Source organism: Congregibacter sp. (assembly GCF_047617445.1).
Taxonomy (GTDB): Bacteria; Pseudomonadota; Gammaproteobacteria; order Pseudomonadales; family Halieaceae; genus Congregibacter.
Genome location: NZ_JBLGBE010000011.1, coordinates 1 through 57,671, shown reverse-complemented (window position 1 = coordinate 57,671; position 57,671 = coordinate 1). Strand labels below are relative to the sequence as shown.

At 54.6% G+C, this 57,671-nt stretch carries 42 protein-coding genes and 1 tRNA gene (1 of these 43 running past the window's edge); 30 read left to right on the top strand and 13 right to left on the bottom strand.

Features of this window, described 5'->3' with window-relative positions; all coding sequences use genetic code 11:
• The 3 genes from ACI9KD_RS04665 to ACI9KD_RS04655 all read right to left on the bottom strand — a co-directional run.
• On the bottom strand, window positions 1–922 hold the 5' portion of the coding sequence (locus tag ACI9KD_RS04665; protein ID WP_414979993.1) for an NAD(P)-binding protein. The gene continues 950 nt to the left of window position 1, outside the view; the window shows 922 of its 1,872 coding nt (coding positions 1–922); its start codon is at window positions 920–922; its stop codon lies beyond the left edge, outside the window.
• 7 nt (window positions 923–929) lie between these two features.
• Window positions 930–3,350 carry a TonB-dependent receptor gene (locus tag ACI9KD_RS04660; RefSeq protein ID WP_414979992.1) on the bottom strand — a complete coding sequence of 807 codons (2,421 nt, stop codon included), beginning with the start codon at window positions 3,348–3,350 and terminating at the stop codon, window positions 930–932.
• 316 nt (window positions 3,351–3,666) lie between these two features.
• The gene (locus ACI9KD_RS04655; protein ID WP_414979991.1) at window positions 3,667–5,259 is read right to left on the bottom strand and encodes a tetratricopeptide repeat-containing sulfotransferase family protein; all 1,593 of its coding nucleotides are present in this window, start codon (window positions 5,257–5,259) and stop codon (window positions 3,667–3,669) included.
• A gap of 167 nt (window positions 5,260–5,426) precedes the next feature.
• On the opposite strand from ACI9KD_RS04655, the gene ACI9KD_RS04650 reads away from it, so the two are divergent.
• On the top strand, window positions 5,427–7,139 hold the full coding sequence (locus ACI9KD_RS04650; protein ID WP_414979990.1) for an amidohydrolase: 1,713 nt from the start codon (window positions 5,427–5,429) through the stop codon (window positions 7,137–7,139).
• Window positions 7,140–7,226: 87 nt separating this feature from the next.
• On the opposite strand, the gene ACI9KD_RS04645 is transcribed toward ACI9KD_RS04650, so the two are convergent.
• A complete protein-coding gene (locus ACI9KD_RS04645) occupies window positions 7,227–10,214 on the bottom strand; it encodes an Rne/Rng family ribonuclease (protein WP_414979989.1) in 2,988 nt (995 codons plus the stop codon).
• A gap of 893 nt (window positions 10,215–11,107) precedes the next feature.
• Here ACI9KD_RS04645 and ACI9KD_RS04640 point away from each other — a divergent pair.
• Window positions 11,108–12,037, top strand: a complete 930-nt coding sequence (locus ACI9KD_RS04640; RefSeq protein WP_414979988.1) for an RluA family pseudouridine synthase — start codon at window positions 11,108–11,110, stop codon at window positions 12,035–12,037.
• On the opposite strand, the gene ACI9KD_RS04635 is transcribed toward ACI9KD_RS04640, so the two are convergent.
• Window positions 12,030–12,632: a Maf family protein gene (locus tag ACI9KD_RS04635; protein ID WP_414979987.1), complete on the bottom strand. Its 603-nt coding sequence runs from the start codon at window positions 12,630–12,632 to the stop codon at window positions 12,030–12,032. The genes ACI9KD_RS04640 and ACI9KD_RS04635 overlap by 8 nt on opposite strands.
• A 79-nt stretch (window positions 12,633–12,711) precedes the next feature.
• Here ACI9KD_RS04635 and ACI9KD_RS04630 point away from each other — a divergent pair, with 79 nt between their 5' ends.
• The 20 genes from ACI9KD_RS04630 to ACI9KD_RS04535 all read left to right on the top strand — a co-directional run bounded on the left by ACI9KD_RS04630 (window position 12,712) and on the right by ACI9KD_RS04535 (window position 31,885).
• Window positions 12,712–13,260 carry a YceD family protein gene (locus ACI9KD_RS04630; RefSeq protein WP_414979986.1) on the top strand — a complete coding sequence of 183 codons (549 nt, stop codon included), beginning with the start codon at window positions 12,712–12,714 and terminating at the stop codon, window positions 13,258–13,260.
• A gap of 3 nt (window positions 13,261–13,263) precedes the next feature.
• Window positions 13,264–13,446 carry a 50S ribosomal protein L32 gene (gene rpmF, locus ACI9KD_RS04625; protein WP_414979985.1) on the top strand — a complete coding sequence of 61 codons (183 nt, stop codon included), beginning with the start codon at window positions 13,264–13,266 and terminating at the stop codon, window positions 13,444–13,446.
• A gap of 205 nt (window positions 13,447–13,651) precedes the next feature.
• Complete coding sequence (fabD, locus tag ACI9KD_RS04620; RefSeq protein WP_414979984.1) at window positions 13,652–14,599, top strand: ACP S-malonyltransferase; 948 nt, start codon at window positions 13,652–13,654, stop codon at window positions 14,597–14,599.
• A 24-nt stretch (window positions 14,600–14,623) separates the two neighbouring features.
• Window positions 14,624–15,376 carry a 3-oxoacyl-ACP reductase FabG gene (fabG, locus tag ACI9KD_RS04615; protein WP_414979983.1) on the top strand — a complete coding sequence of 251 codons (753 nt, stop codon included), beginning with the start codon at window positions 14,624–14,626 and terminating at the stop codon, window positions 15,374–15,376.
• Window positions 15,377–15,481: 105 nt separating this feature from the next.
• Entirely contained in the window at window positions 15,482–15,718 is a 237-nt protein-coding gene (gene acpP, locus ACI9KD_RS04610) for an acyl carrier protein (RefSeq protein ID WP_008295499.1), read from the top strand.
• A gap of 118 nt (window positions 15,719–15,836) precedes the next feature.
• Window positions 15,837–17,075, top strand: a complete 1,239-nt coding sequence (gene fabF / locus ACI9KD_RS04605) for a beta-ketoacyl-ACP synthase II (protein ID WP_414979982.1) — start codon at window positions 15,837–15,839, stop codon at window positions 17,073–17,075.
• 8 nt (window positions 17,076–17,083) lie between these two features.
• The gene (gene pabC / locus ACI9KD_RS04600; protein WP_414979981.1) at window positions 17,084–17,917 is read left to right on the top strand and encodes an aminodeoxychorismate lyase; all 834 of its coding nucleotides are present in this window, start codon (window positions 17,084–17,086) and stop codon (window positions 17,915–17,917) included.
• Window positions 17,902–18,930, top strand: a complete 1,029-nt coding sequence (mltG, locus tag ACI9KD_RS04595) for an endolytic transglycosylase MltG (protein WP_414979980.1) — start codon at window positions 17,902–17,904, stop codon at window positions 18,928–18,930. Before pabC ends, mltG begins: the two co-directional genes overlap by 16 nt.
• Before the next feature lie 2 nt (window positions 18,931–18,932).
• Entirely contained in the window at window positions 18,933–19,583 is a 651-nt protein-coding gene (tmk, locus tag ACI9KD_RS04590) for a dTMP kinase (RefSeq protein WP_414979979.1), read from the top strand.
• Window positions 19,580–20,566 carry a DNA polymerase III subunit delta' gene (locus ACI9KD_RS04585; RefSeq protein WP_414979978.1) on the top strand — a complete coding sequence of 329 codons (987 nt, stop codon included), beginning with the start codon at window positions 19,580–19,582 and terminating at the stop codon, window positions 20,564–20,566. Before tmk ends, ACI9KD_RS04585 begins: the two co-directional genes overlap by 4 nt.
• Window positions 20,567–20,611: 45 nt before the next feature.
• Window positions 20,612–20,962, top strand: coding sequence for a PilZ domain-containing protein (locus tag ACI9KD_RS04580; protein WP_414979977.1), 351 nt, complete (start codon window positions 20,612–20,614; stop codon window positions 20,960–20,962).
• Between the two features lie 455 nt (window positions 20,963–21,417).
• Window positions 21,418–22,470 carry a beta-N-acetylglucosaminidase domain-containing protein gene (locus ACI9KD_RS04575; protein WP_414979976.1) on the top strand — a complete coding sequence of 351 codons (1,053 nt, stop codon included), beginning with the start codon at window positions 21,418–21,420 and terminating at the stop codon, window positions 22,468–22,470.
• 155 nt (window positions 22,471–22,625) lie between these two features.
• A tRNA-Leu gene (locus ACI9KD_RS04570) sits at window positions 22,626–22,710 on the top strand.
• A gap of 55 nt (window positions 22,711–22,765) precedes the next feature.
• A complete protein-coding gene (gene tig / locus ACI9KD_RS04565; RefSeq protein ID WP_414979975.1) occupies window positions 22,766–24,091 on the top strand; it encodes a trigger factor in 1,326 nt (441 codons plus the stop codon).
• 31 nt (window positions 24,092–24,122) lie between these two features.
• Window positions 24,123–24,764 carry an ATP-dependent Clp endopeptidase proteolytic subunit ClpP gene (gene clpP / locus ACI9KD_RS04560; RefSeq protein WP_414979974.1) on the top strand — a complete coding sequence of 214 codons (642 nt, stop codon included), beginning with the start codon at window positions 24,123–24,125 and terminating at the stop codon, window positions 24,762–24,764.
• Between the two features lie 106 nt (window positions 24,765–24,870).
• The gene (clpX, locus tag ACI9KD_RS04555) at window positions 24,871–26,157 is read left to right on the top strand and encodes an ATP-dependent Clp protease ATP-binding subunit ClpX (protein WP_414979973.1); all 1,287 of its coding nucleotides are present in this window, start codon (window positions 24,871–24,873) and stop codon (window positions 26,155–26,157) included.
• 137 nt (window positions 26,158–26,294) lie between these two features.
• Window positions 26,295–28,709: an endopeptidase La gene (gene lon, locus ACI9KD_RS04550; RefSeq protein ID WP_414979972.1), complete on the top strand. Its 2,415-nt coding sequence runs from the start codon at window positions 26,295–26,297 to the stop codon at window positions 28,707–28,709.
• Between the two features lie 314 nt (window positions 28,710–29,023).
• Complete coding sequence (locus ACI9KD_RS04545) at window positions 29,024–29,299, top strand: HU family DNA-binding protein (RefSeq protein WP_414979971.1); 276 nt, start codon at window positions 29,024–29,026, stop codon at window positions 29,297–29,299.
• A 166-nt stretch (window positions 29,300–29,465) separates the two neighbouring features.
• Window positions 29,466–31,334 carry a SurA N-terminal domain-containing protein gene (locus ACI9KD_RS04540; protein WP_414979970.1) on the top strand — a complete coding sequence of 623 codons (1,869 nt, stop codon included), beginning with the start codon at window positions 29,466–29,468 and terminating at the stop codon, window positions 31,332–31,334.
• A 26-nt stretch (window positions 31,335–31,360) separates the two neighbouring features.
• Entirely contained in the window at window positions 31,361–31,885 is a 525-nt protein-coding gene (locus ACI9KD_RS04535; protein WP_414980001.1) for a DUF1285 domain-containing protein, read from the top strand.
• A 5-nt stretch (window positions 31,886–31,890) separates the two neighbouring features.
• Here ACI9KD_RS04535 and ACI9KD_RS04530 read toward each other — a convergent pair whose 3' ends face one another.
• Window positions 31,891–33,540 (bottom strand): electron transfer flavoprotein-ubiquinone oxidoreductase, encoded by a 1,650-nt coding sequence (locus ACI9KD_RS04530; protein WP_414979969.1) that lies wholly within the window; start codon window positions 33,538–33,540, stop codon window positions 31,891–31,893.
• A gap of 295 nt (window positions 33,541–33,835) precedes the next feature.
• On the opposite strand from ACI9KD_RS04530, the gene ACI9KD_RS04525 reads away from it, so the two are divergent.
• Together ACI9KD_RS04525 and ACI9KD_RS04520 are read left to right on the top strand one after the other, a co-directional pair.
• Window positions 33,836–34,585 carry an electron transfer flavoprotein subunit beta/FixA family protein gene (locus ACI9KD_RS04525; RefSeq protein ID WP_414979968.1) on the top strand — a complete coding sequence of 250 codons (750 nt, stop codon included), beginning with the start codon at window positions 33,836–33,838 and terminating at the stop codon, window positions 34,583–34,585.
• Entirely contained in the window at window positions 34,586–35,515 is a 930-nt protein-coding gene (locus ACI9KD_RS04520; RefSeq protein ID WP_414979967.1) for an FAD-binding protein, read from the top strand.
• An 87-nt stretch (window positions 35,516–35,602) separates the two neighbouring features.
• On the opposite strand, the gene ACI9KD_RS04515 is transcribed toward ACI9KD_RS04520, so the two are convergent.
• The 3 genes from ACI9KD_RS04515 to ACI9KD_RS04505 all read right to left on the bottom strand — a co-directional run bounded on the left by ACI9KD_RS04515 (window position 35,603) and on the right by ACI9KD_RS04505 (window position 38,937).
• A complete protein-coding gene (locus tag ACI9KD_RS04515) occupies window positions 35,603–36,778 on the bottom strand; it encodes a cation:proton antiporter (RefSeq protein ID WP_414979966.1) in 1,176 nt (391 codons plus the stop codon).
• Window positions 36,779–36,848: 70 nt separating this feature from the next.
• Entirely contained in the window at window positions 36,849–37,286 is a 438-nt protein-coding gene (locus ACI9KD_RS04510) for a DUF934 domain-containing protein (RefSeq protein ID WP_414979965.1), read from the bottom strand.
• Complete coding sequence (locus ACI9KD_RS04505) at window positions 37,273–38,937, bottom strand: nitrite/sulfite reductase (protein ID WP_414979964.1); 1,665 nt, start codon at window positions 38,935–38,937, stop codon at window positions 37,273–37,275. The genes ACI9KD_RS04510 and ACI9KD_RS04505 overlap by 14 nt, the downstream gene beginning before the upstream one ends.
• Window positions 38,938–39,105: 168 nt before the next feature.
• Between ACI9KD_RS04505 and ACI9KD_RS04500 the strand changes: the two genes are divergently transcribed.
• Window positions 39,106–40,266: a serine hydrolase domain-containing protein gene (locus tag ACI9KD_RS04500; protein WP_414979963.1), complete on the top strand. Its 1,161-nt coding sequence runs from the start codon at window positions 39,106–39,108 to the stop codon at window positions 40,264–40,266.
• Between the two features lie 406 nt (window positions 40,267–40,672).
• Here the strand turns inward: ACI9KD_RS04500 and ACI9KD_RS04495 are convergent, their stop codons facing one another.
• Together ACI9KD_RS04495 and metH are read right to left on the bottom strand one after the other, a co-directional pair.
• Complete coding sequence (locus ACI9KD_RS04495) at window positions 40,673–40,960, bottom strand: DUF2970 domain-containing protein (protein WP_414979962.1); 288 nt, start codon at window positions 40,958–40,960, stop codon at window positions 40,673–40,675.
• A 23-nt stretch (window positions 40,961–40,983) separates the two neighbouring features.
• Window positions 40,984–44,649: a methionine synthase gene (metH, locus tag ACI9KD_RS04490; RefSeq protein ID WP_414979961.1), complete on the bottom strand. Its 3,666-nt coding sequence runs from the start codon at window positions 44,647–44,649 to the stop codon at window positions 40,984–40,986.
• Between the two features lie 219 nt (window positions 44,650–44,868).
• Between metH and nfuA the strand changes: the two genes are divergently transcribed.
• On the top strand, window positions 44,869–45,444 hold the full coding sequence (gene nfuA / locus ACI9KD_RS04485) for a Fe-S biogenesis protein NfuA (RefSeq protein WP_414980000.1): 576 nt from the start codon (window positions 44,869–44,871) through the stop codon (window positions 45,442–45,444).
• A gap of 19 nt (window positions 45,445–45,463) precedes the next feature.
• Here the strand turns inward: nfuA and ACI9KD_RS04480 are convergent, their stop codons facing one another.
• Entirely contained in the window at window positions 45,464–46,549 is a 1,086-nt protein-coding gene (locus ACI9KD_RS04480) for a 3-deoxy-7-phosphoheptulonate synthase (protein ID WP_414979960.1), read from the bottom strand.
• 116 nt (window positions 46,550–46,665) lie between these two features.
• Between ACI9KD_RS04480 and ACI9KD_RS04475 the strand changes: the two genes are divergently transcribed.
• The 4 genes from ACI9KD_RS04475 to ACI9KD_RS04460 all read left to right on the top strand — a co-directional run bounded on the left by ACI9KD_RS04475 (window position 46,666) and on the right by ACI9KD_RS04460 (window position 56,993).
• On the top strand, window positions 46,666–49,323 hold the full coding sequence (locus ACI9KD_RS04475) for a PD-(D/E)XK nuclease family protein (RefSeq protein ID WP_414979959.1): 2,658 nt from the start codon (window positions 46,666–46,668) through the stop codon (window positions 49,321–49,323).
• Complete coding sequence (locus tag ACI9KD_RS04470) at window positions 49,269–52,634, top strand: UvrD-helicase domain-containing protein (RefSeq protein ID WP_414979958.1); 3,366 nt, start codon at window positions 49,269–49,271, stop codon at window positions 52,632–52,634. The genes ACI9KD_RS04475 and ACI9KD_RS04470 overlap by 55 nt, the downstream gene beginning before the upstream one ends.
• Before the next feature lie 100 nt (window positions 52,635–52,734).
• Window positions 52,735–53,943: an efflux RND transporter periplasmic adaptor subunit gene (locus ACI9KD_RS04465; protein ID WP_414979957.1), complete on the top strand. Its 1,209-nt coding sequence runs from the start codon at window positions 52,735–52,737 to the stop codon at window positions 53,941–53,943.
• On the top strand, window positions 53,940–56,993 hold the full coding sequence (locus tag ACI9KD_RS04460; protein WP_414979956.1) for an efflux RND transporter permease subunit: 3,054 nt from the start codon (window positions 53,940–53,942) through the stop codon (window positions 56,991–56,993). Before ACI9KD_RS04465 ends, ACI9KD_RS04460 begins: the two co-directional genes overlap by 4 nt.
• A 22-nt stretch (window positions 56,994–57,015) precedes the next feature.
• Here ACI9KD_RS04460 and ACI9KD_RS04455 read toward each other — a convergent pair.
• Window positions 57,016–57,671: LysM peptidoglycan-binding domain-containing protein (locus tag ACI9KD_RS04455; protein WP_414979955.1), on the bottom strand; the 656-nt coding region annotated here is incomplete at its 5' end.

Sequence of the window (57,671 nt, the reverse complement as noted above, 5' to 3'; positions counted from 1 at the left end):
GGAGATCGAGATAAAGAGTCCCGGGCATGCCCATGCTTGCAGCTGAGACAGTCGAGATCGCGTCCCAGCCGGCGCCCCACCAGCCTCTAGCTCCGTCGCGGAAGAGGTAGTAAACGTCTTCGGGAACACCGACAGTCTGTAGAAGAAAGTCACGGTAACTCTGCTTGCGAAGCCACTCGGCACGCTCATCGCGAGGGATATGCGCCGCGTAATTGGTTTTGCTGTTCATCAGCGTGAGCAACGCTGTCCGTGCCGCGGGAGGGATCGGGTAGTCCTTTACATCCTCTTCGCGCAGAGCAGGATCGTTACCGCTTCGCCAGGTGTTTAAACCAGGCAGGGTCAAATCCGCGCCATATACCTCTTTGGGAAAGTAGCTACCCCGGTTCAGGTTGTGCCGTGCAAAAAACTCCTGATCAAAATACTCGTAAAAACGATCAGTAAATATGCCCACATCGCGAAGCAGCTGTATGGCAGCAGGAGAGTATTTCCCCGGCGTGTCTATGGATTGACTGCCCCCGTACCCGACGAGTGGCTTACCATCCACAGTGAATTCATTGCGCCTGGCGTGACCGCCAAAGTCATCATGGTTATCAAGGATGAGTATGCGGCTGTCGGAACCGTTCTCCTGTTGCCAGTAAAATGCCGCAGCGAGTCCAGAAATACCCCCACCCACTACGACCAGGTCGTAGTCCTTATCGGTTTGTTCCTTGGGAGCGCTAAACTTCTTGCCTCCCCAGGCCATAGCATGAGCCACGTCAAAGGAGCCCGGTTGACTGCCGCGCAGGCCGGTGAGAGCAGGCGGGTAGTGGCGCGAGCCACTTGCCTGAGCGAGGAGTTCGAGCGGTGTTAAAGCCCCTGCAGTAGTGCCCAGGGCAAGGCCGCCGAGAAAGTCTCGGCGGCTGATCTTGAGCCGGGATGGCATAGAGCCCTTACAGGTTCCAGGTAAAGCGCATGCCTACAGTGCGAGGTCGGCTAGGGCCAAAACCGAACTGTGCGTACGGCGATCCGGGAAGCGTGATGCCTACACCCTGATCAAAGTACTCGTCATCCAGCAGGTTCTCCACATAGAGGGCCAATGCCCACCCTGTGTCCGAGCGATATCCACCCAGACCCTGTACTTCGGTGAAGCTACCGATTGAACGTTGTCCTGCAGCCACAGTGATGGGGTTAAACGGCTCCCAATCAGTGGGTGAATCATCTTCCCAGCTGGCAGACAGGTTGCCAAACAGCTCACCGCTACCCAGGGGCATGACGGCGTCCAAAGTACCAAAGGCTGACCACTCTGGAATATAGGGAATGGGCGAGCCCTCACAGGCGCTGGCATCGCCAAGAAGCACATCGCCGCCGCCACAGAAGTCCTGAATGCCCGTCGCCTCACTGTCGAACCAGGACATACCCAAGCCAAAGCTCAGGACACTGTTGATAGCGAAGTTCCATGTGCCCTCAAAGCCCGTGCCGTCAACCTGCCCCGTGTTACAGACAATGACCACCGGCGTGCCGGGGACGCCGCAGGTCGCCTGCAGATCCTCGTATTCGTACATAAACACGGAAGCGGCAATCTGGCTGCGGCCATCCAGGTGTGTCGCCTTGTAGCCGACCTCGTAGGAGATGACCGTTTCCGAATCAAAGGAGGAGGGCCGGTGCACGCCGGGTACAGCCTCTACACCACTGAAGGGGCCACCGGGATCTACCGAGAAGCTGTTAAATCCACCTTGCTTGTAGCCTGTTGTCACGCTGGCATAAAAAAGCGTGTCGTCCATGGGTCGCCAGTTCACCACCCCTCGCCAGGTGGTTTCATCCCAGCTTTGGGTATCGGAAACCGGGCCTTGGGGCGTTGTAAATCCGGTTTGGACCACCTGTCCAAGAATGCTCTGATTTCTATCGGTGAGCACTTCCTGTGACATGGTCTTTTCATCGTCGTTGTAGCGCAGACCAAAGCTTGCATCTATCGTATCGGTGAATTGGAACTGCAGATCTACATAGGCTGCCCACCCGCTGAAGTCACCAACAGTGCGGTTCCAATCATCAATGAGTCCGTTGTTACCGCTGGGCGTCCAGTTGCTGGTGCCAAAGTAGTAAACGAGATAGTCGCTCAAACCATAGGAATTGTAGTAGTCAAAGAGTCCTTGGCAGGTATCGCCCCAGTAGACATTGCAATAAACGTCTTCATCCTGTTGCCCTAGGAACTCTGTCTCGATATCTTCCTGATAATAAGAGACACCGGCATACCAATTGAACATGCCCTCATTATCTGAGGTTAGGCGAAGTTCCTGTTCAAAGTACTCGCCTTCTTGAACCTGTTCATAGTTGAAGATGGTGATGGTGGTTGCATCAAAGTCTTCGGTGTATCCGTAATCATGCTCTTTGTAGCCGGTGAGCGATGTCAAGGTCGCCCAGCCCAAATCATAGTTCAGCTCAAAGCCCACCTGAAAGACTTCGCCGCCATCGAAGAGTCCATTGCGGGGACCGTCAATACGCACGTTTCTTGGATCGGAGGGTAGGGGGATGTCGCCGTAGATGCTTTCAAGTGTGGCAAAGGCTGGACCGTCTCCCGTGGCTCTATAAACCGTGCCCGACTGATCGCGGTCTTCCCACTCCACAAATAGGTTGGCTGTGAGTGCACCGCCAGCATCGTAGCTACCCGTAAAGCGCAGCGCCGACTTTTCGTGCTGAATAAAGTCTTCGCCGGTGATCTCGTTGGTTGAGTAGCCATCTTCCTGAGAGTGCAGGCCGGCGATACGCACGGTGATGGAGTCACTGATGTCAAAGTTAGTGCCGCCCTCGATGCGGAAGATTCCGCGCTCACCCACGCGGAGGTCTACGTAGCTATCAGACTCCCCTTGGGTGGGTCGACGACTAATGATATTCATCGCACCTGCGATGGAGTTTCGACCAAAAAGAAAGCCCTGGGGGCCACGGAGGATCTCTGATCGCTCAAGGTCGAACACGCTGGTTACTGCCGCGCCGTTTCGTCCTTGGTAGAAGCCATTCTTGTACACCCCGAGCGTGGGGTCTCCGCCGTTACCGAAGTCATTCGTCGTGATGCCGCGCACCGCGATAGTATCCAAAAAGCTGTCTTTGGAGTTTCCGCTAACCCCCGGAGTGAAGTTAGCTAGATCCTTGATGTCATCAGTATTTATTTTGCGAAGAAAATCTCCCGACAGGGCCTGCATTGAAAGAGGTACGTCCATCACGGACTCGGCCCGTTTGGTCGCGGTCACGATCACCTCTTCTAGCTGCTGTGCCTGCGCGGTTCCTGCAGCCAAGGCCGCCGATACGGCGAGCGCGAGGTGCCGCCTTAAAGATGACGGCTTGGAGAAACCTGCTGGAGAGTGTGAAGTTTTTTTCATGACGACCCCTTTTTTAGCGTATTAGCTAAGTTTTTAGTCAGTACCTCTGGGGCGGCGGCATCCTCCGGTAACAGAGTCTCGACGCCACCCCAGCCCTCGTATGCTTACGCAGGCCTGAGATTTTCTTATTGCGGGCGTTTCACATATCGATCTACTTTAGATCGCGCTTTGCGATGCTAGTGGCGCACGCAGACAGATGCTTGTTTTCCGCTCGGTCTTGCGTCGCAATGTCGATATTGCCCCTAGACTACGAAACTCGGACGAGACAGACAAGCACTAGCTGACCCCAAGCATTACCCCATTGGGGGTAGGCGGATCAGTGTTCTAGGGGAATGCCGAGTTTTTGCAGTTCGAGTTGCATAGGCTGAAGCTGCGCTTCATAGCGGCGCCAGCGCCCCACAGAGCGCGTATGCGCTGCCTCTCGCACTTGTACCACGCTCGCCGTAGTGACAGCCCCGCTTTGCTGATAGAAATCCAGGCACTGATCTTCCCAAGGTAGGTCCAGATATTCTATGAGAGCCTGTGCGTGAGGTTCGGGATCAGCCGCCACTTTTTCATAATCCACTTCATGGAACTGCCCAGCGAATCGTTCTCGCCAATCGCCCATAAGCTGGTAGTAGCGCGCATGATGATGCGCCATTTCGGTTTGCTCGTAAGAGTGTGGATAAGCGTCAGCAAACAATTGTTTGAAGCTGGCAAAACAGGCATCCATGGGGCTTCGGCGCACATGAATAATTTTCGCATTAGGCAGTGCTGCCAGTATGAGTGGCACAAAGCGGAAGTTCATGGGTAGCTTGTCTACAAAGCGTTCACGGTCGCCGTGCATAGGCTGTGTCAGGGTCATGTAAGCATTGCCTAGTTGCTCGGGGTCTAAGCTTGCCGCTGAACGGAACACGGCTTCGGCGCTGCCGTCACCCTGAGCACCCAGCAAGCGTCTGCAGGCGCCTTCAAATTGGCGCAACTCTCCCGCAGAGTGCACTGCGCTGTGACTGCTGATGATGCGCTCCACCAGCGTTGTACCCGTGCGAGGTTGTCCCACGATGAAGATAGGGGCGTTGCTATCGCAACCGGCAGCGCGTGTTTGTAGCCAGTCCTTGGTATAGGTCTCGGACAACATCGTAAAAAATACGGTCTCAGCAGTTTCGTCGTATTGCATTGTTCGCCGCCGTGCGGCGGCTCCGGTAGCAAAGGCATCGAACGCTGCGGGCCAATCCCTGAGGTCCTCCAACTCCTTTCCCAGGGCATAGGAGAGGTAGGCTATTTCCTGATCTTTAAGCCCCTTTTCACTCAGTATCTTCGTAATCTCATCAACATGCCTGCGATCAACCACTTTCTCGAGGCTCGAAATCAGCCAGTGAGTATTCGCGTGACGAGGATTCAGGGCTACGGCCGAATCCAACCGCGAACGAGCCCCCGCGAAGTCACCCATAAACATTTGGTTGTTTGCCCTATTAATGAGGAAGCCTATGTTTTTGGGCTGCCGGGCCAAGGCTTTCTCCTGCCATTGAGATGCGGAAGCCGCGTTGCCCAGTAAGGTGTAAACCGTAGCTATGGTGTCTTGCACGATAGGATTATCATCTGCATGAGTAACCGCATTCTTTAGAGCATCTTCCGCACGATTCACTTGGCCGCGTCGCATAAACAAACGAGCGAGTTGCGCCCAGGCACCGCTGTGGTCTGGCTGTAGTTTGGTCACAGAACCAAATCCCTGAATCGCGGTTCGCGAATCGTCTGCATTCAGGGCGATCATGCCGACCAAAAAATGCCCCTCCGCAAGGTCCGGCTTTTTCTCAAGGACCTGGCGGCAGCAGTTTGCTGCGCCTGCCTGATCACCCCGTTGGAGACGATCAAAGCCTTCTCTCAAAGTGGCTCGTAACCAGCTCGCCTGTTCAGCGCTGTGCTGCGCCATTGCGCTTCCTTATTGTGATGACAAACGGGCGTTAAGCCACAGTCACGGTGGATGAATGATGGGCTTGTGAGTCTGTGCCGCTGACGCCATAGTACCGACTGCGGTAGTGAGAGTCAGCCGCATAAAGTGACAACTACTCGGAACCTTTTTCGTCAGGAGCGCTGTTCATGCACTTTTTTTCTCGTCTCGCCTCAATGGTACTGGTGCTTTTATGCGCCACCCAAAGTGCCGCAAAAGAAGATCCAGCAGATCAGGTGTTTACCGGAGGCAAGGTTTACACGCTCGATTCTTCGACACCTTGGGCCGAAGCGGTTGCCATAAGAGGCGACACAATAGTTTACGTGGGCAGTGACGCAGGGGCTGACGCGTTTATAGATGCGGACACTCAGCGCTACGACCTTTCGGGAAAACTATTGCTGCCCGGTTTCATCGATGGACATATTCATGTGGGCTCGACGCTGCCTTATCTCTTCGCGGCCACGCTGAATCCCACCATGACGCCTGCAGAGGCCCTGGCTACCATCGCTAAGCACGCCGAAGACTACCCGGATCAGAACCCCCTGTTAGGTGCCGGGTTTTTGGGCGCAGCCTTTGGCCCCGGAGGCCCGACCGCAGAGGATCTCGATAGTGTTGTGTCAGATCGTCCCGTTATCATTTTTGATGAAGGCTTTCACTCAGCATGGGTAAACACCATGGCCATGGATATGGTCGGTCTTACTGCCGATACGCCGGATCCAAAACCCGGTGCGCACTTTTATCGTCGTTACCCTAATGGCAGCCCCACAGGATGGTTGATAGAAGGTGAAGCGTTTGGTTGGATCGCCGAAGAACTCGGGGTGATTGACATAGAGATCCTGGATAGGTCCGCTGACGTGTTCCTGGCAAGTATGTCCTCCATGGGCATCACGGCAGCGTTTGACGCTGGCATGATCGAGGGCGACGGGGCGCTATTTAGTTTTATGGGCAAGAGAGCGGAAGACGGAAAGCTGCCTTTGCGTATTCTTGGATCTCATTATGTAAACAGCGACCGGGGCCTTGCCACAGCGCTGGATGATCTAGAAAGACTGTCAAAGGCGCATGAGCATGAGTTCTTTGATGTAGAGGTCTTAAAGATCTCGCTGGACGGTACAGTGGAGGCGCAAACGGCCTACACTATTGATCCCTACCTCGAGCCGCCTGGGCATCGGGCAGAACCGTTGGTTTCTCTAGAAAACACCAAGAAAGTGGTGGCTGCTGCAGCCGAAAAGAAAATCGACATGCACTTGCACGCCATTGGTGATGGAGCCGTTAGGATGGCGCTCGATCTCGTTGAGTATGCACGGAAAGAGCACCCCCAGAGCACGAGCCGATTTACTATTTGTCATGCACAGTTAGTTAATCCCACCGACGTGCCACGCTTTGGTGAACTAGATGTCATGGTGCAGTCAACGCCCACCTGGTATGCCTACGATGACATCGTTCTGGCTTATCTGGGCGAGGAACGGCTCACGCACATGTATCCGCTCAATTCCATCGCTGCCGCAGGCGGCAAAGTGACCTTGGGAAGCGACTTTCCCGCGAGCTGGATAGGGTTGGATGGAATGAATCCCGTATTCAATATTGAGATGGCGCTCACACGACAGCCACCGGGAGATAAAGACTATATTCCGCAGCCACCCGTTAATGAGCGCATCACTCTGGAGCAAGCCATCCGGGGATATACTATAGATGCGGCTTATCAGTTAGGTCTAGAGGATGAGATTGGTTCTATAACACCGGGAAAGCAGGCTGACATGGTGGTTTTGGATCAGGATCTTTTTTCCCTGGACCCCTACGCAATCCATAAGACCAAGGTTGTCTTGACGATCGTTGATGGAAAAGTGGTTTTCGAAGCCCCCTAAAAAAACACCGAGCCCTTCGTCAAGAACTCGGTGCTATTTATCGAGCAAACTGCGGCCTCTTACTGCGGCCGTGGCGTTCTACTAACCTTAAGCGCTGGCCGCAATTTTACGTTCTCGGGGATCATTGCTCGCTCGGGGTACTTGATGATCAGGCGCATCTACAGCTGGCGCAGGACTTTCACCAAACAGCACCATTTGCCCAGTCTCGATTTTGAACTCCCTAATTGGGGCAGGGGATATGCGCGGGTCGTTCACTGCACGTCCTTCCTCATCCAGCCCTGCCGCCGGAGCGTCGTCTGTGACAGAGTCCACTGGTAGCGAAGATGCCTGAGCGGTTTCCTCGGCCGTAGCCACTGGCTGAGGCTCCTCTTCAGGGGCACTGTCCAGATCCGCAGTATCAACAACGATCTCTGTGGACTCTGCTTCAGAGCTTTCAGCACCGGTTTCTCCCGCCTTAACCGGAGTTTCCGCAGTGAGCCCCATAGCGGCCTCAATGCTGCTGCCCACGCTTGGGGCTTCAACTTGAGGGCTGCTCACTGACTCGCCAGCAAGCTCAGTAGTGCTCTCTTCAACGACGGCTTCTACTGCCTCAACGACAGCGACCTCATCGACTGACGCTACCGGCTCAGACGCTGCTTCCGCTTCCATCGTTTGTTCTACCGCTGCATCTTGTTCTGTTACTTCCGCTACCGGCGCCTGCTCTGCCGTTACATCCTGAGGCGCCGCTGGAGTATCAGTATCTGGAGTGTCAGCTGCGCGCTCTGTAGTTACAGCTGCAGCTGCAGCCGCTGGACGACGACGACGGGGCTCTCCGCGACGCTGTCCACTTGGGCGCTTTCGAGGCTTGTTCTCAGTCTCTGAATTGTCGTCTGCGTCGTCTGCGTCGTCTGCGTCCACAACAGAAGAGTCTTCTGTGTTATCGGCATCATCGACATCAAGATCGCTTGTTTCCGACGCAACATCCGAACCTTCGGCGCCAGGGCGACGTCCACCACGCGAACGACGGCGACGACGGCGGCGAGTGCCATCGTCAGACTTTTCGTCGCCGTCACTATCTAAGACGACTTCGGCAGTAGATTCGACAGGCTCATTGGCTGTCTCTGCTGTCTCTGTTGTCTCTGAATCCGAGCTTTGGTCATCATCATTGACGCTGCGATTCTGATTGCGACCTTGTCCGCCGCGGCGACGGCGACCACGAGTCCTTTTGGGGCGATCGTCATCTGAGGCCTGGCTGTCAGCATTGCTGCCGTTGGCGTTGTCGTTATCGGTGTCGGCCTTAGCGGCTTCCTTTGACACCGTGTCCGTTGACTCGACTTCAGCATCAGGGGCGCCAAAAAAGCTAACCCACAAGCGTTGTGCTAGCCCGGGCTTTGCTGCGACCGCTGAGGTCGCGACGGCAGCCGTGGCTGCGACCGCAGCAGTAGTTGTCTGCGACGCGCTGCTATCCGCAGTTTCGGCGGGAACTGGTGCTGCTGTAGGTGCGATTCTCTGCACCACTGCCTCTTGAGTCGGAAGGCTATGATCATGAGCATCCGAAATGCTATCTGCGTCAGGTACTGCGATTTCGATCTTATAGCTGGTCTGCTGATCGCCATCAACTTCATCATCGCGAAGGCGAGTTACTTCAAAGTGCGGTGTTTCGAGATTCGGGTCAGGTATAACCAGTACGCGAACCCGGGTGAGTGTTTCGATTTCACTCAGCGCTAAACGCTTTTCGTTTAAGAGATAAGCGGCGACATCTATCGGTACGATCGCGCGCACTTCAGCGCTGCGCTCCTTGGTGGCTTCTTCTTCAAGCAAACGAAGGATGGAAAGCGATAGAGATTTGGTGTCCCGGATGCTGCCCTGGCCTGTGCAACGAGGACATACAATAGCGCTGGTCTCGCCAAGGGAGGGGCGCAAACGTTGGCGCGACATTTCTAGCAGGCCAAAGCGTGAGATGCGCCCAACTTGCACTCGAGCACGATCGATCGCGAGCGCATCACGTACGCGAGTCTCAACAGCACGCTGATTCTTTGCAGCGAGCATGTCAATAAAGTCGATAACAATCAGTCCGCCCATGTCGCGCAACCGAAGCTGTCGTGCGACCTCGTCAGCAGCCTCAAGATTGGTCTGCAGCGCGGTTTCTTCGATGTTCACGCCCTTGGTTGCACGGGCAGAGTTGATGTCGATAGACACCAGTGCTTCCGTGGGGTCGATCACAATGGATCCGCCGGACGGCAAGCGCACCTCTCGCCCAAAAGCGGTCTCGATCTGGCTTTCAATCTGGAATCGATTGAACAGTGGAGTGCTGTCTTCGTAGAGTTTGATGCGCTGCTGGTACTTGGGCATCACCATGCTGACAAAGTCCATCGCCTGCTTAAAGGCATCCGGGGAATCGATGAGCACCTGGTCAACGTCGTCCCGGAGGTAGTCGCGAACCGCGCGAATAATGACATTGCTCTCTTGGTAAAGAAGCACCGGTGAGCGGTTCTCTTCGCCGGCTGTGCTGACGGCTTCCCAGAGTTGCAGGAGATAGTTAAGGTCCCACTGGAGCTCTTCTGCCGATCGTCCAACGCCGGCGGTGCGAATAATGACACCCATGCCATCGGGGATATCCAGTGCGCTCAGAGCTTCTCGAAGCTCTGCTCGATCATCACCTTCGATACGGCGAGAAATTCCACCTGCTCGAGGGTTGTTTGGCATCAGGACCATGTAGCGACCTGGCAGGCTGATAAACGTGGTTAGTGCAGCGCCCTTGTTACCGCGCTCTTCTTTGTCGACCTGAACGATCAGTCGGGTGCCTTCTTTAACGACGTCGCGAATGGAGAACTTTCCATCGATGTCTTTGGGGTCTCGGTAGAAGTACTCTCGAGCAATTTCTTTAACCGATAAAAAACCGTGGCGCTCGGCGCCAAAGTCCACAAAAGCGGCTTCGAGACTGGGTTCTACCCGGGTGATTTTGCCAACGTATATGTTAGCTTTCTTTTGCAGGCGAGTTCTGTTTTCGATGTCCAGGTCGTAGAGCTTCTGGCCATCGACAAGTGCTACGCGCATTTCTTCCGCATGCGTAGCGTTGATAAGCATTTTCTTCATGTGTAACCAAACCTCTCGTGGGGTTTAGCCGGCGCACGCCAGTGCACACCTTCATAATTCGAGAACCTGCAGAAACGTAAATTCTCGAAAACTTAGTGCGCTGCAGTAAACCCGTTCCGCTTAATCACGGCGGTCTCGCTGCACTAGTTGTTATCTCTGAGCAGGCTGCTAAGCGCCGCCGCTCATCGCTAATTCTGGTCTTGCCCCGGCAACCTTGCTTGTTGGTGTTGCGATCGGGTGCTTTTTTATCTGTTCTTCGGTAGCGCCCGAGAGTTGTGTCTCCCGAACCGTTGGACCGTGCAATGCGCTGTTCGCAGGCGTATCGGTCGCTACAGTGCGTTCTCATTGAGAAAAACTGCGTCTTGCCGAATGTTGCGGCGCCTGACGTAGCCTTGCTCGCAGGTATGCGAACTGATCAAAAAACGTGTTCTGTAACTCTGTATTCTTTCAATATTCCAATAGCGCGGGTCGGAGTTTCGTCTCGATCTCGCGCGGCATCGTATACTTGCAGCTAAAGACTCTCATGGCTGCCCTCGCCGTGTTACGCCTGATGAGTCCCGGACTAACCGTTCTGGCTGCCTGTGCAACCGATGAACTAAAGTGAGAGACTTTCTCTGGCAGTTACGGGCTCCAGCGCTTAACGTTCGGCGCCTGTTCAACATACAAAACAACTAAGTGCTGACTGCTAGCTGTTGGGGGAGTCCCGGGCTCAGACTTGATCGATCATAATTGGCCTACCCCAAGTAGCGTAGTAGTGCACCGGGGCGAGATTTATGCGTCAATTCAGTCGCCAGGCCGGCATACTAGCAGCAAGCTTGGTTCTGCTCAAATAAAAGAAGGACGATTAAAAACCCTATGTTGATGCGGCCCCCAGCCAAATTCTGGTGCGTCCCGTGAGTGGCGTTAGCTTTCTGACCGTTGATGAGCGTAGCGATGGCCAACGACTGGACAACTTCATATTGCGGGAGTGCCCTGGAATACCCAAGACGCGCCTGTACCGCGCTATGCGCAAAGGCGAGGTCCGGGTAAACAAGGGGAGGGCAAAGCCTGATCAACGCTTACGTTTGGGAGACAGGGTGCGTCTGCCTCCTTTGAGCGCTCCACCAGCTCGGGAACCTGGCGCTGCGCCCCCTGGATGGCAGGCGCGTCTGGCTGCCAGCGTGGTGTTTGAGGACGATCATCTGTTAGCGATCAATAAGCCCTCGGGCATAGCAGTGCACGGTGGTAGCGGTTTGCAGTTTGGCTTGATTGAAACCCTGCGCACCATGAGGCCGGATGCACGGTTTCTTGAACTCGTGCATCGTTTGGACAGAGAGACATCCGGTTTGGTGCTTATCGCCAAGAAACCGGCTGCCCTGCGTGCGCTGCACGAACTCCTGCGCGCCCAAGGTAAGATCGATAAGCGCTATCTGGCGCTTGCCGAGGGGGCCTGGCCGCGACATATGCGCGTTGTTGACGCGCCGCTGCAGCGCTTTGAGCGAAAATCGGGTGAGCGTATGGTTAAAGTGGCCAAAGAGGGGAAGCCATCCACAACCGAGTTCAGAATACGAGAGAACTTCTCCGCTGTAACATTGATAGAAGCTCGACCCCTTACCGGACGCACGCATCAGATCCGCGTGCATGCACTCCATGCCGGACACACCTTGTTGGGGGATTCGAAGTACCAGAGCCCGGAAAGTGAAGCCTACGCCCGCAAGCTTCAGCTTAAGCGCTTGTTTCTGCACGCTGAATCCCTGTCCTTTGTGCTCAATGAACAGCGTTATGAGCTGCATGCACCCTTGGACAGTGAGTTAACTAGCGTATTAAAAAGATGCCCTAAATAGTTGTTTTTAAAGGGTATAGTCCAACCGATCTTAACATGTCGCAGGTTGCAATCAGAGGGAGGCCCTCGAGTGCCGTAGGGTCATCGCTCTCAAGGCTTTTAAACAGGCAGATACCCAAGCCTTCCCAGCGAAAACTACCGGCACAGTCCAGCGGCTCGTCTCGGCGGACGTAGTCGATGATCTCAGCATTTGCCAGAGACCGAAATCTCACAGTCGTACGAACGCATCGCTGGGCGATAACCGTGTCCCGCTGCGCCAGACTCACAGCGGTGTAAAACTCCACAGACTGACCGCTGCAGAGTCTCAGTTGCTGCTGCGCTACCGAAAAACTGCCCGGCTTACCCAGGATCATCGACGGTAAAGCGGCAACCTGGTCGCTCCCCAGCACGACAGACTCAGGGTGCAAGGCCGCTACCGCAAGCGCTTTGGCGTCCCCAAGACGGCAGGCAAGAGCGTCAGGAGCCTCTCCCGGCCGCGGGGTTTCGTCGGTTTCTGGAGCTGCACAGGTAAATGCCAGCTCCAGCCGCTCAAGAAGTCGTCGACGATAGGGCGATGTGGATGCCAGAATTAGTGGCGTATGCGAAAGGAGGCTCATGGCGCTATGCTTAAGCTAACGCTCGGGATTGTAAAGATTTTTTTGACAAGTGGGGGGGCGATCACTATAGTGCGCCGCCATGTCGGCAGCCCCCCTCCCGAATCGAGTCAACATACGCAAAGCCGTGATCCGGTGTGCGAAGTATTCAGGCTGCCTTGGATCTGAGCATTTGCCGCAATTGGCGGCTTTTTTGGACCCAGCCAATCCCATCGTTGAGATCAGCGTGGAGTTTGGCGAGAACGAGGAAGGGCGGCAGTTCGCGGCTGTAGATATGGAAGCGCGAGTCGTGCTGGAGTGTCAGCGCTGCTTGCAGCCGGTGCACTGCAAACTTAAGACATCAAGTCGCCTCGGTCTGGTGCCGGACGACGAGCAGGCACTGCAGTTGCCCGCAGGCCTCGAACCGCTGATAGCGGTGGACGAGGTGGATTTGTGGGAGCTGGCCGGAGAAGAATTGGCGCTCGCATTGCCGGTGGTGGCATATCACCCCGAAGGTGAATGTGAGCCACCGAAGAGTGATCGGCCTGATCGATCAGATAATGAAGAACGGGATTCGACCGAGCAAGCATCGGAGAATCCTTTTAGTGTTTTGTCGGCGCTCTTAGATAGCGGCGACACGAAGGAGAAGTAACCCATGGCTGTTCAAAAGAGCAAAAAGACTCGCTCGCGACGTGGCATGCGTCGATCGCATGACTCGCTGAGTGGACCCACTCTGAACGTAGATCAGACGACGGGTGAGACCCACCGACGTCACCACATTACTGCGGACGGCTTTTACCGTGGTAAGAAAGTGATTGACACCGGTACCGACGACTAAACCCTCCCGCCCGATGTGAAAGCACCGGGCAGTAAGGTAGATAGACAGCGGCACCTTCGAATAAGTGAAGCGCGGTGAACTCATCGTGTTTACTTTGTCGGGGTGCCGCACTTCGTTGCTAGACTCTCATTGTCGGACACTCTGTTTTCGAAGCTTGTTTTGGCCTCCGTGAGCTAAACCTCTCGGACCTGACTGGAGTTAGTGTATGCGTCACGACCTCGCTTTTCTGTTTCCTGGCCAAGGCAGCCAACGCGTCGGCATGCTTGCTGAGGCTGCTGAACAATTCTCTGAAGTGGCGGCAGTTTTTGAGGAGTCTTCCGATGCCCTGGGTTTTGACCTTGCGGCACTGATCCTCAGTGATGAATCAGAGCAGCTCAATCTCACGGAATACACACAGCCAGCATTGTTAGCTGCATCCGTAGCGCTTTGGCGCACCTGGATTGCTCGCGGTGGAGTTACGCCGTCGGCGATGGCCGGCCACAGCCTTGGCGAGTTCTCGGCTTTGTGTTGTGCCGGTGCCCTAAGCTTGAACGATGCGGTCACGCTGGTTCGCGAGCGTGGACGTTTTATGCAAACGGCTGTGCCTGTGGGCGTTGGTGCGATGGCTGCAATACTCGGTCTTGATGATGGAATCGTCACAGAAACTTGTGAAAAGGTTTCTAGTATTACTGAAGGCGTCGTGCAGGCCGTCAACTTTAATGCGCCTGGACAGGTCGTTATCGCCGGCAATTGCACTGCGGTGGATGATGCGATTGCCGCGCTAAAAGAAGCCGGTGCGAAGCGCGCCATGCCGCTTCCCGTAAGCGCGCCCTTTCATACATCCTTGATGGTGCCCGCCGGTGAAAAGCTGGCTGAAGTGCTGGCCGGTGTAGAGATTTCAACGCCCGATATACCGGTGGTGCACAACGTGCACGCGCAGACAGAGAAGGATCCTGAGCGAATCCGACAGTTGTTGGTGCAGCAAATATCAGCTCCAGTTCGCTGGACCGCATGCGTTGGCAGATTGCAAGCAATGGGCGCGGTGCAATTTGTCGAGTGCGGTGCAGGCAACGTTTTGGGTGGCCTGCTTCGTCGTATAGATCGTGGCTTGAGCTGCGCTTATCTCGAAAAGCCCGACGACCTCCAGGCCGCAGTGAAATCACTCGGTACTTGAGTAGACAATAATAGGGATAGAACGATGACAGAAGAGACACAAGACACTGCGTCCCGGATAGCGCTGGTGACCGGCGCAAGCAGAGGTATCGGCCGAGCTATCGCTGACGCCTTAGCAGCCGGCGGACACGCCGTGATAGGCACCGCTACTACTGACAGCGGCGCTAAAGCCATTGACGATCGCTTGAGCCCCCTCGGCGGTGCTGGCATGTGTCTGGACGTTGCTGACCCCGAGAGTGTTAAATCAGTCCTTGCAGCAATCAACGAACGCTTCGGTGCTCCGCTCATTCTTGTAAACAACGCGGGCATTACGCGAGACAACCTTCTCCTGCGCATGAAAGATGATGAATGGCAGGGTGTGGTCGATACGAACCTGACTGCATTGTTCAAGACATCAAAAGCTGCGTTACGTGGGATGACCAAGGCCCGCTGGGGCCGGATAGTGAATATCACTTCAGTAGTGGGCTCTATGGGTAATGCCGGTCAGAGCAACTACGCAGCGAGTAAAGCTGGTGCAGAAGGGTTTTCCCGCGCGCTGGCTCGAGAAATAGGTGCACGAAACATAACGGTCAACGCGGTTGCGCCGGGATTCATCGACACCGATATGACAGCAGCGCTTAGCGAAGATCAACGCAACGCGATGTTGTCGCAGATTCCTCTGGCACGTTTGGGGGAAGCAAAAGAAATCGGTGCCTTGGTTGCATTTCTATGCAGTGACTCGGCAGCGTATATTACGGGCGAAACAATTCACATTAACGGTGGTATGTACATGGCCTAATGACCGGGGTAGGTATATGCCAGATCGCAAAAAGACGGTAGACTTCACATTAACCCGAGCACATTGGGGGTGTAGGCTTTCCTTCATCAGGAGTATTCGAGGATCATGAGCAGCATTGAAGAACGCGTAAAAAAAATCGTCGCTGAGCAGCTCGGCGTCAAAGAAGAAGAAGTACAGACTGAGGCTTCGTTCGTAGAAGACCTTGGCGCAGACTCGCTTGACACAGTAGAGCTTGTCATGGCCCTCGAGGAGGAGTTTGAAACTGAAATTCCTGACGAGGAAGCTGAGAAGATTACGACAGTTAAGCTGGCTATTGACTATATTAACGAGCACCTCTCCTGAGGGTAGCGCTAGCGCGTTTACGCGTTTTGCACGTGAAGAGCCGTGACTACCGCTAGGTATCACGGCTTTTCTGTTTGTGTACACACGGTAGTGAATCGTCATCGAAGGGAGAGCAATTGTGAAGGGAAGACGGGTAGTTGTGACGGGGATGGGTTTGGTCACTCCCGTGGGACACGACGTGGAGTCCACTTGGGCATCCATACTTGCTGGACGCAGTGGTGCTGCGTCCATTGAGACGTTTGACGTCGGGGCCTACAGCACACGATTTAGCGCTAGTGTCAGGAACTTTGATATCGAAGCCTACCTGCCAGCCAAAGACGCTCGCAAGATGGACACCTTTGTGCAGTACGGCATGGCGGCGGGCATTCAGGCATTTGATCACTCTGGCTTTACCGTTACCGAGGAAAATGCTGGCCGTGTTGGCTGCGCCATCGGCTCTGGCATTGGCGGAATTAGCCAGATAGAAAAAAATTCGGAGATTGTGAACAGTTCCGGTCCACGACGTATCTCGCCGTTTTTTGTACCCGGATCTATTATCAATATGATCTCGGGAAACCTGTCAGTTCGCTACGGCCTGCGTGGGCCCAATATCGCCATCGTCACTGCCTGCACCACCGGCACTCACAACATCGGTTTTGCGGCTCGGATGATTTCTCAGGGTGATGCGGATGCAATGCTAGCCGGGGGCGCCGAAATGGCGACCACGAAAGTAGGGCTGGGTGGCTTCGCCGCAGCGCGGGCTTTGTCCACGCGCAATGATGACCCGCAGGCAGCCTCTCGGCCCTGGGATGCAGATCGCGATGGCTTTGTGCTTGGTGATGGTGCGGGAATGATGTTTCTCGAAGAGTACGAGAGCGCCAAGGCGCGCGGCGCGCATATTTTTGCTGAGATCTGTGGCTTTGGCATGAGCGGTGATGCGTATCATATGACGCTCCCTCCCGAGGACGGCCGCGGTGCGGCGGACGCTATGCGCAATGCATTACTGGACGCTGAGATCGATCCGGCCAGCATTGAGTATGTAAATGCTCATGGCACGTCCACACTCGCTGGAGATGTTGCCGAGAGCCGCGCTGTTGAGTCGGTGTTCGGCACTGCCGCTGCATCGGTTGCGGTGAGCTCTACAAAGTCCATGATCGGACATCTACTCGGCGCAGCTGGGGCAGTTGAAGCTGTGTTTGCAGTGCTGGCTATTCGTGATCAAGTTGCTCCACCGACGATTAATTTAGACAAGCCCGGGGAGGGCTGTGTGCTGGACTATGTTCCACATACTGCGCGGGAAATGACTATTACTCACAGTCTTTCCAACTCTTTTGGTTTTGGTGGTACCAACGGCTCGCTGATATTCGGTCGCGTTTAGGCACGCTCTTGAATCGGGAAATGCCGGAGCAAGCTGCGGAATCAGTGCCAGCCACTGACCGCGCGTTTCTTTACGGTGACGGCGTTTTCGAGACGTTGCTGATTGTAAACGGCATAGCGCTTTGGCCCGAGCTACACTTGGATCGGATGATTCGTGGCGCACAGCGTCTGGGTATCGATCTCTCCAGTAGCGCAGTCCATGCGGCCATCGCTGAGGCTCAAACGCACTACCAACATAGTGCGGGTGTTCTGCGGATCACGGTTAGTCGCAATGGAGGTGGTCGAGGTTATGCGCCGTCCAAAGGAGTGGGAGGGCGAGTTACCGCAGCGCATTCAGATCTTGGACGTGAACCCTTCCAAGCCCTGCCTTCAGCCGTCGTGGTTACCTCTTCAATTATCATGGGAGAGCAGCCCCTGTTAGCCGGTCTCAAGCATTGCAATCGTCTGGAGCAGGTAATGGCAGCCGCCGAAGCGCTCGATCGAAACGTCGATGACGTGCTTTTGTGCCGCAGTGACGCGGCGTACCAATGTTCTAGTAACGCCAATATATTTTTGCTCAGTGGTGATACCTTGCTAACACCTGGCTGCGACCGAAGTGGCGTGTCGGGCACGCGGAGGCGGTTCATTTTAGAGAAGCTGTCTGCACAGCAAGGACTGTCTGCTGTGGAGGCCACGCTGACAGTCTCTGATCTGCAGTCAGCGGATGCTATGTTCATCTGCAACAGTATTATGGGTATTCGAAACGTGGCTAGATGCGACGAACTCGAATTCGAGCCATCAGCCGTGCTAGAGCGGCTCCAGCAGGCTTACTACCAAGAGGCTCGGCAATGCTGCGCAATGTAGCCATGGCAGTTCTGCTGCTGCTAATCGCAGTGGTCGCCGGTGCAATGTTGTTACGCGAATGGTGGGAACGCCCGCTCTTAGTGCCCGCAGAAGGTCTTATCCTGCAGGTTGAGCCCGGGGATAGTTTGAACCGGTTATCCAGGCGTCTCGCTGAAACAGCTGTCCTGGAGCATGCGCGACTACTGAACATAATGGGACGTTTTTTGGGGGCAGACAGCCGGATTCGTCGTGGTGAATACCACCTACCCCAAGGAATTACGCCTGAAACACTGTTGTTACTCCTGCAAAGCGGCAAGACGGTCCGTTACCTCGTAACATTGCCCGAAGGCATAACACTTCGAGAGGCCCTTGAGCTTATTCAGTCCAGCGAAGGAGTTAAATCGATTCTCACAGGTCCCGACGATCCGAGCTTACTGAGTTTGGTGGCGCCAGCCGCTAGCCCTGAAGGCTATTTCTTGCCGGAGACCTATCAATATGAACGCGGTGACAGTGATCTCAAACTGCTGTCCGAGGCCCACCGCATGATGGATGAAGCGTTAGCGGAGGTGTGGCAGCAACGACAAACTGAGCTGCCCTACAGCGAGGCCTACGAAGCACTGATCATGGCCTCGATCATAGAAAAAGAGACGGGCCTGGCACAAGAAAGGCCGACAATTGGCGGTGTATTTGTTCGTCGACTGGAACGGGGCATGCGCTTGCAGACGGATCCCACGGTGATCTACGGACTTGGCGATACATTTCAGGGTAACCTGCAGCGCAAACATCTGATTGACCCAAGCAATGTGTACAACAGTTATCGCCACCATGGACTTCCCCCGGGGCCGATTGCCTTGCCCGGCAGGGCTGCGCTGATGGCAGCCGTAAACCCAGCTCCTGGAGATGCCCTGTATTTTGTTGCTCGGGGTGATGGCAGCCATGCGTTCAGCGCAACACTAAAAGAGCATGAAGCCGCCGTGCGTCGCTTTCAATTGTCACGGCGGTCTAACTATCGATCAGCGCCGGAGAGTAGGTAACTGTGAGTCAGCGTGGCTTATTTATCACCTTGGAGGGTGGCGAAGGGGCTGGCAAAAGCACGGCAATGACCTATGTCGAGCAGGGGCTGCGCGAGGCGGGTGTCGATATCGTCTGCACGCGAGAGCCCGGCGGCACCCGGCTGGGCGAGCAATTGAGAGAGACCTTGCTGACACCGTCGGAGAAGGGCATTGACCCTGTTGCCGAACTGCTAATGATGTTTGCAGCGCGCGCTCAGCATCTATCCGAGTGCATTGTCCCCGCATTGGAACGGGGGCAGTGGGTGTTGTGTGATCGGTTTACCGACGCGACTTATGCGTATCAAGGCGCCGGCCGTAACATGGGAGAGGCGCCCGTGAGTGCACTCGAAGAACTGGTGCAGGGGAACTTGCGTCCGGATCTGACCCTGTTGCTAGATGTCCCTGCAGCAGTCGGCCTTTCGAGAGCTCGGGGAAGAGGGGCGTTGGATCGTTTTGAGCTTGAGGATCAAGCGTTTTTTGAGCGAGTGAGGCACTCTTACTTGTCCCGGGCTAAACGCAGTAGCGGTCGTTATCAGATTATTGATGCTTCGGCGGAGCTGGTAGACGTGGAGCGAGCGCTGCAAGCCATCGTCAAGGATTTGATCGCATGCCCTCCGCTGGTAGATAACGAATGACGGAGTTACCGCCGCGGGTTATCCCGCCAGCGCAGTCTCGATGCCTCCCTTGGCATCATGCGACGTGGAGCAGCCTGGATACGCTGTTTAAGAAGGAACGTTTGCCTCATGCAATGCTTCTGGAAGGACAGCCAGGTACCGGGCGCAATCGACTGGCATTGTCTCTAGCCAGGTATTTGCTGTGCAGCAACACCCGTTCCGAGGGCAACTGCGGGGGCTGTAAAACCTGCATTTTGACGGCGTCTGGTGCGCACCCGGATTTATCGATTGTGATGCCCGCGGAGACTGGAAAAGCTATAGGAATAGACGCCATTCGCGAAGTGATACGCTTCGCTGCCGGCACACCCACACTCGGTCGCTATAAGGTGATATTGGTTTCGCCTGCGGAATCACTGACCCCGGCCGCATTCAACGCTTTTCTTAAGTGTCTGGAAGAGCCGTCGTCCGAAACATTTATTGTAATGGTCAGCGCTAGCGGTTACCCCTTGCCAGCGACAATTCGATCCCGCTGCCAACGGTGGCAATTGCCCTCTCCTGCAGTGCCCCTGGGCCGGGAGTGGTTGCTGGAGGCGCTTGGGGAGGCTGAGGCCAGCAGTCAGCTTGTGGACTCCATGCTCGAGCTCTGCGGTGGTAGGCCACTGGAGGCGCTGGAGAAACTACAAAGTGATGACTGCGACGCACTCATTAGCTTGCATAGAACTGCGCGGACGATGTTGCAAGAAGGGCGCCCCTCACGGGCCTTGGAGCAGGGAGTCGCAAATGTCCAGCCCGACAGCACCCTCGATGTACTCGAAAGTACCTTACAGTCTTGGCTGCGAGAATTACCCGCAACTCAACTTCGCTCGCAAGAAGCTCTGCGGGGCTTTGCTGCACTTGAGACAATCGCACAATTGCGGGCCGCCAAGCGTAGCGGAACCAACCCTAACGTGGATCTTCTTCGATTCACTGTGACATCCGCGATGAACGGGCTTTGGGACAAGTAAGCGCGATGCTACACTCAATTTTCTCAAAAGCGTGCCAGCATCATTATGAGTGAACAGTCGTCAGCCCATCTGGGAATTCTTTCACTGACAATAAAGGATAAAGCCGTCCTTTATTCTGCCTATATGCCGTTTATCAAAAACGGCGGCCTCTTTGTTCCCACCAACAAGAGCTACGAAATTGGCGATGAGGTGTTTATGCTTCTGACGTTGATGGAAGAGCCGGATAAAATACCTATTGCAGGAAAGGTGGTTTGGGTTACGCCCCGCGGAGCCCAAGGCAATCGTACATCGGGTATTGGTGTGCAGTTCTCTGAGCAGGACGCAGCAGCGAATGCGAAAATTGAAGAACATCTTGCAGGCATGCTTACATCAGACCGACCTACACATACGATGTAGAACGGAGGCCCGGGGTGTGGTTGTCCCGTAGATATAAGCCGTAAGCATCTGAAAATAATATTAAAAAACACTAAACGACCTTACACAGTCATTGAACCTGCCGTCCGCTAAGCAAGCTGTCGGTGAAATACGCGGTGGGTTGCTAATGCGCAGAAAACTTAAGAATTAACTCGATATACTGGTCATAACGCTTTGATTTTTAAAAAATTTTGGCAAAAAAGTGGGCTCCAAAAGGAGCCCAATAAGACCATTAGGAGTGAAACATAAAGGAAGTTAATCCTCTATCACGGAACATTGGGTTTGTTCCGGTGACATACCATTCCTGCGAGGAAATGGGGTCATCGTTATAATAATGCGATTAATCGGAAATATTCCATACTTTGTTCACGACGGACTAGTTCATTTACGCATATGCGCATATCGTTTTGATAACCAGAGGGAGCTAAAAAGCTGATATGAAGCGCCATAAACCCATTTTAGGTGTGTTGGAGGGCTTCTACGGCAGGCCTTGGTCTGCGTCATCAAGATTGTTAATGGCCGAGTGGTTGCCGGCTATTGGAATCGACGCCTACCTCTACGCCCCGAAAGCCGATGCGTATCTGCGAAAGGCCTGGCAGAGCCCATGGCCGCTACCAGAGCGGGCGCACCTGGCGGCAGTTGCCCAGCGGTGCGGCAGGAATTCCCTATCGTTCCATGTGGGCTTGTCTCCCTTTGAGCTTTACCGCGATTACAATCGCTCCGCCCGCGAGTCTTTAAAAGCCAAGGTTGGAGAGATTATCGACTTGGGTGTGTCGGGCTTGGCGGTCCTCTTTGATGACATGCCGGGTGATCTTGATAGCCTTGGTTCTCGACAGGCTGAGATTTGTGGAGACGTACAGCACTGGGTCGCTGATAAAGCGGTGGCCTTGCGTGTTTGCCCAACGTATTACAGCGATGACCCCATTCTCGATCAGATTTTTGGTCCGAGGCCGGACGGCTACTTAAAGTCTCTGCACGATGAACTCGACGGTGCGTACGAGGTGTTCTGGACCGGCCCCGCAGTGTGCTCCGAATCCATTAGCCCATTATCGCTCGAGGTCGTTAGCAGCGAGTGCGCAGGGAAGATAGCAATTTGGGACAACTATCCAGTAAACGATAGTCGCGCGAGATCCCCACATGTTTACGTCGAAGCCCTGAGCGGTAGATCCCCAGAGATAGGAGGCCTTATTGGAAGCCACTGGTGCAATGCAATGAATCAGCCTGCACTGTCACTCCCGGCACTCGCTTCTTTGCCAACGCTCTACGGTCAGCAGTCCACCCGGTTTGCGGAGGTGTGCGCCGCGGCAGGCTTGAGCGAACATTTAGTCCAAGCCTGTGTCACGCTGGCCACGCAGGGTCTCGATCAGATCAATCCGGCGAAGCGTGCTGGGTTGGAATCATTAGCTGAAGTCGATAGTGTGGCAGCTCTGGAATTGCGCGATTGGCTGTCTGGCGGCTACGAATTTGACCCAGACTGCCTTACCTGTTGAAAGGCATGTTGCCGACAACCCAAGCCTGTGGCAAAATCGCGCCCCTCGAAGGTGCCCGGCTCAGGCCTTGCTTTCGATAAATTTCTAGAAATATCAATGTTTTGCAGGTGAATTCAGGGATTTTCGATGTACTCTGAAGGCAACTTGGTCAGTATGCGGGAGTGGCGGAATTGGTAGACGCGCTGGATTTAGGTTCCAGTGCCTTATGGTGTGAGAGTTCGAGTCTCTCCTTCCGCACCAATCAGGGGCTATGTAAAGCCCCGCCAAAGAATGAGTTACAAGGGATCACCAGATTATGCAGGTTTCTATAGAAACAACGTCAAAGCTGGAGCGCCGGCTGACCGTTGGAGTACCGGCCGAAACCGTCGACACGCAAGTCGATGAGCGCCTCCGTCAGGCCGTCAAGAACGTGCGTCTACCCGGCTTTAGGCCTGGGAAGGTGCCATTAAAGGTGATGCGTCAGCGCTTTGGTCCCGGAGTTCGCCAGGAGGTGCTGGGCGAAGTGATGAGTCGCAGCTTCCAGGAGGCGGTGACCCAGGAAAAACTAAAGCCTGCGGGCCAGCCAACCATCGAGCCCCGCAACATGGACGCCGGCAAGGACCTCGAATATATCGCGACCTTTGAAGTGTTCCCCGATGTCGAGATTGTCGAGCTCAAGGGCTATCCGGTAGACAAGCCCGCAGCCGAAGTTTCCAGTGATGACGTAGACAACATCATTGAAGTATTTCGTAAGCAGCGCGGAAGCTGGGAAGAGGCAGGGCGTCCCGCAGCAGACGGCGATCGCGTGAACATCGATTTTGAAGGTACTCGCGATGGCGAAGCGTTCGAAGGCGGCAGCGCAGAAGGTAGCGATCTTGAGCTTGGTTCCGGTCAGATGATTCCAGGCTTTGAAGACGGCGTGGTCGGTATGACTGCGGGTGACGAAAAAGTACTTTCGCTGAGCTTTCCAGACGACTACCACGCTGACGAGCTTAAGGGCGCGGCAGTAGAGTTCAAAGTCACCTTGAACAAAGTACAAGAGATGCAGTTGGCACCGCTAGACGCGGAGCTTTACGCGGCATACGGACTTGAAGGCGACGACGAAGGCGAGTTTCGCGCCGAAGTTGAGCAGAATATGGCCCGAGAGCTGCGTAATGCGGTAGATGCGCGCGTCAAGAAGCAGGTTATGGACGCGGTTGTTGAAGCCTATGCTGATCTGGACGTTCCCGCAGCACTAATTTCGCAAGAGACTGATGCGCTGCGTAACCAGATGTTTCAGCAGTTCGGCGGCTCTGCTCCGGAAGGCATGGATCTTAAGGCGATCCTTCCAGATGACATGTTTGCGGCGAATGCCGCACGACGTGTCAAGTTGGGTTTGGTTCTGGCGGAACTCATTGCGCATTACGAACTCAAAGCTGATGAGGACGCGCTGCGTAGCGCGGTAGAAGAGATCGCTTCAACTTATCAGGACCCGGAAGAGGTTGTTAACTGGTATTTTGGAAACCAGGAGCAGCTCGCGGCCGTACAATCTAAAGTCCTCGAGGATAAAGTGGTTGAACGTCTGCTGGAATCTGCCGCAATCAATGAGTCGGTGTGTACCTACCAAGAAGCTATTGCACTGGGTCAGCAGGCTAATCAGTAGTCAACGAAAGAGCGTCAGGAGCTAACAAGGTATGTTGAAACAGATCGAAGGAATTGCACCCTCAGTTCAATCACTCGGCCTCGTGCCCATGGTGGTTGAGCAGACGTCGCGGGGCGAGCGTTCCTACGACATCTACTCACGTCTTCTCAAAGAGCGTGTAGTGTTCGTGGTGGGGCAGATAGAGGACCATATGGCAAACCTCATTGTTGCCCAGCTGCTGTTTCTTGAGTCCGAAAATCCTGACAAAGACATACACGTGTATATCAACTCGCCCGGAGGATCAGTGACTGCAGGGCTGTCAATTTACGACACCATGCAGTTTGTTAAGCCCGATATCAGCACTATGTGCCTGGGTCAGGCTGCCTCCATGGGCGCCTTCTTGCTCTCTGGTGGCACCAAGGGAAAACGTTATTGCTTGCCGAATGCTCGAACAATGATTCACCAGCCCAGCGGTGGTGCTCAGGGTCAGGCTACGGATATCGATATTCAGGCGAAGGAGATCCTGATTATTCGTGAGCGTCTTAATCGTCTTATGGCCGAGCACACCGGGCAGTCTCTGGAGGTTATCGAACGTGATACCGAGCGGGACCGCTTTATGGATGCAGAGCAAAGTAAGGAATACGGTTTGGTCGATGAGGTCGTCACTGCGCGGAGCGCTGGCAGCAGCGCGTGATTCAGTATCAGCTTTGTCCCACTGATATCTCTCTTCGACTTGCATTAGGAGGCGAAAAACATCAACCTAAAAGCGCTGGCAGTATCGTGGGAGGCGAAGTGAGCCAATGAACAAGGATTCATCAGGATCAGATGACGGTGGCAAGCTTTTGTATTGTTCTTTCTGCGGCAAAAGCCAGCACGAGGTTCGGAAGCTGATTGCTGGCCCGTCGGTCTTTGTGTGCGACGAGTGCGTTGACCTTTGCAATGACATTATTCGCGAAGAGGTGCAGGAAAGCGCATCGGAGGACGGTGAAGAAAAGCTTCCCGTTCCAGAGGAAATCAACGCCATTCTCGACGAGTACGTTATTGGCCAAAAACGGGCCAAGAAAGTACTGTCTGTCGCTGTCTACAACCATTATAAGCGTCTCCGTCACGGTAACTCCAAGAGTAACGATGTAGAGCTTGGGAAAAGTAACATTCTCCTCGTCGGGCCCACAGGTTCGGGCAAGACCTTGCTCGCAGAAACCCTCGCGCGGTTGCTTGATGTTCCCTTTACTATCGCCGACGCTACCACGCTGACAGAAGCAGGGTATGTGGGTGAAGACGTAGAAAACATCATCCAAAAGCTGCTGCAGAAGTGCGACTACGATGTTGAAAAGGCGCAGGTCGGTATTGTCTATATCGATGAGATCGACAAAATCTCTCGCAAATCTGACAATCCCTCGATCACCCGAGACGTTTCCGGGGAGGGCGTTCAACAAGCGCTTTTGAAGCTCATCGAAGGTACCGTAGCCTCGGTCCCACCTCAGGGCGGCCGCAAGCATCCCCAACAAGAGTTTCTGCAGGTCGATACCTCAAACATTCTCTTTATCTGTGGTGGCGCGTTTGCTGGACTGGATAAAGTTATTCGGGATCGATCCGAAAAGGGCGGCATAGGCTTTGGTGCAGACGTTCACAGTAAAGACGCAAAGCGTAATGTGGGCGAAGTTCTGTTTGACCTGGAGCCCGAGGATTTGGTGCGGTACGGACTGATCCCTGAGTTCGTGGGGCGCTTGCCGGTGATAGCGACGCTGGAAGAGCTTGATGTTCCTGCTCTTGTACAAATCCTTACCGAGCCACGCAACTCGCTGACCAAGCAGTACAGCAAGCTCTTCGATATGGAAGGCGTTGAAATAGACTTCCGAGAAGATGGTCTTCGCGCGGTGGCTGAGAAGGCCATGGATCGTAAGACGGGAGCCCGTGGTTTGCGGTCTATCCTTGAAGGCGTATTGCTGGACACGATGTATAGCATCCCCTCGCGGGATGATGTCACCAAGGTCGTAGTGGACGAGTCTGTGATTCGGGGAGATTCCGAACCGCTGCTGGTCTACCAGAACAATGAGCCTGTCCGGGCGGCTGCTCCAGAAGAATAGGTTCTGCGACGGGCCTCGTGCCCACCGAACGAAGATCTATATTCGACTCCCATGTGACTTGTAATTAGCGCGTTCGGCCCCATTAATTGTGAGTCTGAAATACCATATCTGATTTCTGGTCTGACCTGGAGAACACGATGGGCGAGCACCCCGTACTAGAACTTCCTTTGCTGCCACTGCGCGATGTTGTGGTGTATCCGCACATGGTCCTGCCCTTGTTTGTGGGCCGAGAGCGCTCTATAGAGGCCCTTGAACACGCGATGGCCAATGACAAGCAAGTTCTTCTGGTAGCGCAGCGTAATGCCTCAGACGATGATCCTCGGGCCGACGACATCTACCAGGTCGGTACTGTGTCCAATATTCTGCAATTGCTAAAGCTCCCTGACGGCACCATCAAAGTGTTGGTTGAGGGCGGGTTTCGCGCAGCCGTTGATTTTGTTAATGACGATGGCGACTTTACTGTTGCCGGCGTGCGAGAAATTGAGGCGGATGAACCTGATGAGGACGAGGCAGAAGGTCTGCTGCGTACGACTGCCAGCAACTTCGAAAAGTACGTGACGCTCAGCAAGAAGGTACCTGCGGAAGTGCTTACCTCCCTCACAGGTATTGATGAGCCCGGACGACTTGCCGACACAATCGCCGCTCATATGGGCGTGGAACTCGGCCAGAAGCAGAAGATTCTCGAGATTTCGTCGGTGAAGGCGCGATTGGAGTACCTGATGGGGCTAATGGAAGCCGAGATCGATGTCTTCCAGGTCGAAAAGCGTATCCGTGGTCGTGTCAAAAAGCAGATGGAGAAGAGCCAGCGCGAGTACTACCTGAATGAGCAGATGAAGGCGATTCAGAAAGAACTTGGGGAGATGGATGAAGCGCCTAACGAGGCGGATGAGCTCGAGCAACGAGTCGCTGACGCTAAAATGCCAGAGGAGGCCAGGAATAAAACTCTGGCAGAACTTGGCAAGCTTAAGATGATGTCACCTATGTCGGCTGAAGCCTCGGTATTGCGTAGCTACATTGATTGGATGGTGAGCGTGCCATGGTCGAAGCGCAGCAAGGTTAAGCATGACCTTAAGCGTGCCTCCGATATTTTGGATGCGGATCACTACGGGCTTGAAGAAGTCAAAGAACGCATCCTCGAGTATCTCGCCGTACAAAAGCGCGTTCGTAAAGTAAAAGGCCCGGTACTGTGCTTGGTCGGCCCCCCAGGCGTAGGTAAGACCTCGCTGGGGGAGTCGATAGCGCGGGCGACCAATCGTAAATTTGTTCGCATGGCTTTGGGCGGCGTACGCGATGAAGCCGAAATACGCGGCCATCGTAGGACTTACATTGGCTCCATGCCAGGAAAGTTGCTGCAGAAAATGTCCAAAGCCGGAGTTCGAAACCCGCTGTTTCTCCTGGATGAAATCGACAAGATGGGTATGGATAACCGGGGAGATCCTGCGTCCGCACTGCTGGAAGTCCTGGACCCCGAGCAGAATCATCAGTTTAACGACCACTACCTGGAAGTCGATTACGATCTGTCGGATGTGATGTTCGTTTGTACTTCTAACACCATGAACATCCCGAGCCCCTTGCTTGATCGTATGGAGGTCATTCGTCTTCCCGGATACACAGAAGATGAAAAGCTCAACATCGCGCAGCGCTACTTGATCCCCAAGCAGATTAAGCGCAACGGACTGAAAGACGACGAACTCAGTATTGGTGAAGATGCGGTGATCGATATGATTCGCTACTACTCCCGCGAAGCCGGCGTACGCGGCCTCGAACGCGAGATCGCCAAGATTTGCCGCAAAATGGTGAAGGGCATCACGCTCAAAGAGATTGAGTACGGTTCAACAGTGAACTCTGAAATGTTGTCGACGCTGCTGGGAGTCAGGAAGTTTAACTACGGTGTGGCCGAAGAAGAGAACAAGATTGGTCAAGTGACCGGTTTAGCCTGGACGTCCGTAGGGGGTGAGTTACTCACTATTGAAACAGCCGCTGTCCCTGGAAAGGGCCGCTACGTGAAGACGGGTTCATTGGGTGATGTGATGCAGGAATCCATTCAAGCTGCGAGCACAGTCGTCCGTAGCCGCTCTCAGATGCTCGGAATACCCGCGACTTACCATGATCGCCACGATATGCACATTCACGTGCCCGAGGGAGCGACACCCAAAGACGGGCCCAGCGCCGGCGTAGCCATGTGTACGGCGCTTGTATCAGTGTCCACAGGGATTCCTGTGCGTGCCGATGTCGCCATGACGGGTGAAATCACGCTCCGTGGTGAAGTGCTGCCTATCGGTGGGCTCAAAGAGAAGCTTTTGGCTGCCCGGCGGGGAGGAATCAAGACAGTAATCATTCCCAAGGAGAACGAACGTGATCTTCAGGAAGTCCCAGATAACATTAAGGCGGATCTGGAGATTGTGGCCGTAAAGTGGATTGATGAGGTCCTCGCGATCGCCCTGGAAAGTCCTCCGGTACCCCTAAGTGATGAGGACTACTTGGCAGGCACTGCTCGGTCTCAGGCAGAACAGGGTAGGGATGGGGACAAAAAGCGCATAAACACCCATTAAAGCGTTGATTTAGCAAGCCTGCGGTTGACCCGTTAGAGGCCGCTGGTATAGAGTCTCGCTGCTTTTAAGTACTTAGCGACAGGCATAGAAATACCCGTTTCAGTCGCCACTTTGGCTACTGACGACGACTAACAATGACAAACGCAGCACTACTAGACATTCGGTTTGATTTACTCGTTACAGACCGGTAAATAGCCTCGAAACAGATGGGGCTGTAGTTCAAATAGCCGGAACAGGCTTGATACGGAATTTGCGCAAATCCGCAATCCGACACATTACAATTTTACGATCTAAAATTTAAAAGGGGACCTTTAGTGAACAAATCAGACCTTATCGACGCTATTGCATCAGCTGCCGACATCAATAAATCCGATGCCGGTCGCGCACTCGATGCCGTAGTGGATAGCATTACCGACACATTGAAACGTGGCGACCAGGTTTCTCTCGTCGGTTTCGGTACGTTTTCTGTGAAGCACCGCGCAGCTCGTGATGGACGCAACCCGCAAACGGGTGAGACCATCAAAATCAAAGCGTCTAACGTGCCAGGATTCAAGGCTGGTAAAGCCCTGAAAGAAGCCGTTAACGAGTAAAGCCTCGCTGTAGCGAATGCCTGCCACCTTAGTGAGTAACCAGAGGACGGGTAGTCGCACATATAGCGATTTTCATGCAAGGCGCACCTCGGTGCGCCTTGTGCGTAAAGGCTGAAAGCCGATATGTTTTTTAATTTTTACACCATCACCTCAGGGTAGTAGATCAATGCTGCAGGATATCCGGGCGAATACTCAGGGAATGGCCACCAAGGTCATCATCGGGCTGATCGTTATTTCGTTTTCCATCTTTGGTATCGAGTCGCTTCTTTTTAGTGGAGGCTCTAACGGGGTTGCCGAAGTCAATGGCGAGGAAATCTCGCCGTTTGCATTGCAGCAGGAGCTGTCCGTACAGCAGCGGCGCCTGCTGTCCATGTTGGGTGAAGATGCCGACCCTGCTTTGCTTGATCAGGCACAGTTGAGTCAACAGGCGCTTGAGACACTGATCCAACGCGAAATTATCAAGCAAGCTGCAGGTAATATGGGGCTAAACACTTCCGACAAGGCAATCGCCGACATTATCGGCTCCATGCAGCAATTTCAGATTGACGGACAGTTTTCGCCAGACATGTTTCAAGGTGCTTTGGCCAGTGCCGGATTCACCCCCGCACTATTTCGTGAACGCCTAGCCGAAGATATTGAAATCGGCCAGTTACGGGCAGGCATTGCAGGCAGTGATTTCAGTACTGATGCCGAGCTTCAACTAGCTTCATCGATAGCTCTGGAGGGTCGAGACGTACGTTACATCAGCTTACCCCTGCTTGATTTTATCGCCACGGTCAATCTTAGCGATGAGGCTGTCGAGGCGTTTTACGAGGAAAATCCGGCGCGTTTTCAAAGTGAGGAAAGCGTCGTTCTTGAGTACCTTGAGTTAGGTATCGATGGCTACCGCAAAGATGTGGATGAAGCCCGTTTAAGGGAAGAGTTCGAGTTGGTTCGGGATGAATTTGAGCTCGCAACCGAAGCGCGTGTTTCGCATATTCTCATTGAAGGTTCAGATGACGACCGCGGCACAAGAGTTGCAGAGGCACAGACCGCACTGAGCCAGGGAATGGAGTTTGGCGAAGCAGCAGTGGCCTTCTCTGACGATATCGGGTCTGCTCAAGAGGGCGGAGATCTGGGCTACACAGCTGGAGACACGTTCCCTGAAGCCATGGAGGAAGCCATCGCTGCACTGGCTGTGGGTGAGCAGTCTGGCGCGGTGGAGACCGAAGCTGGAACGCACATCCTGCTAATCACGGACCGACGAGAAGGCAGTAGCGTCAACTTTGAGGATGTCGCGGCGGAGTTAGAGGAACGAATTCAAAGCATAGACGCGGCGGCGGACCTACTGGTGGACGTCGAACGACTGCGCGATATCGCGTTTAACGCGGCAGATTTGGATAACCCGGCTGAGGCATTGGATCTTGAAGTACAAAAATCAGACGCTGTGAGCCGTAATCAACGAGAGGGGCTTTTTAGTCGCCCAGTGTTGCTTCAAGCTGCGTTCTCAGAAGATGTGCTCGAGGCCGGTCACAATAGTGAAGTTATCGAGCTCGGTCCCGAGCAGTTTGTGTTGCTGCGAGTGGCGGAACGACGCCCTGCGGCTCTTAAGCCCTTAGCTGATGTTCGGTCGGCGATTGAAGTCGAATTGCGTGAGCGCCTGGCAAAAGAGGCCGCCGCCGCGCAGGCCATGGAACTCATGGCTGCGTTGCAAGAGGGAAGTACGGTTGAAGATGCAGCGAATGCTGCTGGCTTGCAGTGGCAAGTTGAGCTGGGCGTACGCCGCGATAGTCGAAGCCTGCCGCCCGTAGTACGTGAGAGACTGTTTGCAATGTCAGCACCGCAGGACGGCAGTTCCACGCGAGAGATTGTGGACGCAGATCCGGATGCAAGCTATTTGGTCGAACTAGCACGCGTCAGTAGCGGAGACCCAGAAAGTCTACCTGCGCAGGAGCGCGCGAGCCTTCGTCAACGCATTGCCGGAGAAACCGGCGGAACCTTACAACAGCAGTTTGAAAGCAGTCTCCGCGGCCGCGCTGAGATCGTTGTCTACTAGGAGGCCTCTTTAAGACGCTTAAAGGTCTGGTCAATACGATAGTCTCTGCAACTTCAGGACTGCCAAGTCCTGGTGTTCTGGCATCCTGGTCGCCTGAGCTCAGTGGCGACATCGACATACGCATACTTGCCGACGGTAGTTGGACGCACGAGGGCTCGCTTGTTCAGCGAGAAGGCCTTGTGCGCGTGTTTGCTTCCTTGTTACGGCGGGAAGACGATGGCCACTACTATTTGCTAACGCCCGTGGAAAAGTGGCGCATACAGGTGGAGCGGCATGCGCTGGTGGCGATAGACTGCGAACGAACGGGCAATAATGGCGATGGGGTTTGGCAAGTGCTGCTAAACACCGGCGGACGCTGCAACATCGGCGGAAAATACAAGCTGCAGGGCGCTGGCAAAGACGGTGAGCCCTTTGTTTACTTGCCCAACGGCCTTACCGCGCAGATAAGCCGGGCAGCTTGGTACCGCCTTCTGGATTCAGCCGTGATCGAAGAGGGTCGTGCCTACATTATCAGCGGTGGCGAAGAGCTTACCCTCGGCGCCACCGACTGAGCCCATCACATGTTGGGGTAGTTAGGACCGCCAAACCCTTCTGGGGTAACCCAGGTAATGTTTTGGGCGGGATCCTTGATATCGCAGGTTTTGCAATGCACACAGTTCTGCGCGTTGATCTGAAAGCGCTTCCCTTCAGCGTCCTCGATAACCTCATACACACCAGCCGGGCAGTAGCGCTGCGCCGGTTCATCAAACAGTGGCAGGTTCGACTCTATAGGCACACTGCTGTCCGCTAGCGTCAAGTGACAGGGCTGATCTTCCTCATGATTCGTGTTCGATAAAAACACGGAAGAGAGTATGTCAAAGCTGATCACATTGTCTGGTTTTGGATAGTTGATTTTCGGACAATCTGCCGCAAGCTTGAGTACTGCGTAGTCAGGCTTGCTGTCATGCAAAGTGAACGGCGCTTTTCCACCAAAAATATTCTGATCGACCCACACCATCGCAGCGCCGAGCATGAAGCCAAACTTATGCATGTAGCCTGAATAGTTCCGTGTGCTGTGGAGTTCGTCGAACAACCAGGAGTCGCGCATCTTGGTTTCAAAACTGTCGAGCTGGGCGGGGGGAGAGTCTGACAATAGAGCCTCCACTACGGCCTCAGCGGCGATGAGACCGCTCTTCATGGCTGTATGATTACCCTTAATCTTGACGGAGTTAAGGGTGCCTGCATCACAACCGATCAGGAGACCACCGGGAAACTGCATTTGTGGCAAAGAGTTGATGCCGCCCTTGGCAATAGCCCGCGCCCCATAACTCAGCCGGGAGCCTCCTTCGAGATACTTGAGTGTCTCAGGATGATGCTTCCAGCGCTGAAACTCCTCATAGGGAGACACATGTGGGTTGCTGTAGTTAAGGTCAGTAATAAAACCGATATAAACCTGATTGTCATCCGCGTGATAGAGGAACGCGCCTCCACTGGAACCGCTTTCTTTGAGCGGCCAGCCAAGGCCATGAACAACCAGTCCAGGCTGATGCTTCTCCGGTGGGATTTCCCAGATTTCTTTGATACCAAGACCGTAATGCTGTGGGTCTTTACCGTCATCAAGTCCAAACTTGCTGATGATTTGCTTGCCAAGATGCCCACGGCAGCCTTCGGCGAAAAGCGTGTAGCGGGCATGGAGCTCCATACCGCGCATGTAGCTATCTTTGTGGTCACCCGTGGCACCGATCCCCATGTCACCCGTAGCGATGCCCTTGACCGTTCCGTCCTCGCCGTAGAGTATTTCTGAGGCGGCAAACCCGGGATAAACCTCGACGCCAAGGTTCTCGGCTTGTTCGGCCAGCCAACGACAGACGTTACCCATAGATACGACGTAATTGCCTTCGTTGTGGGTAGGCTTTGGAATAGCGAAGTTCGGCAGCTTTATCGCTGACTTTGCTCCGGTGTAGAAGTAAAAATGATCTTTAGTCACTTTGGTCTTCAGCGGCGCGCCCATCTCTTCCCAGGTCGGAAACAGTTCATTCAGCGCACGAGGCTCTAGAACAGCGCCAGATAGAATATGCGCGCCCACCTCCGAGCCTTTTTCCACAACGCAAACCGTAAGTTCGCGATCGTTTTCCTGCGCCAACTGCATAATTCGGCATGCCGCTGACAGTCCTGCAGGGCCGGCTCCTACGATAACAACATCGAATTCCATGGACTCACGTTCCACTGTATAACCCCTTTTGCTTTGGTGCCGCGCCCAAGACTGGACGACGGCTTAATCAAACGTCAATTATAGAGTTTCGAGGCCCTTTAAGGCCACAGGCACGTCAGAAACAATCTTGACGCGCGAATGGGAAGTGGGCCTGAGGTCAAGTCGCCAAATCCGCTATCATTCATGGGCGTGGATATATAAGAGGTTCCTATTGACCTACGCAGGCAATGTCGGCACCATTTGTCCCCGCTTTTCTAGGGGGCTGTTCTTCGCCGCTCCTAAACACCACTAACCCATCACGGGAGACAATATGAAGGTTCTCGTCGCAGTCAAGCGTGTCGTAGACTACAACGTCAAGGTACGCGCCAAGGCTGACGGTTCAGATGTCGATCTGAATAACGTCAAGATGTCGATCAACCCCTTTTGCGAAATCGCAGTAGAAGAGGCTGTGCGGCTTAAAGAAGCTGGCACCGTCACGGAAGTGATCGCGGTATCAGTGGGAGAGAAAAACTGCCAGGAGCAGATCAGAACGGCTCTTGCGCTTGGCGCCGACCGAGGTATCCACGTTGAGGTTGAGGGAAATCCTGAGCCTATCGTTGTAGCTAAGCTGCTGAAGAGCATCGTAGACAAGGAGTCACCAGATCTGGTGATTCTCGGTAAACAGTCTATTGATGGCGACAACAACCAGACTGGACAAATGCTGGGCGCCCTCGCAGGCATGCCCCAGGGAACGTTTGCGTCAGAGATCAAGATCGAAGATGGCAAGCTCACGGTAGTTCGAGAAGTTGATGGTGGTATGCAGACCCTCAGTCTGAGCCTCCCAGCAATCGTCACGACAGATTTACGCTTGAATGAGCCACGGTACGCATCACTGCCTAACATCATGAAAGCCAAAAAGAAGCAGCTCGACGTCCTGACTCCTGAGGAACTCGGCGTCTCGGTAACGTCTCACCTTAGTCTGGTCAAGGTCGAGCCCCCCCCAGAGCGCTCTGCGGGCATCAAAGTAGAGTCGGTTGAGCAACTGGTCGACAAATTGAAAAACGAAGCGAAGGTGATCTAAATGGGTACTCTCGTTGTAGCAGAGCACGACAACAGCAGTCTGAACGTAGCCACTCTGAATGCCGTAGCGGCAGCACAGGCCTTGGGATCAGATATTGATATCCTTGTTGCAGGGGCCGACTGCGCGGGCGCAGCATCTGCAGCGCAATTAGTTCCGGGAATCCAAAAGGTACTTTGCGCTGATAACGCGGCCTATGCAAATCAGTTGGCAGAGAATGTCAGCCTTCTGATTGCAGACGTGGGTGCAGACTACGACAACATCGTAGCGGCATCGACGAGTAACGGCAAAAACATTATGCCTCGCGTCGCTGCTCTATTGGACGTTGCACAGATCAGCGACGTTATCAGCGTCGAGTCTCCGGACACTTTTAAGCGCCCCATCTATGCCGGAAACGTGGTCGCTACGGTACAGAGCTCCGACGCCAAGAAGGTTATCACCGTCCGTACTACGGCCTTCGATGCTGTCGCAGCCGAGGGTGGCAGTGCTGAGTTGGTGGCAGTAGATGCCGCTCATGACGCAGGTATTTCGAGCTTTGTCAGTCAAGAAATTGCACAGTCTGATCGTCCAGAACTCACCGCAGCTGATGTTGTGATCTCCGGCGGCCGAGGCATGCAGAACGGCGACAACTTTAAGCTCCTGGACGTTATTGCGGACAAGCTTGGCGCAGCTATCGGCGCGTCTCGCGCAGCGGTCGACGCGGGCTTCGTTCCCAATGATATGCAGGTTGGGCAGACAGGCAAGATTGTCGCGCCTGATTTGTATATCGCCGTGGGTATTTCCGGCGCAATTCAGCACCTTGCTGGCATGAAGGATTCAAAAGTGATCGTTGCAATCAACAAGGACGGGGATGCACCGATCTTTCAGGTTGCTGACTACGGACTTGTTGCGGACCTCTTTGAAGCGCTCCCTGAGTTGGAAGCCCTGCTCTAGAAGCGTGATCCGGATACTTGTAATTAGCCGGTGCAAGCCGGCTTTTTTATGCGCGTCGTCTGCCCTGATAAACCACAAGTCCCAAGTCTAATCTCGACGCAAGTGATCACTGATAGCAATCGGGTTCGGGTAGTTAAGTACTACGATGTAGGACGACACGAGTAAGGTAATGATCGTAGTTGCCTGAATAGTGAGAGAGGCCTCTAGTCCAAGCAAACCCGCATCGAAAGCAATGTAGGCAATGAGCAGTGAGAACTCGCTGGCTTGCCCAAGTCGAAACCCCAAATCCCAGGCAAGACTTCGACGCTCGCTCATCCCCTTAAGCAGCAGACGATAAGTGATCGGCTTCATAACGAGCACTAGTACCGCAAGACAGGTCGCCGGAAGCCACACATGCTCGAGCATAGACAGGTCAAAACGCGCACCTACGGCAAAGAAAAACAGGATCAAGAAGAAATCGCGTAAGGGCTTTAGGTTTACCGCTATGTACTGCGAAATAGGACTTGTCGCGATGCTAACACCGGCTACAAATGCACCAATCTCCGCAGAGAGCCCCAGAACTTGAGCAGATTCAGCCATGCCGAGACACCAGCCAATTGCTAGAAGAAAAATATACTCATGAAAACGATCAAACCGCTGAATCAATCGCAGAAGCACAAATCGAACTGCTGCCCAGGCAACCAAGCCGAGCAGGGGTAGGGCCACCAGTACTCTGGCAATATGCCACGCGGCTTCGCCTTCCTCGGCGCTACCGCTTGCCATGATAAAAACCAATACGATGATTGCCAGTAAATCCTGAAGTAAAAGCAGGCCAATCATCATTTCGCCGATATGGCGATGATGCAAAATCGTGGTCGGCAGTAGTTTTATGCCGATAATAGTCGATGAGAACATCATCGCTATCGCGACAATGGCCGTCTCACCAAGACCCGTAAAAAACAGGCTCGCTACTAACCAGGACATCAGGAAAAAAATTGCGGAGCTAGCCAGACCTACAACCGTGGACTTGCGCAGGGTGGCGAACAGCGCTTGCGGCTGCATGTCGAGGCCAAGAAGAAAGAGTAGGAATATAATGCCGATGTGGCCAATGTCTGATAGCTGCTGCAGGTCCGTCACAAGACTAAAGCCCGACGGACCAATGAGTGCGCCCAATGCGATATACGCAATGATCAATGGCTGACGGGTGTACAACGCAATCGAAGCTAAAACCGCAGCGCCGCTGAAAATCAGAAAGAAAGCAAAAGTGACTGAGCTTGGATCCATAGCGCGTCGCTTAGTGGGTCGAGCTTTGATTGTAACAGGCGCTCGGCGTTCACCGGGCGATCAAAAATTATCAGACCTGGCGTTTACGCCGAAACAGGGGCTCAAGTTCACGTGCATCGGCCTGATAGACTTCGGTGAAACCGGGGAGGGCGCTGGCGTTGGAGGCGACTTCCACACTCTCTAAGGTATCAAAGCCACAGCGCTGTAGGTACACCCATTGGTCCGCCAGCACTTCGCCGCCGGCTACAAGCTTTCCATCAAAACCCATTTGACGCAGCTTCCCAGCGTGACTAAAGCCCCGCCCGTCCATAAAGCCAGCAAAAGTGATGGTTATCTGCGGCACCCTGAGAAGTGTTGCGTAATGGTCTGCGAGATCATCCTCTCCTGCTACAACCACCGAAGCCGAGGCTGGTTTACCGGCGTCAATCCATTCTTGCAAGGCGTAGGCACCTGCAGCCCCGCCAGCACTGTTCTGGTCTGAACTGACATCTTGCTCAGGCTTTTCCATAAACCGCATCCTTAAAAGGCTCTATACCACATCGCTCGTAGACCCTTAGAAATTGCTCCTCATCGGACTCTCGAAGCTTCAGATAGCGCTCCAGTAGTTTCTCTATGATCGACGGTAGTTCGGCACGACTAAAGGAGGGGCCCAGGATACGGGCTACGCTAGCGTTGCCTGCCTGAGAGCCACCAATGCACACCTGATAAAACTCTTGGCCCTTCTTGTCCACGCCCAAAATGCCGATGTGGGCCACATGGTGATGTCCGCAGGCATTCATACAGCCGCTGATATTCAGCTCTATGGGGCCCAAATCATATTGGTAATCCATAGTTTCGAAGCGCTCTTGAAGCGCCTGCGCTACAGGAATAGATTTGGCATTAGCCAGCGAACAAAAATCCCCCCCGGGGCAGCAAATCATGTCCGTAATATGCCCGGCGTTGGATGCTGCTAAGCCCAGGGGTTGCAGTGCCTTCCACAACGTCATGAGCTCGCTCTCTCGGACATCAGCCAAAACTATGTTCTGCTCGTGAGTGCTGCGAAGTTCCCCGAACGAAAACTGATCAGCAAGCCCTGCTAAGGCATCCATCTGAGCGGCACTGACGTCGCCTGGTGCTTGCCCAGTCGCTTTGAGGGTTACTGTGACTGCGCGATATCCCGGTTGCTTATGCGCCTTGGTATTACGCTTTACCCAACCTGCAAACAATGATTCTCGAGCACAGGCTTCTGCGAGAAACGCGGACTCTTGTGAGGCATCCGTGACCGCGTAGTTGGGCATCGTGAAGTGCTCGGCAACGGCCGCAAGAGCAGCCTCCGTCAGGGTGTTGGGTCCTCCGCGACTTGTCTCCCATTCGGCATCCACCGCGTCACGGAAAGCTTCCACTCCCATGGCTTTTACGAGAATCTTGATTCGTGCTTTGTACTTGTTGTCCCGACGTCCGTGAAGGTTGTAAACCCGCAAGACCGCCTCGAGATAGGTCAATAAATGCTCGGTAGCAACATCATCCCGGATCACCGATCCAACCACCGGCGTTCGGCCTAGGCCGCCGCCAACAAGGAACTTCAGACGCACTACACCATGCAGGTTCCGATAAAGCTCGATTCCGATGTCGTGAAAATGTATGGCCGCCCGATCTTCTTCGGCACCATTAACCGCGATCTTGAATTTCCTCGGCAGAAAGGCAAATTCAGGATGCAAAGTAGACCATTGGCGAATGATCTCGCAGTAGGGACGTGGGTCTACCACCTCGTCTGCGGCGACACCGGCGAATTGATCGGTCGTGGTATTGCGAACGCAGTTGCCGCTGGTCTGAATGGCATGCATTTGCACGGCGGCAAGATCCGCAAGAATGTCGGGTACATCTTCAATTCGTGGCCAGTTCAACTGAATGTTTTGCCGGGTGCTGATATGTCCATAGCCCTTGTCGTAGCGTCGGCTGATGCTTGCGATAGCCCGCAACTGCATACTGCTGATAAGGCCATATGGCACTGCGATACGCAGCATGGGTGCTAAACGCTGAACATACAGACCATTTTGTAAGCGCATAGGCAAATACTCAGCGTCACTAAGATCGCCGCGCAGGTAACGCTCGGTTTGATCTCGAAACTGAGCGACACGCTCGTTAACAATGGTTTGGTCTAACTTGTCGTATTGATACATGAGAAGCACGCTTCTGAATGAGCGCGCACTCTATCAAAGCTATGGGGATGCAACTATTTTTGTTTTTTATAAGCTTGGATGATTTAGTTATTGGAGGCATCAGCGTGTGCTTGACAGTAACACTGGATGCTCCAGAATCCACGGCACAAAAAGTTATGGCGTGCCCCTATGAAAGACCAACTGGACAGCATTCTTGAAGCCGGAATCGCGCGCGGAGCGGCTCCAGGTGTCACAGCAATTGTCGTGGATCGTGAGGGCGTGCGCTATGAAGGCGGGTTTGGTGAGCGCCAGCTAGGTAGTGGCATTGCAATGACCACCGACACGGTGGGTAAAATCTTTTCCATGACCAAGGCTCTGACTGCGGCGGCGGCTATGCAGTTGGTAGAGAGGGGGCAGCTCTCTTTGGACGCACCGGCTGGAGACCTCTGCGCTGAGATAAGGACGGCACAGGTGCTCGAGGGATTTGATGACAATGGGGAGCCCGTGACCCGGGCGCCCGCCACTGCGGTAACACTGAGACATCTGCTGACGCATACCTCCGGCTACAGTTATCACATGTGGGACGAAGCCTGCAGTCGTTGGCTTGAAGCAACCGGCTCACCGAACATTAGCAGCCAACAAAGAGCAGCCTTACTCCAGCCCTTGATGTTTGATCCCGGAACACAGTGGCGATACGGCATTGGTATTGATTGGGCAGGGCAGATGGTAGAGGCGGCTAGCGGCATGCGCCTGGGTGACTATTTTGACAGTCATCTGTGCGGCCCAATGGGTATGGTAGATACGCATTTTGATTACAACGATTCGATGTTTGCTCGCGCCGCGCATCTACACGCACGTATACCTGATGGATCCTTAGTTCCACTGCCGCTGGAACAAGCTGATCAGCGAGAGTTCGATGAGGGAGGCGGTGGCCTGCGGGGCACCATGCGAGATTACGGGAAATTTATCCGTATGATTTTGAACAAAGGGGTGCTTGATGGCTCGCGTATTTTAAGGGCGGAAACGGTCGCTGAGATGTGCAGTAACCAGATAGGCCCGTTACGCGTTCAAACCATGCATTCCTGTGCGCCCTCGCTAAGTAACGACGGGGAATTTTTCCCGGGAGACCCTAAGAGCTGGGGTTTGAGTTTTCAAATCAATGAGGTAGCGGGATTCACTGGGCGTCCAGCAGGCACATTGATGTGGGCGGGACTGGCTAATAGCTACTATTGGATCGATCCGGTGAACGGGATCGGCGGGGCGTACCTCAGTCAGATACTTCCTTTTGCCGATGAAGCTTCTTCTGCGCTATTTTTCGAAATGGAGACTGCGGTTTACCAAACACTTTGAGTCCCTGAGCCCTCGCTAAAACCTCTGAAATTCACTGATAAAATGGGCCGGTGTGAAGATAGATAGTACTTGGGGCTGCGAGCCTGCAGTGCTAAAATTCCGCCGCGTTTCGCACAGGCACAAAGCATTTTTGCGTTGTTCGCGCATTCGGTACACGTCACACACGCTAGACACAGGAAAGGAAGAAATCCATGGCCGCAAGCGGACCCGAGAAATCTAATAGCACAGCTGACGCTGTCGCCACTGTAGTTATTATGACTGTCGTTGTAGCGACCGTGTGTTTTTGGCTTGCAGGTATGCCAAGCTAAAGACTTTCAGTCACCGGCAGTTGCAGCTATCGCCGGGGCAGCTTCAATTGCGTTTTTGGGCGCGCCGTAAAATGGCGATCCAAGAAGACTAGGCCCCTTTAGCGACTGCTTAGCACCAAGCTCACTACGGTATAGACCGTGCCTATGAACAGGGCGGTGAACAACAGGCCGGTAAAGATAAAGGTGCCTATACGACCTTGCTTAAAATCGCGTTCGCGATTTTTACTACTCTGAACGCCTAACCCTGCGGCAAACACGCTACTGATCACTTGAAGTGGATTCAAAGGCGCACTCTTTTTCTCCTCGCCGGCGTTCGCCTCATCAGAAGATGAACTCTCTACGCTTGAGTCTGGTAGACCACTGGTCGAATCGGTATCGCTTGTCATATTGGTCCTGGCTGTCCTTAGTCTCAATCAAGATTCGGCGCGAGCCAACGGGCCAGCTCCGAGGTCTTTACGTTCTTACGTGATGCCATGGACTCAAGCTGATCCTCGCCAATTTTGCCAACGGCAAAGTATCGCGCCTCGGGATGGGAGAAGTACCAACCGCTGACCGAAGAGGCCGGCTCCATGGCGAAGTTATCCGAAAGCGTCACGTCGCACAGATTCTCTGCATCAAGTAGATCAAACAGCGCACGCTTCTCCGTGTGATCGGGACAGGAGGGGTAGCCCGGGGCAGGGCGTATGCCTTGATACCTTTCCCGTATCAATTCTTCATTGGATAGCTGCTCATCTGAGGCGTAGCCCCAGAACTCCTGACGAACCCGTCGGTGCATGTGCTCGGCCAGCGATTCCGCTAGACGATCTGCCAGGGACTTCAGCATGATCGAATTATAGTCATCATGATTGGCTTCAAAAGCGGCAGCACGCTCAGCAACTCCGTGGCCCGTAGTGACGCAGAAACCCCCAATGTAATCATTGCTAGGTGCCACATAATCACTGAGGCTGAAGTTGGGCTGATCATTGGCTTTTTCGGTTTGCTGGCGCAAGTGATGCAATCGCAGGGGAGCGGCATCATCCCCGACATCTACCAGAACGTCTTCGCCGTCGCTGTGGGCAGGCCAGAACCCGATTGCGGCGCGCGCTTCCAACCAATTCTCGTCAACAATTTGTTTGAGCATAGCCTGCGCATCGGCGAACAAGTCTCTCGCCTGCTCACCGACAACGTCGTCCTTAAGTATCTTCGGATACTTGCCAGCGAGCTCCCAGGTGATGAAAAAAGGTGTCCAGTCGATAGTATCGACCAGATCCTGCAATGGGATGTCCTTGAACACCCGTGCGCCCGTAAAGCTTGGTGTGGGTGGCTGGTAGCTCTCCCAGTCAAAGACGGCACGATTGGCCAGGGCTTTTAGGTAAGACAGACGCTTTGCCTTTGGCTTGCGATTGGCTATGCGCTCACGAACCTGGATGTACTCGGCTCGTCGATCGCTCACAAAGCCAGCCTTTCGCTCCCCCAGCAGCTGTGAGGCGACGGACACACTTCTGGAAGCGTCGGGCACGTAAACCACCAAATCGTTTTGATAGTTGGGCTCGATCTTGACCGCAGTATGCGCCTTGGATGTGGTCGCGCCACCGATCATGAGCGGGACGGAAAAGCCCGTACGCTGCATTTCACTGGCAACGTGCATCATTTCATCAAGCGAGGGGGTGATCAGACCGCTTAAGCCAATAATGTCTACGTTTTCTTCTTTTGCAACGCGGAGTATCGTTTCGCAATGCACCATCACGCCCAGGTCGATAACCTCGTAGTTGTTACACTGAAGCACCACGCCGACGATATTCTTTCCAATGTCGTGCACGTCGCCTTTGACCGTTGCCATGAGAATCTTACCGTTTGTGCTGCCCGTGGCTTTCTCGTCTTCGATGTAGGGTTGTAGATAAGCGACTGCCTGCTTCATCACCCGCGCACTTTTCACCACCTGCGGCAGAAACATCTTTCCTTGGCCAAAAAGGTCGCCGACAACATTCATGCCGTCCATAAGCGGACCTTCGATTACTTCGATGGGGCGTGCCGCCTGCTGCCGCGCTTCTTCCGCATCTTCTACGATATAGCCGTTAATGCCCTTGACCAAAGCGTATTCAAGACGCTTGGTTACCGGCTCGTCTCGCCAGGCGAGATCTTCGACACGTACTGTGGCAGGACCATCCGCGTGGTACTTACTGGCAATATCAAGAAGCCGCTCTGTGCTGTCATCCCGGCGGTTCAGTACCACGTCTTCTACCGCTTCGCGAAGTTCCTCAGGTAACTCGTCATAAATGGCTAGCTGTCCAGCATTGACGATGCCCATGTCCATTCCCGCGCGAATCGCGTGATACAGGAACACCGAATGAATCGCTTCGCGTACTGGATTATTGCCTCGGAACGAAAAGGACACGTTAGAGACACCCCCCGACACTTTGGCGCCGGGGAGGTTGGCCTTGATCCAGCGGGTCGCCTCGATAAAATCCACGGCGTAGTTATTGTGGATCTCGATGCCCGTAGCAACGGCAAATATGTTGGGGTCAAAAATGATGTCGTGGGGATTGAAATCCAGCCGTTCCCGAAGGAGGTCCCAGCTGCGCTGACATATCTCCTGACGCCGTGCGACCGTATCTGCCTGACCGTCTTCATCGAAAGCCATCACCACGACTGCAGCACCATAGCGCTGACACAGCCGCGCCTGCTCTAAAAACTCGTCTTCCCCAGCCTTGAGACTGATCGAATTGACCACAGCCTTGCCCTGAACACAGCGCAGACCTGCTTCGATGACTTCCCAGCGGGAGGAGTCAATCATGATCGGCACGCGAGAGATGTCCGGTTCTGACGCAATGAGATTCAAGAAGGTCACCATGGCTTCTTTGGCATCGAGCATGCCTTCGTCCATGTTGACGTCAATAATTTGAGCGCCGTCTTCAACCTGAGTCCGCGCTACCGTCAGTGCGGCTTCATACTCATCGGCCAAGACAAGTTTCTTAAACCGCGCTGAGCCTGTGACATTGCAACGTTCACCGACGTTTACAAAGAGACTGTCCGCGTTAAACGTAAAGGGCTCCAGACCACTGAGCTGGCACGACGCAGGATTATTCGGGAGTGCTCGGGGCGCTATTCCATGTACTGCGTTCGCGATCGCTCGGATATGCGCAGGCGTCGTGCCGCAGCAACCCCCCACCAAGTTGACAAAGCCGCGCTCTGCAAAGTCCTTGAATTCGGCGGCCATGACTTCCGGAGCTTCGTCGTACTCGCCAAAGGCATTGGGGAGTCCAGCATTGAGGTGCGCACTGAAGTAGCCCTCAGTGGCTTTTGACAGCTCCTCAAGAAATGGCCGCACTTCGAGAAAGCGTCGACCACAATTACTGCCCACGACCATCGGTCTGGCGTGAGCCACGGAGTACCAAAAAGCAGTGGGGCTCTGTCCCGACAGGTTTCGGCCGCTGATATCTGGAAACGTCACTGAGATCATCACTGGGAGGCGCACACCGCGTTCCTCAAAGACGCTTTCGATGGCAAATATCGCTGCTTTGGCATTTAGTGTATCGAAAATCGTTTCAACCATCAGGACGTCCACGCCACCGTCAAGCAAGCCCCGCGTTGCTTCTGAGTAATCACTACTCAGGCGGGCAAAGTCGACATTCCGAGCCCCCGGATCATTCACATCCGGCGAAATCGAAGCGGTTCGTGGTGTGGGCCCCAATACACCGGCGACGAAGCGCGGTCGCTCGGGGGTCTCCGCGTTCATCGCTTCCACGGCGCTTCTGGCAATTCGCGCCGAGGTCTCGTTCAACTCTCTTGCGATAGCCTGGAGACCGTAATCTCCCAGAGCGACGGCAGTCGCGTTAAACGTATTGGTTTCAATGATGTCAGCGCCGGCTTGAAGGTACGCCCTATGAATCCCTTCGATGAGGTGTGGACGCGTGATCGACAGCAGATCGTTATTGCCTTTGAGATCCCCGGCATGATCTGCGAAGCGCTCCCCACGATAATCCTCTTCCTGCAAACCTTCGGCTTGAATCATGGTTCCCATAGCGCCGTCTATCACTAAAATACGATCGTGAAGGGCATCTGCTAGGGGACCGGGTACTGGACTAAAGGAGTTCATGATACCTGCTTAATTTGTGGGCCTGTGGCGTCCGCAACGGCGCGTTAAGGACGTGAAAATCGGGGCAGAATGTTAGCAGAGTTTAAGGACGCGGGCTTAGGCACAATTCCAGCCTGCGAGCAAAAACACGCTGACTATGATTTGAAAGGGTGACGGCCAGCTGCAGTACCGCTATAATACCCGACTAATTTACTCAGGAAGTATTTGGATAAAACGTCAATGCTCACGATTACTGATAGCGCCCAAGAATATCTTGCAGAACTTCTCGCTAAGCAGGACGACACTCTCGGTGTGAGGGTGTTCATCAATTCACCCGGCACTGCGCGCGCAGAGACCTGCATCGCTTACTGCCGGGAGGCCGACGTACTGGACGATGACGTCAAGCACCCCTTTGACAAAATTACCGCCTACCTCGACGGTCGCAGTGTACCGTTCCTTGAGGACGCGCTGGTGGATTACTCCGCCGACCGTATGGGCGGACAGCTGACGATCAAGGCACCGAACGCCAAAATGCCACGAGTCAGCGACGATTCCCCTATCGAGGATCGCATTAATTACCTGCTGTACAACGAGGTAAATCCATCTTTGGCTGCCCACGGTGGCGAAGTGTCCCTAGTGGAAGTCACCGAGGAAGATTACGCTATCCTGCGCTTTGGCGGCGGATGCCAGGGCTGTAGTGCGGTGTCTATGACACTCAAGGACGGCGTGGAAAAAACGCTGCTTGATCAGCTCCCGCAGCTCAAAGGCGTGCGCGATATGACTGATCACTCGGATCGAAGCAACGCTTTCTATTGATCGCCCGCGAGGGCCATCATTAGGAGGGCACAGAAGAACTCATACGCTGGGGCAGTAAGTCCCGGAGCTTGTGGTGGAGCGAGCGTAGGCAAGTTTCCGTCTCTTCCCAGCTGATACAGCCATCGGTAATTGACACGCCATACTCCAAATCAGCCGGGTTAGTCGTCATACCCTGGTTACCCGCGTGAAGGTGACTCTCGATCATAAGGCCAATGATCGATTGGTTGCCCGCTGTGATCTGGTTGGCAACATTGTCTGCAACCAGAGGCTGTAGCGAGGGGTCCTTGTTGGAGTTGGCGTGACTGCAATCGACCATAATGTTTTGCGGCATGTCTACTTTGTCCAACGCCTGTTCACAAAGCTTAACGTGCACGGAATCGTAGTTGGGCCCACTGCTTCCGCCGCGCAATACCACATGTCCGTAGCCATTACCCCGCGTGGTAAATACTGAGACTTGCCCCTGACTATTGATCCCCAAAAAACGATGGGATTGAGAGGCTGCGCCCATTGCGTTTACCGCAACTGTCAGTCCACCGTCAGTTCCATTTTTGAATCCCACGGCCGATGACAGACCGCTGGCCATCTCGCGATGGGTTTGAGATTCCGTGGTACGCGCACCAATCGCGGACCAGGAAATCAGGTCATGAAGATACTGCGGTGAAATCGGATCGAGTGCCTCGGTGGATACGGGGAGGCCCATAGCGACGATATCCGTAAGTAGCTGTCGGGCGATTGTTAAGCCATCTTCGATACGAAACGAATCATCCAAATAGGGATCATTGATGAGGCCTTTCCAGCCAACAGTCGTTCGGGGCTTTTCAAAATAAGCGCGCATGACAATAAACAAGCTGTCATCTAGCGCCTTGGAGAGCGCGCTCAGACGCGCCGCGTATTCCAAAGCGGCGGCGGTATCGTGGATAGAGCAGGGGCCCACAACAACCAAAAGCCGGTGATCCCGCCGATCAAGTATGTCAAAGACACTTTGCCGGCTGGCCGTGATCGCCCGTGCCAAATCATCTGTCAAGGGTATGAGCTGCTTTAAAGCAGCGGGCGTAGGCAATATGTCTTGTGAGGCGACATTGATGTTGTGAACAGTGTTGCTCATGAAAACGGTCCTGCTAGAGTGCGAGCTTGCGTGGTGACTATTTGAGGCGCCGAATTGTAATGCAGAGGCGCGATAATGAATACACAGTCTCACCCGTTCCCGATGGGATTTAGGCCATGAGCCTGCGTCCGTTGTTTGGCGGTATAGAGCGTATTGCTGGGCTTCTTGCAGATGGCACGGCTGTGCTAACGCCCAACCGTCGTCTCAGCAGAGCCGTGCGCGAAGCAGAACAGCAGTATCGTTTCGCTCGAGGGGAGCGGGTATGGCACAGCAGTACTGTGCTACCGGTTCGACAGTTCTGGATTGAGCGCTGGCGGAAAGCTGTTACCCGTGGCCTGCTAGCGCCCAGGGTGCTTGTGGACACCGCGGGACAGCGACTCATCTGGCGCCAGATCATCGATGCTGATGAGACGGTGCCGTTCTCGTTACTCAGTCCTACCAGAGCAGCGACACTGAGTCAGGAAGCGAGTGAGACCCTTGCACTGTGGCGAGTGGATCTCGGCAATCCTGCTGTGCATCAGTCGTTTAGCTTTGATGAAGACTCCCGGGCATTCCTGCGCTGGGAGGGCCGTTTTCGCGCTGCGCTTGTTGACTTAAAAGCGATCACACCAGAGCAGGCCTTAGAGCAACTTCTCAGCTGTCCCGACGCGCTGGACCAAGCGGTGGCTTTACTTAGTCAGGATGATTTACCGCCCCTGCATCAAGCCCTCTGCGAGGCTTCTCCGGCGTGGCGGCAATTGAAACTACCGTCTCAAACGGCCCGGATTCAGCCTACTAGAGCCTTCTCTGATCCGCGAGGCGAGCTGCAAATGGCGGCCCGCTGGTGTCGGGAACAGCAGGAACGCGACCCCAATGGACGCTATGCCGTCGTGCTGTCTGATATGCATAGCGATCGGGATCGCCTTGAATACTATCTCCGGCAGGAATTTGCCTGTCTGACACAAAATTACGCAAGTTTGCCGGTGAACTTCGCTACGGGCTTTACTTTGGACCGGGTGCCATTGGTGCGAGATGCGCTGCGAATTCTGGAGTTCAGTCTGCCCGAAATCGACGTCGAAAACGTCATCGCAGTCCTTCAGTCTAGATTTGTTAGGCCCTTAAATTACCGTATAGATCAGCGAGAGCGGTCCATCAGGCAACTGCGAGAGCTTGCTAAGGAGCGGATTCCTCAGCGCGTCATGCGTGGCGTGTTGGACAATTTACTCGATAAAGAAAAAAGCCCGCCGCCCTGGGACATAGTGCTGCAGGCGGAAACAAACGGCGGCTGGCAGAGGCGCGCCCGCCCGCCATCACAATGGCTGGAGCCGTTCCGCGCGATTTTGTCAGCTTGGGGTTGGCCACAGGGCGCGGCCCTGGATTCATTGGAGTATCAACAGGCGGTGCAATGGCAGGAGGCGCTGGATTCCTTTGCCGCACTCGATCTGCTTGCTGGTGCGCTGACATTGTCCGAGGCCATTCAGAGTCTCAGAGACCTCCTTGGCGAGCAGCAGTTCCAACCGCGCACCGAGGACCAGTCGATTCAGATACTGGGTCCTCTTGAAACCACAGGCCTTAGTTTTGACGCTATGTGGATTACTGGAATGAGTGCGGCCCGCTGGCCCGCAGCCGCGCAGCCAAATCCCTATTTGCCGCATAGCCTTCAACGCGAACAGGATATGCCCCATGCCGATGCTGGTTGGGAGCGGCGCTGGGCGAAGGCCCGCTGGGAGCAATGGTTAGCCGGAGCAGGGCAGATACAAACCAGTTATGTCAATCAACTCGATGGCGCACAAGCGCTTCCCAGTCCTTTGTTGGCTGATACCGCTGAGAGTTCTGAGAGTGAAGAATGGTTTGTAGACAAGCGTTGGCTTACCCAGGCTGCCAGCGCCGAGTTCGATGCCGTCGCGCTAGATCCGGTGCCGTTAGCAGAGGGGGAGCGCGCATTTAAAGGCGTAGGGACGAGCGTATTAGAGCAGCAATCGGCATGTCCGTTCCAAGCTTTTGCGGCGACCCGACTGCGAGCAGCACAGCCGCCAGCCTTGACCGCAGGACTCCTCGCGTCAGAGCGAGGCACACTGATACACCGGGCTTTGTATGATGTTTGGGGCAGTCTTGGCGATAGTGCGGGACTCTCATCAGTTACTGAATTAGAGCTTGGACCTATCATTCAGCAGGCCCTGGACTATGCACAAAACGGCTTGTTGAAAGAGCGGCTGGACGTTCTCGGTGGTGATTTGCTTTCCCTGGAACGACAGCGGCTTGATAGCGTTCTAAGGCGCTGGTTGGCCCTGGAGCGCGAGCGGCCCGAAGCGTTTGTGGTTGCCGGTCGTGAAGAACCCCGTGAGCATCAACTCGGCGGTCTTCGACTGCGATTGCGAGTAGACCGGGTTGATCGGTTGAGCGACGGCAGCGATTTGATCATCGATTACAAAAGCGGAGCAATTGGCAGTGTAAAACAGTGGCTGGGTGAGCGCCCCGCACGGCCCCAGCTACCGCTGTACGCTTTGCTAACACCGCCTGCCGCTGGAATCGCTTACGCATCCTTAAAGCCCGGTTCAGAAGGCTTCAAGGGTATCGGCGAACGAGAATTCATCAAGGGTATAGAGAGTGCCGAGAAGCATCTCACAGAAGGCCAGAGCGGTGGCATAAACACGCTGCGCGAGCACTGGACTCAGGAGTTGTCTTTGCTCGCCAAGGAGTTTGTCTCAGGACACAGTCCTGTAGATCCCACGAACGAAGCATGTCGATACTGCCAACGCTTTTCGCTGTGTCGATTGAGGGAGCAACTCGCGTGATTCCCGCTGATGTAAATGCCCGAGAGCGTGCAGTCGATCCATTGGAGTCATTTTGCGTGAGCGCACCGGCGGGCTCAGGTAAAACCGCTTTGTTGGTACGACGCTTTTTGGGCTTGTTGGAACGAGTTAGCGAGCCTGAACGTGTGGTCGCCATAACCTTTACGCGCAAAGCCGCCGCAGAAATGCGCGCCCGCGTTGTGAACGCATTACGCGACGCGGCTGATGGCGTAAGCGCCAACAACCCACATGAAGAAGCACTCCTGTCTGCCGCGCAGGCAGTGCGTGAGCACGATGCAGCGTTAGGCTGGGGACTGCTTGCCAATCCTTCGCGACTGCGCATTCAGACCATTGACAGTTTCTGCGGATATCTCACGCGGCAAATGCCCGTACTCAGTGGCTGTGGCGGTCAAGTTACAGCCACGGACGACAGCAGGCCTTTGTTTCGCGAGGCTATTGAACGGTTTTTACATCGGGAGTTGGCGCGGCTTAGCGATGGAAAAACATTGGACATCGAAACCCTCCTCCTCCATTTAGACAACGATTGGGAGACCACCGTAGAGCTCCTCTCCGGACTCCTTCAGCGACGAGAGCAGTGGCAGCCAGTCTTCGGCGGCGCAGGTCTTAGGGATGGCGACCGCCGCAGTTTACTGGAGATTACCGAGACCCTGGTTCGTTACCGCCTGGAAGAACTGCAGCGCCGTCTCGATCCCTACCTTGGTGAGCTTGGCGAGCTTATACGATACCAAGGTGAGCAGCTTGGCGGTGACACTGTCTTTTCGAGAAACACCGAGGACCTTAAGACTTGGCGAGCGGTAGCCGCACTATTACTTACCGGGAAAGGTGATTGGCGAAAAACGGTCAACAAGAACAACGGATTTCCCACCGGCGCCGGGGAGGCCGCTGAGCGAAAGCAGCAAATGCTCGCACTACTGGCTGCGCTTAGAGAAGACAGGGATCCAGCGCTGCTGTCTGACATGAGACAGGTGCTGCTCTTACCCGATGTGGACGAGGAACCCGAGCACTGGGACGTCCTGGCGGCACTCACTCGACTGCTGCCACGATTGGGTGCTGAGCTGCTGCTGGTCTTTCAAAAAGCAGGGGAAGTCGACCATGCACAAATAGCGCTCGCTGCGCTAACCGCGCTGGGTAGCGATGATGAACCTACAGACATTGCGCTGCGCCTGGACCATGTGATCGAACATTTGTTGGTCGACGAATTTCAGGACACATCCTCCGTGCAGTTTGAACTCATTCGACGACTGACCCGAGGTTGGCAGGAACACAACGTCGAGAATATGCGGGCTCCACGGACACTCCTGCTGGTGGGAGATGCGATGCAGTCCATCTACGGCTTTCGTGAAGCTAACGTTGGACTTTTTATCCGGGCCCGCAGCGAGGGCATCGGAGACCTTGCTTTGACCGCGCTTGATCTCAGCGTGAACTTTCGCAGTCGCCAAGGCTTAGTAGAGTGGACTAATAGCCACTTTAGGGCCGGATTCCCCATTGCTGATGATGCTCAGGTGGGAGCTGTGCAATATCGCAGCGCCACCGCCGCGAGAGCACCGGGCGCAGCGCCCGAAATTGCTGTATTTACAGGCGAAGGCGCAGCCGATGCGGAAATCGCCGCTCTGTGTCTAAAGCTGGAGGAGGGGATCGCTGATGATCGGGTAGAAAGCATTGCGATTCTTGGTCGCTCTCGAACACAGCTACGCCCTGTTTTGGCGGCGCTGCGCGCACGTGGCATCGAAGTGGCAGCGAGGGATCTCGACACACTCGCTCAACGACCGCTTATCCAGGACCTCCTAACACTCAGCACGGTCTTGTGCGATCGTTTCGATCGCTATGCCTGGTTAGCCCTCCTGCGCAGCCCAGCAATTGCTCTGGATAATGCCGACCTGCTCTTGATGTCAATGGCGTGCCCGACAGCTGCAGACTTACGCGACCCCGATGTTACAAATTCGCCGGACTACTCACGCTTATCCGCCGTTGCACAACAGCGCGTGGAACATCTATCGCGACTGTTGAACTGGGCTGACCACTACCGGGACCGACTCGCCCTTCGGGTGTGGGTCGAGGAGTGTTGGTTGCTACTTTTTGGCGCAGGGCGGTTGCTGGAGGAGGCGGATATTCGTGACGCTGAGCGCTTTTTTCAGTGTCTAGAGCAACTAGAGCTGGAGCGGTATCCCTTGAATGGTCGGATGCTCACCGACGCTATGGCCACCCTCTATGCCTCGCCCGGGGACGAGCGCTGTAAAGTTCAGGTGATGACAATACACAAGGCCAAGGGTTTAGAGTTTGACTGGGTGTTCATTCCTGCTCTAGCTAAGAGTACCGCTGGCCAGGATCGTGAGTTGCTCCTTTGGGATGAGTTTGTACTCCCGGGAGCACCTCCAACCTTCCTCCTGGACATTCGGGCAAGTGCTGAAGGGGGTGAACGTCCGCGTCTTTATGACTACTTAAAAGCGCAGGCAAAACAAAAGCGCGATTGCGAAGCGACCCGGCTTTTTTACGTAGGCTGTACTCGCGCTGCAGACTATCTTTGGTTAGGCGCGACGCTCACTTGGGATGACGGTAAGGAAGACTATCGGGGGCCGGGCGCCGGATCTTTACTCAATGTTATTTGGCCGACGATAGAAGATCAGCTCGATGTCTGCTTCGTTCCAGGGGAAGAGGCTACCGATGAAACGTCTATCAGCGGCTATAGACGACTCCGAGAGCTTCCAGTCATCGCCGTAACCCCGCAGGAGCCTCAAGCGCAAGGCTTGATCCTTGCTGACAATTACCTTGCCAGAGCGTTTGGTACCGCTATCCATCGCTGCTTAGAAGCACTGGTCTATCGAGAGCAACTTCCTGATTCATGTGACCCCTTGCTTCAAGGTTTACTGCGCGTAGCATTGCTGGACGCTGGAGCCGACAGTAGCGCCTTGGAGGGACTGGAAATTGAGGGCCGGGAAATACTTGATCACGTTTTGGCTGACGCCTGGGGTCGCTGGATGCTCTCTCCAGAGCGTTCCGAGCGCGCAGCGGAACTTGCGCTCACAAGTTTCACAGAAGAGGGAGCGCAACAGTTAATCTTGGATTACTCTTTTGTGGATGAAGTTCTGGGCGACCGATGGGTAGTGGACTACAAAACCAGCGCACCCGGTGAGGGAGAGTCTGAGGCGCAGTTTATAGAAGCGCAGTTAGCGGTCTACGCGCCCCAGCTAAAGGCCTATGCCGAAGCGCTTCGGGAGCGGTTTCCTGAACCTGTCCGCTGCGCACTGTATTTTCCGACACTAGGCAAACACGCAGAATGGCATCTGGAGTCTTAAGCATTGCGCTATTTTCATTTAAGAAGAATAGCGATCGCTAGGCAACTGCCACAAGCGCCTCGTATAATCGACAGTCGAGCAAAGCGAGCGCTGCCCCTCCATGAAAAACCCCCACTGCGTGAATGCCCCCCTGATGGCTGCGAGTCAGATCAAATCCAAATCTCTGCTTCTGCGAAGCACCTTGGTGCTTCTGGGGCTCAGCATAGTGGGTTGCTCCGAGCCTCCTCCCCCCAGCGAGAGCGTTAGTTCACGACCGGTTAAGCTCTTTATCGTGGACAAAAGCTTGAGCGCAGAGATCCGACAGTTCCCCGCAAGTATCGAGGCGGCAACGCAGGCTGAGCTGTCGTTTCGGGTGTCTGGTCAGCTCGAAGCACTCCCTATTCGTGAAGGGGAGGTCGTGGAGGCGGAGCAGGTCCTTGCGCAACTAGACGCCACCGACTTTAAAAACACTCTGGAGGACCGTGAGGCGGTATTTGAAAATACCGAACGTAACTTTCGCCGAGCCGGTGAACTCATAGACTCAGGCAGTATTTCCCAGTTGGACTACGATCGTATGGAAGCGGACTTCCGCTCCGCACGGGCAGCCCTGGCTCAGGCCAAAGCCGATCTAAACTACGCGACTCTGCGCGCCCCCTTTCGCGGGCGGATTGCCCGACGCTATGTCGACAACTTTGAAGAGGTTCGAGCCAAGCAGAGCATCGTTTACTTGCAGGACACAGAACTCCTTGACGTAATTATCGCAATGCCTGAGTCCGTTATTCGCAGCGTCACGAGCGGAGGAGAGGGTGAGCTATCTAGCGATCCTCTGGAGGAAAGCTCCGCGGCGTCGGTTCGGGCTATGGCATCCTTCGACAACCGGCCAAACATTAGTTATGCGCTGGAGCTTAAAGAGCTGGCGACAAGGGCTGATCCAGATACGCAAACCTTCCCTGTGACTTTTAGTATGCGCCAGCCTGATGAGTTCACTGTGCTGCCGGGAATGACCGCACAGGTTGAAGTGGATTTTAGCGATCTTTTAACGAGCGATGCCGTCACCTGGGTGCCCGCCAGGGCGGTTCAGGCGGATGCAACTCTGTCACCCAGAGTGTTCGTGCTGGATGCCCAGAGCATGCAGGTCCGAAGCATCAGCGTTGAAACAGGCCGGGTCTCTGGAGACATGATCGAAGTGCTCTCTGGCCTGGTTGGTGGTGAAGAGATCGTTGCCGTGGGTGCGAGTTACCTGTCCGATGGCATGCAGGTCACCCGCATGCTCGGGGGTGAGCAGGCTATTCCGCGCGAGACGGCCCCTGGCGATAGCGATTCTTTATGAGCATTGGCGCCTATTCAGTTCGTACACCGGTTATCTCCTGGCTGGTCGTGGTGATCATGGTCGCCGGGGGGGTGCTTGGCTTCCAGAAGATGGGCAAGCTGGAAGACCCCGCTTTTACCATCAAAATGGCCAAGATCATCACCCGGTATCCCGGTGCATCCGCACAGGAAGTGCATGACGAGGTGACCTACCATCTGGAAGATGCGATCCAGAAACTACCCCAGTTAAAGCGCCTGAAAATGTCAGTCTCCCGACCGGGCCTGTCGGATATCACGATAGAGTTCAAAGATGAATTTAGCGCCGCAGATCTTCCGAACGTATTCGACGAACTGCGCCGTAAAATCACCGACGTGCGACCCAAATTACCACCCGGAGCGCAGGACCCCATCGTAATCGACGACTTTGGTGACGTGTATGGCGTTTATCTTATGCTCACGGGCGAGGGCTATACCTGGCGAGACCTGTATGACGTGGCTGATGATGTCAAACGCCAGTTGGTATTGGTGGAGGGTGTACGCAAGGTCTCGATAGACGGCGAACAGCAGGAAGTCGTTTACCTCGATATGTCCCGATCTCGCCTGGCGGAGTTGGGAATTGACCCGGCTGCCATCGCGGGAGTCCTTGGCTCGCAGAACTCTGTTGTCGATGCCGGAAATGTCAGAGTCGGGGATGACTATTTGCGGATCAAACCTACCGGGGAGTTTGATTCCGTACAGGAGATTGGGGACGTCCTCATTTCATCTCAGGATCGAAGTCTGGTGCGCCTTCGGGATATCGCTACGATCACTCGAGCGTATGAAGCGGTACCGATCAAACTGTATTACCACAATGGCCAGCCAGCGCTTAGCGTGGGAATTAGCATGGCGCAGGGACAGAATGTTGTCGAAGTGGGCAAGCGTATTAACGCGCGTATAGCCGAGCTTCAAACACGCATACCCGTTGGCATGTCACTCGAAGCTGTCTACGACCAACCGGCGGAAGTGGAGAAGTCGGTGGGTGGATTTCTCGTCAGTCTCGCGCAAGCCGTGGGGATTGTGATCGCTGTGCTGCTGGTTTTTATGGGCCTGCGATCGGGTTTGATTATTGGCTCGGTACTGTTGATCACCGTCGCGGGCACCTTGCTGCTGATGTACCTTTTCGGCATAGAGCTGCAACGCATTTCTCTAGGTGCCTTGGTGATCGCTTTAGGTATGCTGGTGGATAACGCCATTGTGGTCGCCGAGGGTATGCAGGTGCGTATGCAATCCGGCATGAAAGCCCTTGAAGCGGCGACTGAAGCGGTGGGCAAAACAATCTGGGCGCTCCTGGGCGGCACAGTCATCGGCATTCTTGCGTTCTCTGCTATCGGGCTATCGCCGGACAACACCGGTGAATTTGCAGGTTCACTGTTCTACGTCATATTGATCTCCCTGTCTCTTAGCTGGATCACGGCAGTCAGCACCACCCCATTGCTGTGTGCACTTCTCCTGAAGCAGGGAGGTCCGGAGCAGGATCTAGATCCCTATGACGGCAAGGTCTTCCGAGCTTATCGGCGGCTTGTGGGTCTTGCCGTTGACTACCGACGGGTTACTTTAGTCACCGTATTAGCGCTGTTCGTGTTGGGTGTTATCGGCTTTGGCCAGGTCAAAAGCGGATTTTTCCCGGAGTCCAGCACCCCCCTGTTCTTTGTCGACATCTACGAGCCCGAAGGCTCCGATATTCGCAGGACTCGAGACGACAGCCTCGCAATAGCAGAATTCCTTCGAGAGCAGCCGGGCGTGCTCCAGACGACGACCGTGGTCGGCGGAGCACACCAACGATTCATGCTGGTCTATGACTCAAGAGAACCTACACCGGCTTACAGCCAGATTATCGTGCGCGCAACGGATCCATCTCAGGTGCGTGAACTACAGCGCCTAGCGGCCGAAAAGCTACGCAGTGAAGCACCCTGGATTGACCCCATTGTTAAGTCCTTACGCATAGGCCCCGGACGCGACGCCAAGATTGAGGCACGATTCTCCGGCCCCGATGCAACAGTCCTGCGACAACTGGTGGAGCAGGCCGAATCGATTATGCGCGATGATCACGACGCTGTTGATATTCGCAATGATTGGCGCTCGCCGGTGAAGCTCATCACACCAATCTTTAATGAGCAGGTCGGTCGACAGTTAGGCATTACTCGAGAAGATCTCGGTGACGCCATGAAGTTCGCTTTTGATGGCATTCCAGCAGGTAGTTACCGGGATGGTAATCGAGTATTGCCGGTAAAAATGCGCGCGAGTGAAAGCGAGCGAATCGATGTGGATGCCATTCGAGATATCCAGATCTGGAGTGCAGTTCTCGGCCAAACTGTACCTGTATCTTCGGTAGTATCGGGCTACCGCACGGATTGGGAGAACGCGCTGCTGCGGGGACGCAACCGCATTCCGACGATAATCGCGTCGTGTAATCCTAGTGGCGAGTTGGCCACGCCACTGTTTGAGCGTATTCAACCGCAAATCGAGGCCATTGAATTACCCGCCGGCTACACCCTTGCTTGGGGCGGTGAATATGAAGACAACGCCGATGCTCAGCAGGGGCTGGGCCGTTCGCTTCCTGTAGGCATCTTGTTAATGATACTCACGAGCATTGTACTCTTTGGCAAGCTGCGACAGCCGTTGATTATCTGGCTAACGGTACCGTTGGCCATCGTGGGGGTCAGCGCTGGGTTGCTAGCCACCAACGGTGCCTTCGACTTTATGTCCATGCTCGGAGCTCTATCTTTGATAGGGTTGCTGATCAAAAATGCCATCGTGCTTATCGAGGAGATTGATCAACAGATTGCGGAGGGGCATGACCCTTACAACGCAATACTGGACTCTGCGGTATCCAGGGCTCGCCCGGTGTTGCTTGCCGCGGGCACAACAATCCTAGGACTCATTCCCCTGCTGTCGGATGTGTTCTTCGTCAATATGTCGGTAACAATTATGGCCGGCCTCGGGTTTGCGTCCATACTGACTTTGACGGTAGTGCCGACGCTATACGCCGTGTTCTTCAATATCAAAAAGGAGCAACAAGAGCAGGGTGCCTAAAGCGACCCTGCTGGCGCTAGAGTCAGTCGCCGCCGAGATACAGGGTCAGGGATTGACCCGGCTGGAGGTAGCGGCCTGGGTCGAGTTTGTTCCAGCCGATGATGTCGTCGATGGTGACATCAAAACGCATTGCGATTTCGTACAGCGAGTCACCACTGCGCACAGTGTAGCCGCGGCGCACGCCCGTACTGCCGCTTTGTGCCAAAGCTAGACTCTGCTGCCAGGCGACACTATCGGGAATCATGAGGGTGTCACCTGCACGGATGAGATTACCGTTAAGGTTGTTAACCTCTCGCAGCAATCCGACCTGCGTATCAAAGTTCTTGGCGATGCGTATAAGGCTGTCACCCCGACGTATTCGGTAGTGCTGCCAGGTAACCCGCTGAGAGTCCGGAAGCTCAGCAAGTGTTACTGCCAGAGACTCCGCGACTGAGATCGGCACGAGTAACTTTCCGTCTCCGTTTGGAGCGGTCGCCCAGCGCAGCTGACCCGGATTGAAGTTGCGTAATTCCACAAGCTCCAGACCTGCAAGCTCCGCGGCGCGAAGCATTTCAACCTGGCCTGCAGTATCGATAGCCGCAAAAGCCGGGGCATTAGGGATATCGGGCAGGCTCACCTCCAGAGCTTCATCAAAGGCTACGATCGTACTCAATGCGATCAGTCGTGGCACGTAACGAC

Coding starts and splice junctions, on each gene's coding strand:
- ACI9KD_RS04660 (WP_414979992.1), bottom strand. CDS start 3,350: ATGAAAAAAACTTCACACTCTCCAGCAGGTTTCTCCAAGCCGTCATCT.
- ACI9KD_RS04655 (WP_414979991.1), bottom strand. CDS start 5,259: ATGGCGCAGCACAGCGCTGAACAGGCGAGCTGGTTACGAGCCACTTTG.
- ACI9KD_RS04650 (WP_414979990.1), top strand. CDS start 5,427: ATGCACTTTTTTTCTCGTCTCGCCTCAATGGTACTGGTGCTTTTATGC.
- ACI9KD_RS04645 (WP_414979989.1), bottom strand. CDS start 10,214: ATGAAGAAAATGCTTATCAACGCTACGCATGCGGAAGAAATGCGCGTA.
- ACI9KD_RS04635 (WP_414979987.1), bottom strand. CDS start 12,632: ATGAGCCTCCTTTCGCATACGCCACTAATTCTGGCATCCACATCGCCC.
- ACI9KD_RS04630 (WP_414979986.1), top strand. CDS start 12,712: ATGTCGGCAGCCCCCCTCCCGAATCGAGTCAACATACGCAAAGCCGTG.
- rpmF (WP_414979985.1), top strand. CDS start 13,264: ATGGCTGTTCAAAAGAGCAAAAAGACTCGCTCGCGACGTGGCATGCGT.
- fabD (WP_414979984.1), top strand. CDS start 13,652: ATGCGTCACGACCTCGCTTTTCTGTTTCCTGGCCAAGGCAGCCAACGC.
- fabG (WP_414979983.1), top strand. CDS start 14,624: ATGACAGAAGAGACACAAGACACTGCGTCCCGGATAGCGCTGGTGACC.
- acpP (WP_008295499.1), top strand. CDS start 15,482: ATGAGCAGCATTGAAGAACGCGTAAAAAAAATCGTCGCTGAGCAGCTC.
- mltG (WP_414979980.1), top strand. CDS start 17,902: ATGCTGCGCAATGTAGCCATGGCAGTTCTGCTGCTGCTAATCGCAGTG.
- ACI9KD_RS04585 (WP_414979978.1), top strand. CDS start 19,580: ATGACGGAGTTACCGCCGCGGGTTATCCCGCCAGCGCAGTCTCGATGC.
- ACI9KD_RS04580 (WP_414979977.1), top strand. CDS start 20,612: ATGAGTGAACAGTCGTCAGCCCATCTGGGAATTCTTTCACTGACAATA.
- ACI9KD_RS04575 (WP_414979976.1), top strand. CDS start 21,418: ATGAAGCGCCATAAACCCATTTTAGGTGTGTTGGAGGGCTTCTACGGC.
- tig (WP_414979975.1), top strand. CDS start 22,766: ATGCAGGTTTCTATAGAAACAACGTCAAAGCTGGAGCGCCGGCTGACC.
- clpP (WP_414979974.1), top strand. CDS start 24,123: ATGTTGAAACAGATCGAAGGAATTGCACCCTCAGTTCAATCACTCGGC.
- clpX (WP_414979973.1), top strand. CDS start 24,871: ATGAACAAGGATTCATCAGGATCAGATGACGGTGGCAAGCTTTTGTAT.
- lon (WP_414979972.1), top strand. CDS start 26,295: ATGGGCGAGCACCCCGTACTAGAACTTCCTTTGCTGCCACTGCGCGAT.
- ACI9KD_RS04540 (WP_414979970.1), top strand. CDS start 29,466: ATGCTGCAGGATATCCGGGCGAATACTCAGGGAATGGCCACCAAGGTC.
- ACI9KD_RS04525 (WP_414979968.1), top strand. CDS start 33,836: ATGAAGGTTCTCGTCGCAGTCAAGCGTGTCGTAGACTACAACGTCAAG.
- ACI9KD_RS04520 (WP_414979967.1), top strand. CDS start 34,586: ATGGGTACTCTCGTTGTAGCAGAGCACGACAACAGCAGTCTGAACGTA.
- ACI9KD_RS04515 (WP_414979966.1), bottom strand. CDS start 36,778: ATGGATCCAAGCTCAGTCACTTTTGCTTTCTTTCTGATTTTCAGCGGC.
- ACI9KD_RS04510 (WP_414979965.1), bottom strand. CDS start 37,286: ATGGAAAAGCCTGAGCAAGATGTCAGTTCAGACCAGAACAGTGCTGGC.
- ACI9KD_RS04505 (WP_414979964.1), bottom strand. CDS start 38,937: ATGTATCAATACGACAAGTTAGACCAAACCATTGTTAACGAGCGTGTC.
- ACI9KD_RS04500 (WP_414979963.1), top strand. CDS start 39,106: ATGAAAGACCAACTGGACAGCATTCTTGAAGCCGGAATCGCGCGCGGA.
- ACI9KD_RS04495 (WP_414979962.1), bottom strand. CDS start 40,960: ATGACAAGCGATACCGATTCGACCAGTGGTCTACCAGACTCAAGCGTA.
- metH (WP_414979961.1), bottom strand. CDS start 44,649: ATGAACTCCTTTAGTCCAGTACCCGGTCCCCTAGCAGATGCCCTTCAC.
- nfuA (WP_414980000.1), top strand. CDS start 44,869: ATGCTCACGATTACTGATAGCGCCCAAGAATATCTTGCAGAACTTCTC.
- ACI9KD_RS04480 (WP_414979960.1), bottom strand. CDS start 46,549: ATGAGCAACACTGTTCACAACATCAATGTCGCCTCACAAGACATATTG.
- ACI9KD_RS04475 (WP_414979959.1), top strand. CDS start 46,666: ATGAGCCTGCGTCCGTTGTTTGGCGGTATAGAGCGTATTGCTGGGCTT.
- ACI9KD_RS04470 (WP_414979958.1), top strand. CDS start 49,269: ATGTCGATACTGCCAACGCTTTTCGCTGTGTCGATTGAGGGAGCAACT.
- ACI9KD_RS04465 (WP_414979957.1), top strand. CDS start 52,735: ATGAAAAACCCCCACTGCGTGAATGCCCCCCTGATGGCTGCGAGTCAG.
- ACI9KD_RS04460 (WP_414979956.1), top strand. CDS start 53,940: ATGAGCATTGGCGCCTATTCAGTTCGTACACCGGTTATCTCCTGGCTG.